The 57,671-nt window shown below is 55.0% G+C and carries 39 protein-coding genes (1 of these 39 running past the window's edge); 15 read left to right on the top strand and 24 right to left on the bottom strand.

Features of this window, described 5'->3' with window-relative positions; translation table 11 throughout:
* Window positions 1–892, top strand: partial view of a mitochondrial fission ELM1 family protein gene (locus A3C3_RS0122635; protein ID WP_028739910.1) — the 3' portion only. Its footprint begins 83 nt before the window's first position; the window shows 892 of its 975 coding nt (coding positions 84–975); its start codon lies off the left edge, out of view; it ends in the stop codon at window positions 890–892.
* On the opposite strand, the gene A3C3_RS0122630 is transcribed toward A3C3_RS0122635, so the two are convergent.
* Window positions 893–1,807, bottom strand: a complete 915-nt coding sequence (locus A3C3_RS0122630) for a hypothetical protein (protein ID WP_022716867.1) — start codon at window positions 1,805–1,807, stop codon at window positions 893–895.
* 263 nt (window positions 1,808–2,070) lie between these two features.
* Between A3C3_RS0122630 and A3C3_RS0122625 the strand changes: the two genes are divergently transcribed.
* The 3 genes from A3C3_RS0122625 (at window position 2,071) to A3C3_RS0122615 (ending at window position 6,345) form a co-directional block, all read left to right on the top strand.
* Window positions 2,071–2,787 carry a hypothetical protein gene (locus tag A3C3_RS0122625; RefSeq protein ID WP_022716866.1) on the top strand — a complete coding sequence of 239 codons (717 nt, stop codon included), beginning with the start codon at window positions 2,071–2,073 and terminating at the stop codon, window positions 2,785–2,787.
* Between the two features lie 352 nt (window positions 2,788–3,139).
* A complete protein-coding gene (locus A3C3_RS38985) occupies window positions 3,140–5,068 on the top strand; it encodes an acyltransferase family protein (protein WP_022716865.1) in 1,929 nt (642 codons plus the stop codon).
* Window positions 5,069–5,265: 197 nt separating this feature from the next.
* Window positions 5,266–6,345 (top strand): polysaccharide pyruvyl transferase family protein, encoded by a 1,080-nt coding sequence (locus tag A3C3_RS0122615; RefSeq protein WP_167521959.1) that lies wholly within the window; start codon window positions 5,266–5,268, stop codon window positions 6,343–6,345.
* An 80-nt stretch (window positions 6,346–6,425) separates the two neighbouring features.
* Here A3C3_RS0122615 and A3C3_RS0122610 read toward each other — a convergent pair whose 3' ends face one another.
* From A3C3_RS0122610 to A3C3_RS0122600, 3 genes are all read right to left on the bottom strand, one after another.
* Complete coding sequence (locus A3C3_RS0122610) at window positions 6,426–6,764, bottom strand: hypothetical protein (RefSeq protein WP_028739909.1); 339 nt, start codon at window positions 6,762–6,764, stop codon at window positions 6,426–6,428.
* Window positions 6,765–7,064: 300 nt separating this feature from the next.
* The gene (locus A3C3_RS38980; RefSeq protein ID WP_022716862.1) at window positions 7,065–7,946 is read right to left on the bottom strand and encodes a hypothetical protein; all 882 of its coding nucleotides are present in this window, start codon (window positions 7,944–7,946) and stop codon (window positions 7,065–7,067) included.
* Entirely contained in the window at window positions 7,943–8,647 is a 705-nt protein-coding gene (locus A3C3_RS0122600) for an LPS glycosyltransferase (protein WP_022716861.1), read from the bottom strand. Before A3C3_RS0122600 ends, A3C3_RS38980 begins: the two co-directional genes overlap by 4 nt.
* A gap of 250 nt (window positions 8,648–8,897) precedes the next feature.
* Between A3C3_RS0122600 and A3C3_RS38975 the strand changes: the two genes are divergently transcribed.
* Window positions 8,898–9,869 (top strand): glycosyltransferase family 92 protein, encoded by a 972-nt coding sequence (locus tag A3C3_RS38975; RefSeq protein ID WP_022716860.1) that lies wholly within the window; start codon window positions 8,898–8,900, stop codon window positions 9,867–9,869.
* 351 nt (window positions 9,870–10,220) lie between these two features.
* Here the strand turns inward: A3C3_RS38975 and A3C3_RS0122585 are convergent, their stop codons facing one another.
* Complete coding sequence (locus tag A3C3_RS0122585; RefSeq protein ID WP_028739908.1) at window positions 10,221–12,251, bottom strand: acyltransferase family protein; 2,031 nt, start codon at window positions 12,249–12,251, stop codon at window positions 10,221–10,223.
* 774 nt (window positions 12,252–13,025) lie between these two features.
* Between A3C3_RS0122585 and A3C3_RS48630 the strand changes: the two genes are divergently transcribed.
* Window positions 13,026–13,742 (top strand): hypothetical protein, encoded by a 717-nt coding sequence (locus A3C3_RS48630; RefSeq protein WP_028739907.1) that lies wholly within the window; start codon window positions 13,026–13,028, stop codon window positions 13,740–13,742.
* 234 nt (window positions 13,743–13,976) lie between these two features.
* Here A3C3_RS48630 and A3C3_RS38970 read toward each other — a convergent pair whose 3' ends face one another.
* The 10 genes from A3C3_RS38970 to A3C3_RS38955 form a co-directional block, all read right to left on the bottom strand.
* A complete protein-coding gene (locus tag A3C3_RS38970; RefSeq protein ID WP_022716857.1) occupies window positions 13,977–16,049 on the bottom strand; it encodes an acyltransferase family protein in 2,073 nt (690 codons plus the stop codon).
* Between the two features lie 290 nt (window positions 16,050–16,339).
* The gene (locus A3C3_RS0122570; protein WP_022716856.1) at window positions 16,340–17,200 is read right to left on the bottom strand and encodes a hypothetical protein; all 861 of its coding nucleotides are present in this window, start codon (window positions 17,198–17,200) and stop codon (window positions 16,340–16,342) included.
* A 102-nt stretch (window positions 17,201–17,302) separates the two neighbouring features.
* Complete coding sequence (locus A3C3_RS38965; RefSeq protein ID WP_022716855.1) at window positions 17,303–18,496, bottom strand: right-handed parallel beta-helix repeat-containing protein; 1,194 nt, start codon at window positions 18,494–18,496, stop codon at window positions 17,303–17,305.
* 92 nt (window positions 18,497–18,588) lie between these two features.
* On the bottom strand, window positions 18,589–19,887 hold the full coding sequence (locus A3C3_RS0122560; protein WP_022716854.1) for a capsule biosynthesis protein: 1,299 nt from the start codon (window positions 19,885–19,887) through the stop codon (window positions 18,589–18,591).
* A complete protein-coding gene (locus tag A3C3_RS0122555; RefSeq protein WP_022716853.1) occupies window positions 19,884–21,509 on the bottom strand; it encodes an LTA synthase family protein in 1,626 nt (541 codons plus the stop codon). Before A3C3_RS0122555 ends, A3C3_RS0122560 begins: the two co-directional genes overlap by 4 nt.
* Window positions 21,510–21,515: 6 nt before the next feature.
* Window positions 21,516–22,379, bottom strand: a complete 864-nt coding sequence (locus tag A3C3_RS38960; protein ID WP_022716852.1) for an SDR family NAD(P)-dependent oxidoreductase — start codon at window positions 22,377–22,379, stop codon at window positions 21,516–21,518.
* 14 nt (window positions 22,380–22,393) lie between these two features.
* Window positions 22,394–23,809, bottom strand: coding sequence for an aminotransferase class I/II-fold pyridoxal phosphate-dependent enzyme (locus A3C3_RS0122545; RefSeq protein ID WP_022716851.1), 1,416 nt, complete (start codon window positions 23,807–23,809; stop codon window positions 22,394–22,396).
* Window position 23,810: 1 nt separating this feature from the next.
* On the bottom strand, window positions 23,811–31,253 hold the full coding sequence (locus A3C3_RS0122540) for a type I polyketide synthase (RefSeq protein ID WP_022716850.1): 7,443 nt from the start codon (window positions 31,251–31,253) through the stop codon (window positions 23,811–23,813).
* 223 nt (window positions 31,254–31,476) lie between these two features.
* Window positions 31,477–32,655, bottom strand: a complete 1,179-nt coding sequence (locus A3C3_RS0122535) for a polysaccharide biosynthesis/export family protein (protein WP_028739904.1) — start codon at window positions 32,653–32,655, stop codon at window positions 31,477–31,479.
* 355 nt (window positions 32,656–33,010) lie between these two features.
* Complete coding sequence (locus A3C3_RS38955; protein ID WP_167521958.1) at window positions 33,011–35,482, bottom strand: capsular polysaccharide export protein, LipB/KpsS family; 2,472 nt, start codon at window positions 35,480–35,482, stop codon at window positions 33,011–33,013.
* Window positions 35,483–35,782: 300 nt separating this feature from the next.
* Here A3C3_RS38955 and A3C3_RS0122525 point away from each other — a divergent pair, with 300 nt between their 5' ends.
* Window positions 35,783–36,409: an FkbM family methyltransferase gene (locus A3C3_RS0122525; RefSeq protein WP_022716847.1), complete on the top strand. Its 627-nt coding sequence runs from the start codon at window positions 35,783–35,785 to the stop codon at window positions 36,407–36,409.
* 71 nt (window positions 36,410–36,480) lie between these two features.
* On the opposite strand, the gene A3C3_RS38950 is transcribed toward A3C3_RS0122525, so the two are convergent.
* Window positions 36,481–37,743: a capsular polysaccharide export protein, LipB/KpsS family gene (locus tag A3C3_RS38950; RefSeq protein WP_022716846.1), complete on the bottom strand. Its 1,263-nt coding sequence runs from the start codon at window positions 37,741–37,743 to the stop codon at window positions 36,481–36,483.
* Between the two features lie 782 nt (window positions 37,744–38,525).
* Between A3C3_RS38950 and A3C3_RS0122515 the strand changes: the two genes are divergently transcribed.
* Together A3C3_RS0122515 and A3C3_RS0122510 are read left to right on the top strand one after the other, a co-directional pair.
* Entirely contained in the window at window positions 38,526–39,563 is a 1,038-nt protein-coding gene (locus A3C3_RS0122515) for a phytanoyl-CoA dioxygenase family protein (RefSeq protein WP_022716845.1), read from the top strand.
* 124 nt (window positions 39,564–39,687) lie between these two features.
* Window positions 39,688–41,580, top strand: a complete 1,893-nt coding sequence (locus A3C3_RS0122510) for a capsular polysaccharide export protein, LipB/KpsS family (RefSeq protein WP_022716844.1) — start codon at window positions 39,688–39,690, stop codon at window positions 41,578–41,580.
* Window positions 41,581–41,708: 128 nt separating this feature from the next.
* On the opposite strand, the gene A3C3_RS0122505 is transcribed toward A3C3_RS0122510, so the two are convergent.
* The 3 genes from A3C3_RS0122505 to A3C3_RS0122495 form a co-directional block, all read right to left on the bottom strand.
* The gene (locus tag A3C3_RS0122505; RefSeq protein ID WP_145611981.1) at window positions 41,709–42,920 is read right to left on the bottom strand and encodes a KpsE/RkpR family capsule polysaccharide export protein; all 1,212 of its coding nucleotides are present in this window, start codon (window positions 42,918–42,920) and stop codon (window positions 41,709–41,711) included.
* A gap of 74 nt (window positions 42,921–42,994) precedes the next feature.
* Entirely contained in the window at window positions 42,995–43,654 is a 660-nt protein-coding gene (locus A3C3_RS0122500) for an ABC transporter ATP-binding protein (RefSeq protein ID WP_022716842.1), read from the bottom strand.
* Window positions 43,651–44,421, bottom strand: a complete 771-nt coding sequence (locus tag A3C3_RS0122495; RefSeq protein ID WP_022716841.1) for an ABC transporter permease — start codon at window positions 44,419–44,421, stop codon at window positions 43,651–43,653. The genes A3C3_RS0122500 and A3C3_RS0122495 overlap by 4 nt, the downstream gene beginning before the upstream one ends.
* Window positions 44,422–45,250: 829 nt before the next feature.
* Between A3C3_RS0122495 and A3C3_RS38945 the strand changes: the two genes are divergently transcribed.
* Window positions 45,251–46,441 carry a right-handed parallel beta-helix repeat-containing protein gene (locus tag A3C3_RS38945; RefSeq protein WP_022716840.1) on the top strand — a complete coding sequence of 397 codons (1,191 nt, stop codon included), beginning with the start codon at window positions 45,251–45,253 and terminating at the stop codon, window positions 46,439–46,441.
* A 704-nt stretch (window positions 46,442–47,145) separates the two neighbouring features.
* Window positions 47,146–47,997: a glycosyltransferase family 32 protein gene (locus A3C3_RS0122480; protein ID WP_022716838.1), complete on the top strand. Its 852-nt coding sequence runs from the start codon at window positions 47,146–47,148 to the stop codon at window positions 47,995–47,997.
* A gap of 533 nt (window positions 47,998–48,530) precedes the next feature.
* Here A3C3_RS0122480 and A3C3_RS47200 read toward each other — a convergent pair.
* Window positions 48,531–48,821 (bottom strand): hypothetical protein, encoded by a 291-nt coding sequence (locus tag A3C3_RS47200; protein WP_022716836.1) that lies wholly within the window; start codon window positions 48,819–48,821, stop codon window positions 48,531–48,533.
* Window positions 48,822–48,976: 155 nt separating this feature from the next.
* On the opposite strand from A3C3_RS47200, the gene A3C3_RS47960 reads away from it, so the two are divergent.
* The 4 genes from A3C3_RS47960 (at window position 48,977) to A3C3_RS0122445 (ending at window position 53,560) form a co-directional block, all read left to right on the top strand.
* Complete coding sequence (locus tag A3C3_RS47960) at window positions 48,977–49,618, top strand: CatB-related O-acetyltransferase (protein WP_022716835.1); 642 nt, start codon at window positions 48,977–48,979, stop codon at window positions 49,616–49,618.
* A gap of 81 nt (window positions 49,619–49,699) precedes the next feature.
* Window positions 49,700–50,359, top strand: a complete 660-nt coding sequence (locus A3C3_RS38940; protein WP_022716834.1) for an acyltransferase — start codon at window positions 49,700–49,702, stop codon at window positions 50,357–50,359.
* Between the two features lie 206 nt (window positions 50,360–50,565).
* Complete coding sequence (locus A3C3_RS0122455; protein ID WP_022716833.1) at window positions 50,566–52,830, top strand: capsular polysaccharide export protein, LipB/KpsS family; 2,265 nt, start codon at window positions 50,566–50,568, stop codon at window positions 52,828–52,830.
* Between the two features lie 514 nt (window positions 52,831–53,344).
* Window positions 53,345–53,560 (top strand): hypothetical protein, encoded by a 216-nt coding sequence (locus A3C3_RS0122445; RefSeq protein ID WP_022716831.1) that lies wholly within the window; start codon window positions 53,345–53,347, stop codon window positions 53,558–53,560.
* A gap of 246 nt (window positions 53,561–53,806) precedes the next feature.
* On the opposite strand, the gene A3C3_RS47955 is transcribed toward A3C3_RS0122445, so the two are convergent.
* From A3C3_RS47955 to tnpA, 4 genes are all read right to left on the bottom strand, one after another.
* Window positions 53,807–54,871, bottom strand: coding sequence for a calcium-binding protein (locus tag A3C3_RS47955; RefSeq protein ID WP_167521957.1), 1,065 nt, complete (start codon window positions 54,869–54,871; stop codon window positions 53,807–53,809).
* A 305-nt stretch (window positions 54,872–55,176) separates the two neighbouring features.
* Window positions 55,177–56,814, bottom strand: coding sequence for an IS66 family transposase (gene tnpC / locus A3C3_RS0122435; protein WP_022714075.1), 1,638 nt, complete (start codon window positions 56,812–56,814; stop codon window positions 55,177–55,179).
* Between the two features lie 45 nt (window positions 56,815–56,859).
* Window positions 56,860–57,207 (bottom strand): IS66 family insertion sequence element accessory protein TnpB, encoded by a 348-nt coding sequence (gene tnpB / locus A3C3_RS0122430; RefSeq protein WP_022714076.1) that lies wholly within the window; start codon window positions 57,205–57,207, stop codon window positions 56,860–56,862.
* Window positions 57,204–57,593: an IS66-like element accessory protein TnpA gene (tnpA, locus tag A3C3_RS0122425; RefSeq protein ID WP_022714077.1), complete on the bottom strand. Its 390-nt coding sequence runs from the start codon at window positions 57,591–57,593 to the stop codon at window positions 57,204–57,206. Before tnpA ends, tnpB begins: the two co-directional genes overlap by 4 nt.
* Window positions 57,594–57,671: the final 78 nt, after the last annotated feature.

The raw sequence follows: 57,671 nt of genomic DNA, 5'->3' as shown, positions 1-57,671 counted from the left end.
AGCGAATAATTTTGGTGGGCCAGTCCTTCAAAAACCCGTTGTAGTAAAACACGGCATCTCAAAATATTTTTCGCCGCGTTTGTTCTCTTCACGAGAAGCAAGGCCTGATGTCATCATTTCCTGTGGTTTCAGGTCTGAAAGCCACGTCATAAAGATGAAACGAGCCTTCAAAAGCCGGCCGTTTATAGTGCATCTCCAGCGTCCGAGGGTATCCGGTTATGATTTGGTTTTCGTATCCAATCATGACTGGACAAATGAGTTCGATGAACTGCCGCAATACGAGCGGATGGTAGGCGTACCACATCGGCTCCGGGCCGAAGAGATAATGCTGCGGCGGGAAAATGCCAGGCGCCTGTATAATCCGCAGGGACGCAAAATAGCCTCCGTGTTCGTCGGAGGTTCAAACGGTGCCTACGTTTATGACGATCGGGCGATAAGCGGCATCCAGGACGCAATTAGAACTCTTGCAGACGGCGACTGGCAAGTTCTCGTGTCAACATCTCGAAGATCCGACGATGAGACTTTACGAAGGCTACGCGAGATTGAATCGCCAACCGTCACCGTTTGGGATCGATGTGAACCAAATCCTTACATTGACTACGTCGCGGCGGCTGACGCCTTTCTCATCACAAAGGATTCAGTGACAATGCCATGCGAGGCGCTAGTGACCGGCCGACCGGTATATTCCTTGGATCTGTCAGCTGTTCCCGGCGATAGGCTGGTGAAGTTTGAGCGCTTTCATCGGGATCTGCGAGAAACATTGAAATTGACGCGGTCGTTCGAAGGTCGACTTGAGGCTTATTCGTATTCACCGCTAAATGAAGCCAAGCGTATAGCGCGCGTCATTGAACGAAGGATCGGGTTCCAACCCGGACCATTGACTGGAGAATAGTCAGTCGTTTTCGAAGCGCTCGTCGTAGCGATAGCCGATTTTCAGCAATGCGGAAACGGGCGAAAAACAATCCAATTCAATGGACTTTCTACCTGCATACTGCTTTGCCGCAGCGAAGAACGCGAGAATACGACGCTCTGCCGATAATATTCCAGTATAAGCGGAGGAGGTCTCATTTTCGTAAAACCGAGGGAGATTTGCGTTCGAAATATCTATACCAAAAAGGCCAATGCGCGTCGCGCCCGACGCTAACGCAAATTGCATGGCAGTTGCGGCGACAGAGCCCGCGGGGAATATGCCTTTGTCAGGATCTATCGATACTGCCGAATTCTCACTCCGGAAAAGCCAGTCGCTTTGAAAAGCCACTTCTGAACGTCGTTTTTGCCCATATGGTGCAAGAATGTTTCTGATGAGCACTACCTTTCTGTCTCGAAGCCAGGCACTGTCAATCTCACAAATCGCTCGAATGACGCTGATCGATAGTAAACATGGAACGTTTTGAGGAACCTTCTCCTTAAGGAGAGTGAAATGCCTCCACACGAAGCGCTCGTCCTCCACAACTACAGCGAGCGGCTCTTGTATCTTTGGTCCAATAAGGCTTATCGCTCCGTTGAGTAACAACGCACTGCCGGGCGGTATCTTCTCAATTGCGCAATGGTTTATTGACGGGCCGCTGCCGACGATAAAAACACAGTCAGGTTTGCTTGGATTGACATCAGCAAAAGCCAGCGTTTCAACAATATCGACCGACCGATAACGAATTAAGGCTTGTTGCCGCTCCTCGAAGGAAATGATCTTGAGCCCCGGCAGCCAATCTTGAAAATGGCTTTTAGATCGGCCGAGAAACAGCCTAACGCCGATTTTGATAATGGATCGTGCCAACGGGCGGTTTGCTGAGTGAAATATCTCTCCCATGACAACGCTACCTGATCGTTTTATTATTAAGGCCGAGCGGGCGCTTGAAATCTTCGCTATCTGTAGCGTCTCCTGAAGGCCGCCCGCGCGCGTGAGTGTTCAAAGTGTGGTCTGTGCAAAGTTATTGGCTTGCGACCACTAGAAGTGTCAAGGTAATAATCCCACGAGAACAAAGCCGTATCTCGACTGCCGAACGTCGAACTGAACGGTAGAAAACTGGCTGTCACGCGAAATGCCTACTTCTATGAAATCCTTGAGTTAATATGAGCATCAGTCAACTTCGCAAGCGGGTGTACCGAACACTAAAATATAAACTTGCACGGCCAAGCCCTCCGGATTTACGCACTCCGTTTCGCGGTCCCGTCGTCGTGGTTGGATCTGCCCCGCAAGCAAATCTCCCTGCTGGATTTGATCGCAACTTTAGCATTGTGACAGTCAACGGGTCTCAGGCTGTCACAAAAAACTGGGGCATCGAGAGACCAGACATTACGTTCATGCAATTCAACCAGATAAGAGGTCAAAATACCAATGCGGTTGAGGTTCGCCGGGTGCTGCGGGGGCAGTCCACAAAGGCCTTATATGTCTTTCTCTGGCCGGAGGGTGAGGAAGCACTCAGAGCGGGCTTGAGCGCATTTCACTACCAGTACGAGAGTCTAACGCTTGTCAACAAATACGAAAGAATGGCGCTACTCGATAAAGTTTGTGGCCTAAGGACTGCGGAAATGGACGCGAGTGAAAAGTGCTCCAACGGGGTAAATGCCGTGCTGTTTGCCTTCTGCCATGGCGCGAGCGAAGTCATAATTACCGGTATTAATCCTCGGTCCACTGGGCATGCGTACAATAACGAAAATCTTGGGCGACTTCATCAAACTATGGACGAGATGGTTTTCAGCAAGCTGTTGCGCGATGGGTGGCCGCTTTACACCGCGGATCCTCAAGTTTCTTCAGCGATCGGCATACCGCTATGGATGCCGGCGTAATGGGTTAACGCCACGTATAGCCACACTAGGTTGATGGAATGCGCAGGCCCACGGCAGACCCGGAATTTCGCAAGGCGGTCCCCGCCGGAAGGATGCTTCTTGGTGGCAGGTCACAATGATGGGATGGTCGAGTATTCATCAAGCTTGACAACGGGGCGTGGCCTCGGGATCAAATTCGGCTGATGGTCAGTGCCCATCCATCAAGAGCGTGGAAACCCTGCGGCATTTGCTGGTCCAGATATTTCGCTGTGGCTTACCGGAAACGCCCCGATTGGAGGTGCCGCCTCGATATTGCTATTTTTGCTCATTCGAATATGACCTCGACTTCTCAATCACTCGGGGGCGCCGATTTATGAAGTACAGGACAGAGATCGAAGGACTTCGCGCCGTAGCTGTCTTGTCCGTGATTGTTTTCCATGCGTACCCAAATGCTCTGCCTGGAGGCTTTATCGGCGTCGATATATTTTTTGTGATTAGCGGCTATCTGATAACATCGATCATTTTAAGGGACATAGAGGCAGGAACGTTTAGCATCGCACGCTTCTTCGAAAAGCGTGCGCGGCGAATTCTACCCGCTCTTTTTTTTGTAATCGCATGCTGTGTACCGGCCGGGTGGTATTGGATGATGCCAGCGGAATTACGCGCGTTCTCGGATTCAGTTATTGCAGCATGCCTGTCGGTATCAAATATTTTCTTCTGGACAAAAAGTGGGTATTTTGCGCCTGAAACGGCCCAAATGCCGCTACTTCATACATGGAGCCTTGGGGTCGAGGAGCAATTTTACGCGATCTATCCGTTTTTGCTACGTATAATAGGCAAGAAGTCATACAAAAAGAACGCAACGCTACTATTTTTAGTGGCGGGAGCCACGCTCAGTATTATCGTAAGCTACATATGCTCGAAATATGACCCCGAACTGAACTTTTATTTTCTTCCAACACGAGCATGGGAGTTTTTCTTTGGAGGGGCCTGCGCTGTCTTCTCCGGTGGCCGAGAACGCGATCATGGATGGTGGGCTTGCGCGGGGATCATCCTTATCGGCGCTGCGGTTATCTGTTTCGATGAGAGCTCTCAGTTCCCCGCAGCAGGTCTGGCGGTAGCTGGAACATGTTTAGTCCTAACATTTGCGAGAAGCGGGAATTTTGTAGGAAATAGCCTATCCCTACCACCTCTAGTGATGGTGGGCACGATCAGCTACAGCGCGTACTTGTGGCATCAGCCCCTGTTTGCTTTTGCTAAAATTCGCAGCGTAGACGTACCAAACGGAATGACGATGTTCGCTTTGATAGTCGTCTCCTTGGCATTGGCATATTGCACGTACCGTTTCATTGAGCTGCCGTTCAGGCGCAAGCCTGATCAAGAAATTCATGTTAGCAAAGGATTCGTCGGTGGCTGCGCTGTCTTTACAATCGCGCTTGTTAGTTTTGGAATCTACGGAAACCTCACAAAAGGCGCCCCATCCCGGCTACCGCCTCAAATTTCTAATTTTATTCAAGAGAACGCATGGAATCGACGCTGTCTAGCATTTACGGATCCTTCTCCGCTCCAATTGCCGGAACCAAGTTGCGTTTATAATTCTGAGCATGATTCTAGCTACGCGATCGTAGGGGATTCCATAGCTTCGTCACTGAGCCCCTCTTTAGCCGCGCAACTTGATCGACACGGCATCGCTTTGGAGCAGATGACGCATACCGCATGCGCTCCAATCGTGGAAATTAAGAGCAGTGGAGAGCCCGCACAAGGCTGTCCAAACTATATTCAGACTGCATTCGAACGTATCAAAGCCAGTGGTGTTAAAACAGTCATCCTGGCTGGGGCGTGGATCACGTTTTTCGACGAGAAGAACCTGGTGCGCAACAAACAACCAATCACGCTTACGTCTTCGAAGGGAAAAGCCATGGTGCGTGAAGCGCTTCAGTCGACGGTGAATGAACTACTGGAATCCGGTATTCGGGTTGTTTTGCTATATCCGGTCCCCAGAGGAGATTCACAGGTTGTGGCCAAGGTCGCCAAACTAATGCTAACCGGCAACCTGAAGCCAACAGTTTCGGTTTCTAAGGAAAAATATTTTTCCCAGGCGAAAGACGCAGTTGATTACCTGGACAGCATTAAGGGCGGTAATATAATCAGGGTTTTTCCCTCGCAATCCTTTTGCAACACAGCTGACAATAACTGTGTCTTAGCATCAGGAGGCCAAGCTTATATTTACGACAAACTTCACCTCACGAGGGCAGGTGCAGATGTCGTCGCAAAGAATATCGTTGGCGCTCTAATTAATTGACCGAGCTCCAGGCGCATTGCCTCATATTATCGTCTTTATAGGTGTTTAGAATTGGCGTTATCAAAGCCCTGCCTTACAGGCCGGCGAACTTATGGCCGACGATGGATAGATCCAGTTTTGGCCTTCTTACGGCACTCGATCTTCTTCCGCTTCTGCTCAAGGCAGGCAAACATGTTCTCGTACTCTCAGGATTTTCCATGGCCAATCGCAAAGCCGTTTTGATCAATGATACCTCTACAAAGCCGCACCTAGGATGCCGTCTCGTTGTAGCTCAAATTGTAAACCTTGCCTTTCAAGAGGGCATCGAAATTAGCGCGACGTCATCCGTTCATGTCGATTGGCGCGAGCAGCCCCTTGTACAGGAACATATGCGAAAGGCAGACCTCGTTATTGTTAATGGTGAAGGTACTCTCCATGATGCAACAAAACAGGCAAAGGCTCTCGCAGATGTCGCGCCTTTCTGCCGTGATGCCGGGGTGGCTTGCGTACTCATAAACTCGGTTTTCGAAAGAAATGACGAGGCTATCGCAAAGGCATGCAGTTTTTTCGATAGAATCTATGTCAGGGAATCTCTGAGCGCAAACAGCGCCACTTCAATGGGCCTCAGGGTCAATGTGGTGCCGGATTTGACGATCTCAAGCAATGTATTTGCTCCGGCCTCCAGAACAGAGCGGAATACCCAAATTGTTGTCACGGATAACGCCAACAAGGTGGCGCAAAGGGAAATCATCGATCTCGCGATTCGACGGAAGGATACGACTTTCTTGAATCTCAACACCAGCGACTTGGAAAATCCCTTCATGGCCCAACAGCTGCGACCGCGCGTGGTATTTTCCCCGAGCGGCCAAGTTACGGGACCTCCGCCTCATCGCTCTCCTGGGCGCATATCATACAAGGCTTTTCGAAAGTCGGTCTTCCGGCCCAACATGATGCAGCGCTGGGCCATGACTAGAGACTTTTCTCGCTTCCGTCCGGCGACTGAGATTTTGGCAACGATCGCCCAGGCAAAAGGCGTTGTCGCGGGACGTTTTCATGCCGCCTGTCTCTGCCTTCTTGCCGATACTCCCTTTGTCGCTGTTGCGTCAAACACGTCCAAGACGCGCGGTATGCTGATGGACGCAGGCATTCCGGGGTTGCTGGCGACAGACGCGGGCACAGCGTTTAGCTCGGAGTTCAAATGGGGCGATGTCGAACAGGTTGCTGCTGCAGAGTACGTTGCCCGAGCTAAGCGCGACGCGACAGCGATGTTTCGTGATATCGCCTCGTTAATTGATTAGGGATCTCGGTGCAGCGTCTCGCTTTAGGCCACGAGCGAAGGTAAGGTAGGCGGAAGTAGGTGATGTTCGCCAAAAGGAGTTCAAGTTAGAAAAGGCATGATATCTACGCCGTCACCAGGAAATACGGTGAGGTGCGGATGGTCCTGGAACAGCCGTGCGGCGGCATCAGCGGTTTCCGCTTCGACTACCAGATAGCCGCAGAATGGATTCACGGCTTCGGCCACACCTTCCTTGGTCACACGCGTTGTCTTGCCCACCATACCACCGCGATCAAGGATGAACGCAGCATTACGTTCCTCCCACGCCGCCCACTGTGGTACGCCCACAGCATCGACTGCATCCTGCTGGGCTTTGGGCAGGCTTCGAAATGACGCGAGGTCTTCGGGCTTCATAGTGTAAACGGCAAGAAATCGGGGCACCGGCGTTACCTCCCTTGGCTTAGATGGCTATCAGTTTACATGCCGAGGGTCGGGAAACACCCCCTGTAGTCCAAGATGTGGCGCGAGGCGTAGGATGGCGGCTGTCGGTATAGTTGGCATCCCCGTCATGTCCTCCAGTGCTCGGCACTGCAAAAGGCAGTTCAGTCAATATGGAGCGGGACACCGCTTACCGCCAATCCTCCATCTTCGCCCGCGCGTCGTCAAGGTTCATGAACAAATGAGCGTGGAAGCGGCTGCGGCCGCACGCCAGACGTTCAGCAATGAAAGTTCGCCGTTGATCTACTCTGCTTTGGGCCCAGGAAAATGCGGCTTCTTTTTTTTCATCCACGCCGGTCTGAGCGATCTAAACATCTGATCGATCTTCCGCGCCGCGCCAGTCAGACTGATAAGTTTATCGACCTCGGCATCGGTGTTCCCGAGACGCTCGGAAAACACCTCTGCAGCGGCCAAGGCAATGTCCGTCTTTGAGATTTCCGGAAAGAGATCACTCAAGTTCTCGTAAGCGTTTATTGCAACGCCATCATGTATCGAAATCTTGTCGGCCCTTGCAAGCAGTCTAAAGCAGGTTTGCTCAAAACTCCAATCGTGCGCAGCAACCACTCTCCACTTTTCGGTCCGGCGCGCTGAAAATCCGGCGAGTACGATAGAGCCGGGAAGGTTCATACCTGTCAGCCACATCGCCATCGCAAAGCCGCTGGTCGGTGTTTTTCCGGGAGTGTAGAAACGGTCGGTAAAGCCAACAAGATCGAGGTGACCGGTCGGGGCGCCGTGGAAATCGGCCGACGTATTCAGCTTTTCCAGCACGGACAAGCGGAGATTCAGAATGCCAAGAAATGTCGCTTGCTCGAAAAACGCGAGCACCTCGTCCACTTCGCCTTTGTAAACGATATTTGCTCCCGCGGGTTGGCCGCGCGAGACCAGAATAGCGTTGCCTTTGAAATCTTCAGACAAGGTTTTGTAGACCTTGTTGAAGAAAACGAACAAGGTGCTCGCAGGATAATGGCGCTGGAGCAGTTGGACGTCATTTAGACCGCTGTTGGCGACAAGGACAATGTGTGAGAACTGGGAAAAAACTCTCTTCCAGTCCAAAGTATCAGAGAGATCAGCGACGGCGCCCTTAAGCTGAAGCGCGCCTGCGCTTTGATCGGTAGGCGTGATCAACTTGGGCTCCCGACAGCCTTCTGGGTGACGGCAAGCACGCGCTCGCGCATGGCAAACCATTCGTCGGAGTAATCGTCATTCTTGTACTCGTCGAAATATGGGCCGCCATCGGTAAAGTGAACGATTTTCGCATCGTCCCGCTTGTCGTACTCGTTTACCAGGTAGTTCCAAGTGACGGGTATATCGCCAATCTGCTCGTCGGATTCTAGCCACTTGAACTGGTGCAACTGCAGGCCAGTGGCCGTGTTGACAAAGTCCTTGGTCAATGCCCTGCACTTTGAGTTGTTGAACAAGATCATGCTCGACCAGTTCTTCTTCTCATACTTCGTCTGAGTCTGGCCTAGAAATTTGGTTTCAACCTTCGGAACGTAGTCATGCTTCACGCACATCGCAGCATATCGATCATCCCGGAGATTCCAAAGCTCTGCGATGTCGGCGCGCGCCAGCATGTCGCAATCCATGAAAATACTCCACCCCTCATAGTTGCTGAGGTAGGGAACCAGAAAGCGGGAGAAGGAGAACTCCGTCGACTGCAGCGCATTGCGCTCGCGCGTGAAAATGTCCCTCAGATTATCGAGGACAATAGGCGAAAAGGCGACAGGGATCGAGGAGTGCTCTATAATGCTCTGGCATAGAACGTGATAGGCAACTACCTCCTTGGAATCAAAACCGACAAAAATTCGAGCAACGGCATCTCTCATCGATGATCCTTTCATTTTGGCTGTGCAGAGACCTCTTTTAAGGTCACCCCTCTCATGGAGAGGGAAGAGTTCCTCTGACGGTCCGAAGCTGTGCACCACCAGAAACCCTGTGTCAATTCACATGGAGACCTTCCGGGGCCGGGCCTCAAAAAAGCCGCGACGTCACTTGATTCCAATCCAGCGCTATTATAGCGCGACTTTCCTGAAACGAGATTCAACTTCTTCCAATCCAGGGACATAAGGCGGCAAAATGTCGTGGCTCAGACGAAAGAACACTCCGATCAATAGCCTTGCCATCATTCCGCCGGAGCCTCTGCCAGGCCGGTCCGGAATCGCGATTGCCGTAATCGTCAAAGACGAGGCATCATATATCGAAGAATGGGCGATGTTTCATAAAGCCGTCGGGATCAGTCACTTTGTCGTTTATGATAACGGCTCGACCGATGCCACATGCAGCATATTGCAGTCGGTTCTCACTGCCGACGAGCTTACGATCATTCCATGGTCCGGTAAGATGTACCTGGAATCGAGGTTCATCAATAGCCAGGTTCTCGCCTTCTCCCATGCCGTCTGCACTTTCGGCGGTAGATTCAGCCGCATAGCTTTTATCGATGTCGACGAATTCTTGCTTCCGCGCAAGGGAGGCACGATCGAGGAAGCGCTGGAAGCAACACAGGGATTTCCGAATGTCTCCTTGCCTTGGCATATGTTTGGCACGAGCGGACATAAGGTGAGGCCGCAAGGCCCCGTTGTCATGAATTATACGTGGCGCAACGACGATCCGCTCAGCAAAGCGAAGCACCTCTCCAACTTCAAGTGCATCGTAGATCCCTGCGAAGTCGTAGAGGTTACGGTGCACCAATTCAAGACGCGGTCCTTCGGCGATCTCACCGTCAATGACACAGGATTTCGCACGACCAGGGACGGCAGGAAGAAACGAAGTTTTTATTCAAACGAGTATCTCCAACTGAACCACTACTACTGCAAGTCGGCTCAGGAAATGGCCGAGAAGATCGCCCGCGGGTCCGACTACATTGTCTCAGCGGATTTCCTGAAGAAGAAAATGGAAACGACCCTTCAAAACATAGAAGCAAGTTTAGTGGAAGACCGCTCGATGGTCGAATTCGTGACCGGTCGCTCGATCGCCCTCTCCCGACCCGAGATATCGTCGGTCGCACCGCTGTCACGCTGCCAAAGCGCCAGTCCAAATCGGGATGCCTGAAGCCTGCGACACATAAGGATCTGCTGTAAATAGCGGATATCCCTTCTTGATAAGATGCTCCGGTATCGTCCGATCCATATCCGTGTGCAGCCGCACCAGGTGTTCCTTGTGTAGGGCATGGTCTGCAGATTTCGAGTAATGCCTGTGATTATGACGGCCGGCGTCTCGAACAACACGGCGTTTATGCCGTTTGAGCATTTCTGATCGGCATTGAGTTCAGCGGTTTCAGCCCGCACACCTTGTGCCGGCGCGCCATGCTGCTGATCCTGCTGACGATCTGCAGTTCATCACTGGTAATCAAATACCCTAAGGCTCTGCTCCAGTGCTGCTTGCTGCATTTTAGCGAAAAGGTCATGATCGCTTTTCAGACGTCAAAGAAGGGACGCCCGCTCTTATAATACCCAGGACGGGGCGGAAGACTTCCGAGAGACTTGCCGCACCCTTGGCCGACAGGTGATCTCCGTCCTTATACAGGACCGTACCCTCTCGCATCACGTGACATCTGAAAGCATCGCAGATTGCGCCCATGGGGTCTACCACCAGCGCTCCGTTCGATTTGGCTGCCTCGTCCAGCACCCGCCGCGCTAACGCCTGCCTTTTGCTCGTGTAATCAAGAGGAGGGGCAATATCAAGCGATCTTCCAGCGACTACGGCTTTGGCGAGCGCTTCTGGGACGTCGGAGCCAACCTCCGGTACATCCATTACCAGCACCGCCTTCGTCCCCTCCTGAGCGAACTTAGCGAGTGTGGTGTTTAGACTCGCCCTGACAGGCGAAGACCAATCTGCCAAGGAGGGTTCTACACGCGGGTCGAAAAAGACGCTCCCACCCGGAAGCTCTGCCCTATGAACGTATTTCGGCCAGTAACCAACCATGAAGATGAAAGGGAACTTCCTCTGCTCGATAAACGACATTACTGTTGAATTATACTCGATGCACCGCTTCACCGCCCAAGGGGGGCCGAAGTCCGCATTCGGTAAGGGCGGGCAGGAGGCGCGGCCGACGAACATACCGGACAGACCCATCTCGCGCGCTGCAACGTCGATTGCCGGAGCAATGGCCGCGGCGTGAGAGTCACCCCACACAAGGAACTGCGGCTCGCTTGAAGATTGCACTCCAATCCTGCAAAGTTCGCCTCTTCTTATCTGAGCCAAGGTCAAGCCATCCCCGTCCGAATCGGCAAAGCACGACCGAGAGAAAAACGGGCTCTCATCATGAGTGGCTTGGTAAAGCCGGAGCGCCTCTTCGGGTAATCGATGGGGAATGCCTTCAAATCTCTTGACGACAGTTCCGAACGCGATCGCCGAAACGATTGCGGCGCTGCTCAGGCCGGCTATGGCTGCACCCGAGGGCGCTAGCCTCCCGTATCGGGCGGGTTGCTCTACAAACCTCCAGGAAAGGTAGGCCAACGCGAACGACAGTGCGACGACCGTCAGTGCCCACTCGGTCGTCAGTTCGCGTTCAAGAGCGGAGCGCGAAAACACGATAACGGGCCAGTGCCAAAGATAGAGGGAATAGGAGATGCGGCCGATAAAGACCGAAACGGGATTGTCGAGAAAGCGGGCAATCAAGCCGTCTCGGCAATTGGCGTGGATCACAAGGGCCGTACCAACACAGGGAAACGCGGCATTAAACCCCGGGAAAGGAGTGCTAGGAGAATAGAAAACGACGGTTGCGAAGATTGCAACGAGCCCTAGCGCTGTCATGGCTTGAGAAGCGCGGGCTCGATAGTTCACTTGCGGCGCAATAGCGACCAGAACTCCTATCAGCAATTCCCAAACGCGGAAATGCAGCAGGTAGAATGCTTTCTCCGGTTTATGATATACTTCGAAGATGCTTGCTAAAAACGACAGCAGCGAGACCGCCAGAACGATCCCGAACATGCGCTTGCCTGCAAATTTATAGCAAATGAAAAGCGCGACGGGGAAAACAAGGTAGAACTGCTCCTCGACAGACAGGGACCAAGTATGAAGCAAAGGCTTCACCTCGGCGGCAATATCAAAATAGCCACTCTCGCGATGAAACAGAACGTTTGAAGTGAACAATGCGGCGGCTATTAGGCTATCAGCGAAATACAAAAATTCCTGCGGCATGAACAAGAACCATGCCGCGACAGCCGAAACAGCCATCATTGAGAACAGCGCCGGGAAGATACGCCGCATGCGCCGGACATAAAACTCCAGAAGACTGAATCTGCCGCGGTCAAGGTCGGCCAGGATGATCCTCGCCATGAAAAATCCCGAGAGGACGAAGAACACATCAACACCGACGAACCCGCCGCTGAACGCCCCGAAACCCGCATGAAATAGGAGCACCGGCAAGATAGCAACGGCTCGCAATCCGTCCAAGCCGGGTCGATACTCAATGGGTCGATATGTTAAAATCGAGCTGCTCCTCTACGAACTACCGACCGCGGACGTTGCCTCGGTCATGGGTAATGTAACCCGCTCAACCCCTTTTGAAGGCGGACCACTTGTAGCCGAGCCGCTGGTCTCGTCAATCACCTGCTCGCGAAATGTCGCTAGGCAACGCCAGCACAGAGAAGATCGGCATATGCAGATCCAGGCGGGCCGGCTTTGTGGTCAATCACAAACAGAACATGGACTTTTTTGCGACTGCATTCCGTCGCTGAGCCTGCAAGCACAAACCTCGATCATTCGCGCGGAGGAAGGCAACAGCGGTGTTCGGAGGAACGAAAGCCACACTGTTGGCATCGGACGTGACGGAATATAACGGACAAATTGAAGCGCTTGACGAAAGCCATGTTCTTCACGCCGCGGGCCCTCCGGCCCGCGAAAAGAGAATCAGAAAATGCAGTATTAATCTCGAAAATCGCCGTGACTTGCTTCCGTCGGATGCAGAATCGGGGCCGATGTACCGCAGATGCGGGGTAGCCACGATCTTACTGCCGATATGCCCGTCGCAGCCCAACAGGGCCTTCACGACAACTGAATCATATCATCGCGGCTAAGTTGTTCAAGTGACCGCGCATCAACCGTCCTTAGCGTGCGGGAGGGCAAACGCCGAATATAAACTGCCGCGATTAACGGCATCACGGAAATTCAGCGCGGAGTGGACACGTCGATTGGGTTGTGCAAGACATGGCGCATGTACTGAAGAGAACCTCTCCTTGCAAACTAAGCGACGGAAATTTCTAGATGACAGTTGGACCTGACGCGCTCGAAATCCTCCGGGAAAAACACCGCCTCTGGCTCTCGCAGCTCGACATTCGCGATCAGCCATGGTTGATCCTCGGCTCCGCCCCATCCCCTACAATACCGGCTGACTTGATCGGACATTGCGCTCGCGTCGATGTCAACAACTCGGGCAAGACGGCTGCCGCCTTGGGCCTCCCACCGGCCGACCTGACGTTTCGAAAGAGAAAGAAGTCTTGGGATGAGCATCCTCACGTGAGAACGAGAGGTCTTTTATGGCTTCACACGAAACCTCTATGGTTCATGCGACTGAGGCTGCTGCTGATGCCCCAGGTGCAGTACAAGAGTCTGATGCGCGCCACCAAGGATGAGCGTGAGGCGATCGTCACCGCCGTGAGCGGTGGCCTTCCCCCTGGTGTGGGAGAACTCGGAAAAGTCACAAACGGAGTTGCAGCTGTTTGTTACGCCCTTTTCATGGGCGCGCCGTCAGTGACCCTGGCCGGGTTCTCCGTGACGAAAATGGGCCATTCTTACAACGACAGGGGCAAACTTCGGCGACAGATCGCGGAGGACACTTTTGTGCTGACGCAGCTTCGAAATCGCGGGAATGTGTTCACCACGGAGGGCGAGCTCTCCGCACAAATCGGCCTTCCCCTCGTTCGAAACAGGGATGACATCGAAAAACACATGGCTAGCCCGATCTCTTTTGCCCGCAGTTAACGTGTTCTGCCCAGGAGTAAGCGAAATGATATCATTGCCCGCGCGCTCGACGTTGTATTGGACGGAATAGATATCAATTATCGGCCTCAATTCAGCCATGCCGACACCCGTTAAGGCCGCAGTGTCAAGGCGCCCCGCACAGCCATGACTGGCAAGACGTAGCTTTGGGTGTTGGTGCGAGCCGCAAAGCCATAGGTCAAGAGAAGCAGCAGAGCATGCACGCCTGGCGTTATACTAAAACGCCACATCGAATGGTGGTTTTATCGCTTCTGACGATCCAGGCTTCCCGCCAACTGCTTGCGCAGGAATGGAATGCGCAATCACGTTGATCACACCGTCGAAGATGGGAGCAAGAATTCTAGCACCCGATGCGGAAAGATGATCGGCGTCCTTGTACATCACAGTGTCTTTAATGATCGCGTGGCAACGGGTAGCGTCGCACAACTTAGGGAGAGGGTCTACGAGATAGGCGTTCTTGCGCTTGGCGACATCGTTCAGCACCATTCTCGCCAACGACTGTCTTTGATCGGTGTAGTCGCGCGAGGGAGCAATATCCTCAGAGCGGCTTGTCGTTACGGCTCTCGCTAATGCTTCGGGGACCGGTACGCCCATTTCAGGAACGTCAAGTACCAATACAGACTTCGTGCCAGCCGCGTCTAACCGCGTGATGGTTTCCTCGAGGCTCTTTCGCACCGGCCCGGACCAGTCTTCGACGGGTGGAGCAATGTTAGGATCGAAGAAGATGCCTTGTTTAGGCAGCTCGGATCGGTGGACATATTTTGGCCAGTAGGCGACTAGAAATACATAAGGGATCTTCTGTGTTTCAATGAAGGAAAGCGCCGCCTTGTTGTGATCAACGCAGCGTTCGACGTTCTTTTGAGATGAAAATGCGGCGTTAGGGAGCGGTGGGCAACCGCCACGACCGACAAGTACACCCTTTATTCCTGCCTTACGCGCTGCAAGGTCGATTGCAGGAGCCATCGCGGCCGAATGCGAGTCTCCCCAAACGACAAAGGACGGGGGAGCAGTTGTGGAGTGATCACCCACAACGCAAAGCCGGCCTTCCTCTATGGCCGCGACGGACAGGCCGTTTCCGTTGGTATCGGCAAAGCAACGCGGTTGAGAAAAAGGACTTTGATCGTAAGTTGCCGCATAAAGCTGGAGCGCTTCCCCACTGAGACGCCACGGCATCCCATGATAGGCAATGATCGTGCTCGCAACTACAACCGAGGCCGCAACTGCCGCCGCGCCCGAAACAAGCGGCGTGACTATACTCATGCCGCCGCCGTGCCTGAATGGTTGCTCGATAAAACGCCACGAGAGGTATCCGAGCGCGAGCGCGCAAGCAAAGACCATTGCGCCTTCCAACCAGGCCTCCATTCCGAGGTTGAGGTAGCGGGTAAAAACGATAACGGGCCAGTGCCAGAGATAGACAGAGTAGGAAATCTTTCCGATGAACATCATCGGGGGCGCCTTTAGAAGGGCGTAACTCCAGCTCCCCTGGGCCTGTGAAAATATCACTGCGGCAGCAGACAGGCACGGCAGGAGCGCGTAGTAACCCGGAAAGGGCGTGTCAACATTGTAGGCGAAGAAAGCAGCAACGATTCCAAGCAGGCCAACCCCAGCCATCAAGCTTTCGCTGCGCTGCGTCAGTTTCGGTGCAGGAACAAGGGCAACCAGCGACCCAAGCAGGAGCTCCCATACCCGAAAAGGAAGCAGGTAAAACCCCTGAGATGTGGCGTTGAAGGCCGCCCAGCAGCTGGCGGCAAATGACAAAAAGAATGCGGCTATCAAAACTGCCAATGTCACTGCGCGCGACTTCCGCGTCAGGAGAAGGGTAAGCGGAAAGAATATGTAGAATTGCTCCTCGACGCTCAGCGACCACGTGTGAAGCAGGGGCTTCGTGTGCGCTTCAAGATCGAAGTAGCCGCTTTCTTTTTGGAACAGTATATTGGCGGTAAAAGTAGCTGCTCCGATCAGACTTTTAGCGAAGTATTCGAACTCCTGAGGCATGAACAGGAACCACGCCGCGATCGTGCTTGCGGCAAGAACCGCGGTGAGCGCGGGCAAAATTCGTCTGATGCGGCGGCTGTAGAACTGCCAGATATTGAAGGAGCCCGCCGCGATCTCCGACGAGATAATTCTGGCCATGAAATAGCCGGAGAGGACAAAGAAAACATCGACGCCAACGAAGCCCCCGGGAAGCCAGGCCAGGCCGATATGATAGAGTACAACCGGTATAACGGCGACGGCGCGCAGCCCATCGAGCTCGGCCCTATAACTGGGCCGGCTTTGGCTCAATATCATTTCGGCTCCTTTGGAAAGTTCGCCCGCTGAATCGCGGCTATCCGTAGCCGTGCGATTTGCCCGCAATGAGGCAAGGACTTCGTCATCGTTATATTTTCAATCAAGGACGTCTCCGCAGCCGCTGACTTCCAGCGAGTAAACAGGCCCGAGCATTGTTCAGCCGGCGCTCCGAGGACCGGCTAGCTTCGTTCGGACGAAACGGGATCGCTGCAGCCTCGGCCTAGCGGCTCGCCAAATCATAACGTCGATTGTCGCCGGACCCGCGAAGAGAATCGGCAGGTTTAACATGCTTACTCCCTCCAGTGATCCGCCACCCAGCGTGTCGGGAGGATAAAATGCCGAAGATGCGCGAAGAACGAGTCCCGCTTCAGCCGCTTTTTCTTGTTGAAACTTGCCATGAGATGTCCAAACGGAGTGTCGGCGCCCCGTTCGTGGTATTTCCCTCTTATCGCTTGCTCTGGGCGAAGGCCACGAGGGAAAATGACTACTTTTGCGCTCTGGGGGAGCCGCGGTGCAAGGAAGTAATTGAGCGGCCATGCACGGCGGCAATCTTGACGAAAGTGCAGCACCCACTCGCGCGGGAAAAACTTCGGACCATCCGGAGCGTTCCTGGTTACGAAACGCTGCTCAAACCGGTACTGATCCGCAATCACCTGTGGTGCCGCTTTAAATCTTTCCTGCAGTGGCGCGAGCTTGCCCACCGGAAACCGAAACAGCGATGTCTGTCCGAGCTTTTCAAATGGCGTCGTCTGATTGCGCGCCATAACAACGTCCTCGGCGCTGCCAACCTCAAAAAACGGGTCGAGTGACGCAACAATCACAAGGTCCAAATCGAGGAACAAAACTGGGCCGCTGAGTGATCCTAAAGTTTCGCCCCAAAGCCGCGCCTTATTCCAAATCCCTGGAGATTTCTCTGGCATTTTCGGGACGTCTAATGGTGGTAGGTCCTCGCAAAGAACTTCAGGCCGAATTCCATCTCGGTTATCGGTGAAACATGTGAAGGTAAACGGCGGAGTGATGTTTCTCGCAACCATTGCATAAAGGCGATTGATATAGGGGGGGCCGAACTTCGTACCCCAATTTATGCAGATCACCTGTTTCGTCGTGCCTGCCGCAGGTAGCGTCTCGCTCACAGCCATTTGCTCCGCCATTCCTTTCTAAAATCCCAATGCTCCAAGCGCTTTGCACAGATATAGCATGTGCCAGCAGATGCAAAAAAACACGTAGCCATGGTTTCCGCTGTCAGAAGCCGCCTATTGTGACGTGTTGTCTCGAACGACATTGTTGCCGCCCCTGCTAACGATCAGATTGCGACCACCACCGACGATCCTGTTTCCTTCGACATCGTTGTTGTCAGCAAAGTCTGCATTGCTTGCGCTGCTGCCAAATGGATAGGCCGGGTCGGTAAAGCAATAGTCCTTGCCTCCGTTGCGGGATCCCAGCCAAACTGCCGGTTGCTGGCGGCCGGAAGAGTACCTAAACGTGTTCTGCGTTATTTGATTGAACTCCGGTTTTTGGTGGCGAATAACGCCGCCTTCTCCGCAATTGCGATAGACGAATATTCCGCCATTGTCGGAGTTTTCGAATGTATTGCGGGAAATCGTATTTCTTGCAGAACCATCGATTGCTATCAACTCACGCTTATCCGTTTTGATGCTGAACACGTTTCCGGAGATCGTATTGCGGGCTGACTCGGCGTCAAGATATACGGCAACGGCGGTGCTGCGGCCTGATATTTGAGACGATATCAAAGCCGCTCCTGTTACGCCCGGACCCACATAGAAGGGTATGCCATTGGGCGCCTCGATCTGGACTTTTTCAAATCTCACATTGGCCGGTGCCGCTGCCTGGGCATAACTGGTGTGGTCAGGCTTGAGTGAAGAGGCCTTCATCACTTCGCCGTTCGCATTTTCTCCGAGACCGTAAATCCTGACAAATCCTCTGATCCGGCAGTTGCGAATGGTGACATTGCGCGGAGCATCCCATTGCCCTGACGCAGTTCGCGTTGAGCGAACAACGATTCCGGTTTTCTGCATGCGTGAACTACCAGAACTAACGTCGATTAGCCCTCCCGCACAATCAAGTACCGCGTTTGAAGCGGCGCTTCCTTCGAAGATCAGCTGACGCGTCACGACGTCACGCGAAGACAGCTGGATATTGCACCGCAATGAAACGGGCTCTGAACCAGGGGCCTTTATTTTGGAGATCGTCGCCTGTCCGCACGGTGTGTTTTGTCCAGCCTCTTCGCTTGGTGGCGAGGTGTCGGTGGGGCTTTCCTCGACGGGCGTTAGTGGCCCGGTGTTTTCGCCTTCATCAGGCGACGGCACGGACGGGCCTGGTCGCTGAGGATGCGGCCTCTGATACCCAAGATCGGGCTGCAAAAAGGAGCTGTCGATATAGGGCGCTCCCCCCTGGCAGCCAACCAACAAGGCGAGGCCCGTTGACATTAGGACAGCTTTCGTCTTCCCGAGTATCATTCTATCTCCGTTGCCTGCGTGGCGGCGAATCTTCACTCAACCGACTTCTTACCAGATGTTGGTCAGGGGACGTCTATTTTGATCGGATGTTTGCGGACCGGCGGCTCGACGTAGGCGCCCGGCTCGTTGACATTTCGCGCCAGCAACCTCGAGGCAATGCTTTCGGCAGCAGCCTTCGCTCCCTCTTTCGAATAGAAGTTGCCGCGAACCTGCACGGAGGCTGCGAGCAATCGCACGAACGCGTCAAGAAGCTTTGCCGATGGCGGTTGTGGATCTTGCCAGAAACGATCGATGGAACTTGGATCCGTCAGCCCTTCGATATCATAGATCGTAACTCCGAGCGTCTTAACAGGCTTGCCTGCCTGCAATGCTGAAAGCGCAGCTGTGGAATTGACGGTGACCATGCCCCGGCTTGCAGCGATCAGCGCCGAGAGATCACCGCCGTCGATAACCTGCACGCGGCCGGACAGGCCGAGCGACAGGGCGGTCGCCTTCACATAGTCGTCCCAGTCGATAAGCCCGTTGTCGAGCGGATGGACTTTGACGAGCAGCTTTGCTTCGTGCGGTGCGTGCTCGGCAAATGAGCGCAGAATATAGCGGATCGCATCCCTCTGGCTGTGGAACGGCGAATGGGCGCGCAACTGATAGTCGGTCTCAATCTGCAGGGGATAGACAAAGAACGCTGCGTTGTCGGAAGACAGCCGGCCAACTTTGAAATTCGCCTCGCGCGCCCTCTTTCGGCCCGTTGCGAGTCTCCTCAGCCAGCCGGCATATTCGGCGAGCGGATGAAACAGCCCGTGCCGCCGGTAATGCGGATAAAAGAGCGAGAAGAACACAGTCGGCAGATAATAAAGTAAATCGGCGATCGCTTCCGAGAGGAAAGCATGACGGTAGCGCCTGTTCCAATCCGGTTCCGGCAGGCCTTCCGCAGCCGCAAGTATATGACCCGGATCAACAGGAAAGCGCGAGTTGGACGAAAGGCCCTCGCGCTCGATCGTCACCCAATCAGGCCGCAGATGCCCCATCTCGATGGCGTAGATCGAAACGCCCATCGCGCGGGCTTCGGCGATCGCAGCACGGTGGTAGGGTCTTTCCTCTCCGTGGACGATAAGGTCGGTAATCTTGCGGTCCGCTATGAGATGACGGACATAACCAGGCCAGGCGGCGAAAGGACCGCGATAGTTCATGGCACCTCGCCTGCGCCAGAATAGCCAATCTCCGCTGTTGAGGTTGACGCGAAGGCACGCGCAGCCGGCTGCCTCGAGACGGTCCGCGATTTTGCAATAGAGGATGGACGATGGGCCCTGGAGAAACAGGAAGACGCGTTTCGCCTTCTCCTCTGAGCGGACCGCCACGATCATTGCGCCGGCAACTCTTTGCTGAGACCGGCATATCGCAGCAGGGTTCCGAGCAGGTTCCACGGCGCTTCTTCCCGCGGCGGGACCGGACGCTGCGAATGCGCTCGAGCGCGACCAAGCGGCACAATCATATAGTCGGTACGAGGATCCGGAAACGGATCAGCAAAAGCCTTCAAGAGCGGCGCATGATCTCCGTAGAAGAGCAACCAGACTGGCCGGTCCAGCGTGTCGAGATGATGGGCCAGGTTTCCAAGCGCGTGATCGGCGCGGCGAAGGAGCTCGGAATAGATCTCCACAGGATCCGTGAGATTACCGACGCGACCGGCCTCCCAGGGACCATGGTTGGCCATTGAGGCGACGAACAGGAAATTCTTGATATGCGGATCCTTTTCGATCTCGCGGATCACGCTTTTCGTCAGCGCCTGATCGCTGACATAAGGGCCGTCGCGCTCCGGATTGTGATCGAATTCGTCGAGCATCATCATGTGATCGAAGCCGAGCTGCGGCATTGCCTTATGACGCAGGAAGAAGGTGCGGTCGTAAGGATGAATGAACTGCGTCTTCCAGCCGGCAACCTTCAGCTTATTCGGCCAAACGACATCCGTGTATTGGCTTGCGCTCAGATAGGGATAGCTCGCATCGATATGCACGTCGTCGGGCTGAAGGCCGCTTAAGATTGCAAATTCGGTGCGAAGGGTATAGCCGCCTTCGAAAACGCTCGTCATGCGGCCCCACTGCGCCGCCCGTTTTCGCAGTCGATCAAGATTGGGAAGCTTTAAATCTTTGACCTCGAAATGACGAAGGTCGATGAAGGATTCCGACTGCCAGACGACGATGAGCGGCGGCTCGCTGTCGCCGTCCGGATCCCAAAGATCGTGCAGCGCCGACTTTAGCATGACCGACAGCTCGTGCACGATCTTCTCGCGGCGGCGGCCAAGCCATATGATAAAATGCAGGACGACAGACGTGAACGTGCCGAAGCGGACCGTATTCTTCTTGATATCGATCGGTCCAACCAGCTGCTGTGTGGCCCGTGAAACCGGCCCGTTCACAGGGCCGTAGAAAAGCGCCAGCCACGGACCGAAGGCAACGGCAAGTCCGACCAGGACCCAGAACACCCGTGCGCTGTCAGGCAAGATATGCGGCTCGAAATAGAAATAAAGCACGGTCACGCCGAAGACGTAAAGGAACGAGAATATCCAGAAGAAGACGTTCAGCGAGGTCGCGTAGAAGATCTCCTTGTATTTGAAGACATCGACGACGAGCGCGATGTCAGAGAAAATCAGCGGCTCTCTGATGAACTTGAATTTGGCGCGCGAAATCCCGGTGAAAATCACAAAGAAGCTCATCGTCGCCTGCATGGCGTAGATCGGCCGCCACGTCACCGAAAAGAAACCCGCAAAGACCAGAGCGATAACCGGAAGGCGCGCCGCAAGATCGAGCGCATAGCGTGCAGGTGTTCGCTCGATCTTGTTCTGGCGATAGACGTCAGACGGCATCGCAAACCAGTCCGTTGCGTAGACGAAGATGCACGTCAGGACGAAGCAGGAGGCAACCAATAAAAAGGGCACATCATGTAAGCGCAAAGGAACCATCGATTTTCTATTACCGGCAACAAATGCCAAATCCGATTAAAGCTTGGGCGTGTCAATGCCCGATGATATCCCTGTCTTCAAATGCACAGTCGATGACCTTGCATGCGTTTCCCTTGCGCCACGCTTCAATCGATATCGGTACCACTGCGAAAGCAGCGGTTTGATGAACGGCCCCAGATAGGCAAGCGCCATGAGAGATGGCGTAAAGTGGATCTTCGAGCGATTGCGGTCGATACCGGCGATAATGCGCTGTGCAATTGCTTCCGCCGTCCAGGGCTTCACCTTGCCCATGAGAACCTCGGCCTGCCATGGCCGCATCGTCATTTCACGCTGATACTGGGGTGTCAGCGTGTCCGGCGGAAAGCAGATGGAGACGCGAATTCCAGTTCCGACGGCTTCCGCCTGTACGGCTTCCGCAAAGCCCTTGAGGGCCGATTTGGAGGCGCAGTAGGCCGCATAACCGTGAAGGCCAATCAATGCGGCACCCGACGAGACCACCATGATGGTGCCCTGCCCCCTCGCCTTCATGCTGTGATAGACGGCACGGGCGGCATTTGCGGTGCCGAGGAGATTTGTGGTTATTTGCTGGTCGAAGGCCGCGGCTGAAAGAGCATCGAAGGCGGCCGGCTCGACAATGCCGGCAGAGGCGATCAGCACATCGCAGGGGCCGTTTGCCGTTTCACAGGCTTTGACCGCAAATGCCAGATCTTCATGCTTGGAAACGTCAGCCGAAACGGCAAAAGAGCTTCCGCCCTTCGATACAGCCTGGACGTCTCGAACCGCCTGATCGAGGCGTGCCGCATCGCGTGCGATCAGCGAAACACGCTCGCCTCTGGCAGCGTAAGCCTTTGCGACTGCTAATCCGATACCGCTTGAACCGCCGGTTACGATGACATGCATTGCATCGTCCTGCCTTAGGGCTTGCCCGCCATCTGGTTCATCGGCAGGAGCTTCATGACCTTTTCGAAGTCGATCGAACCTAGGCCGAAATTGCGGTCCTGTAAATCTTTCAGCCGCTTTGCGGTCACAGTGACGGCATGGCTAATCTGCTCATCCGTGTGATTGCAGGTGATGAAGAAACGCAGTCGCGCCATGCCCTCGGGAACTGCCGGATGGATAATCGGCAGCGCGTTTACGCCCTCTTCGAGAAGATCGTTGGAAAGCTGCACGGCGCGAACGGAATCCCCAACGATGACCGGAACGACGGAATAGCCGGTCGCAAGGCCGGTATCGAGGCCGGCTTCCTTCGCAAGCTTGAGAAAGAGCGCGCCGTTGCGCCGCAGCCGGGCGGTACGCTCCGGCTCTTTCGTCAATATTTCCAGGCCGGTCAATGCCGCAGCCGCCAGTACCGGCGCCAAGCCGACGCTATAGACGAAGCCGCCGGCTTCCGCCTTCAAGACGTCCGCCAAAGCCTGGCTTCCGGCTATATAGCCGCCGCAGCTCGATGTGGTCTTTGAAAGCGTCCCCATCCATATGTCGACGTCATGTGGATCGATGCCGCAATGTTCGAAGCTGCCACGACCGGTTTGCCCAAGGACGCCGAGAGCGTGCGCCTCATCGACCATCAGCCAGAAGCCGTACCGCGACCTCAGCTCGACCAGTGCCGACAAGTCGGCGATATCGCCGTCCATCGAGTAGACGCCTTCGACGATCACCAGGATACGCCGGAAGTCGGAGGACAGCGACTTCAGAACGGATTCGAGGTTCTCGACATCATTGTGCTTGAAGAGACGGCGTGTCGCGCCTGATTGCTTGATCCCGGCAAGCGCGCTGTTATGGATGAATTCGTCGTGGATCACGAGATCCTGCGGGCCCATCAGACAGCTGATCGCAGCAACATTGGTCAGGTAACCACTGACGAAGCAGACCGCAGCGTCGACGCCGTAGACCTTGGCAAGCGCATGTTCAAGTTCGACATGCACGGGCCGCTCTCCAGCAACCAGCCGGCTTGCCGACGCGGAAATGCCAAAGCGATCTATCGCCTCTTTTGCCCGCTGGTTGACGAGCGGGTCGGTATTGGTTGCGAGGTAGTCATAAGAGGCGAAGTTTGCGAACTCCCGGCCGGACATGACAGTCGTCGCACCTGCGGCCCTGTCATGAGACCGGTAGAAGGGGTTGCCGATGCCGGCGATCTGCGCCCCGATCTTCTGGGTCATCACCCGCTGGTATTCCGGCAGTTCGTCGAATCGTGTCACCTGGCGAACGGGCGGCTGAGGGTGGCGGTTCATCCGGGCTGCCCGGTTTCTGCCGGACGACTCGTTGGCGTGCCGCATCTGATCGAGCAGTCCCGTTTTCCGGTCCTGCGCCTTGCCGTCTGGATTGTCCGTCATTTCACATTGCCGCTTTCTGAACCGTGCCAGAATGACTCTGGATCAGCTGGCTGACAACCTGCTCGGCTTCGCCTGCTCCCTCGTTTCCACCGCTACGGCTGGCCACGCGCTCCCGGAGACGAGCCACAACATCGCCGATGGTCGTGCCATCGCTGATACCGCTCAGCGGTATGTCGAAACCGGTCTTCTGTTGGAAGCTCATGCCGAGTTCCATCGCCATCAGGCTGTCGAGCCCGATATCCTTCAGGACCTTTTCCGGTGTGATCCCATCTTCGGTGATACGCAGGATCGCTGCGATTTCGGCAGCGACCAGCTTATGGAGAAGGGCCTGCGCTTCATCTGCAGACTTGCCGGCGATCATCGCCTCGAGATCGATGGTTTCGTTGTCATTGGTCGCCTGGCTGCTTCCTGCCTGGCGCATGATCGTCTCGAAGAGCGACTTTCCGGCAATTGGAAGAAGCCGCGCCGCGCTCCAGTCGACCTCGGCGATCATGACGGTCGCACCCTCGATGCGGCCCTGATCGGCAAGCATGTAGCGCTCGACCTGCTCCAGTGCATCGCCCGCTTTCAAGGCCGACTTGCCGATGCGCTTCGAAAGCACCTCGTTCACCTCGGCGTTACGCGCCAGGTAGCCCTTGTCTGCAATCGCGCCGAAGCCGACCGCCAGACCGGCAAGTCCGGCTGCGCGGCGTTGGCGCGCCAGACCTTCGAGGTAGCCGTTGGCTGCGACATAGTTCGCCTGCCCTGGATTGCCGAGCATCGTCGTCGCGGACGAGAACAGCAGGAAGAGATCGAGGTCGTCATCTGCCGTCAACCGGTGGAGGATTTCCGCGCCCTTGACCTTGACGTCCACGACGGGCCGGTTGCGTTCTGCCGTGAGGTTCGAAAGCAGGGCATCGTCAAGCACCATGGCTGCATGGACGATGCCCTTCAGCGGCGCCTTGGTGCGCAATTCGCCAAGCAGGGCGGCGACCGCCTTCTCCTCAGTAATGTCGCAAGCATGCACACTTGCCGTGACGCCCTTCTTTGTCCATTCGGTGATCGCCTTGCGGGTCTCGTCGTCGGCAACGCCCTTGCGCGAACAAAGCGCGATCTTCCGGGCGCCCTTCGAAACCAGCCAGTTTGCAGTTGCAAGACCGAAGCCGCCGATGCCGCCTGCCACAAGGAAGATGCCATCGGAATCGAAATGAAGCGCCTTGCCGGGCGCCGGAAGAACTTTGTCCTTGCTGATGACCGGGGGACGGACGACGATCTTGCCGATGTGGCCGGCATTCTGCATGAGACGGAATGCGCTGCTGATCTCGTCAAAACCGAAAGCGCGATAGGGGATCGGTACGAGCTTTCCGGCGGAGAACAACTCTCCGATTTCGGTGAATATCCGCTTCGTGAGTTCCGGCACATTGACGAGCAGCTGGTCGGCATCGATGCCGAAATAGCTGATATTGCGGCGGAAAGGCCGGAGCCCGATCTTGCGGTCGGAATAATAGTCGCGCTTTCCAAGTTCAAGGAAGCGCCCGAACGGCTTCACGAGCTCCAGGCTACGCTCCATGGCTTCGGAGAAGAGCGAATTGAGAACGAGATCGACACCGGCACCATCGGTAACCCGGCGGATATCGGTCACGAAGTCCAGGGAGCGCGAATCGAAGACATGATCGGCGCCGAGCGTTTCCAGGAAACGACGCTTCTCGAGCGTTCCGGCGGTGGCAATGACCGTCGCGCCCTTCAGCTTTGCGATCTGCAGGGCAGCCAGGCCGACACCGCCTGCGGCACCATGGATCAGGATCGTCTCGCCGGGCTGAATGCGGCCGAGCTCGACCATGGCGTAATAGGCTGTGAGGAACGCGACCGGCACGGTTGCTGCGGCGACCGTATCCATCCGTTCGGGTAGCCTGGTGACACCATCCCGGCGAACCCTCACATGCGTCGAGAACGCGGCCGGGCCGATGCCCATCACCTTGTCGCCAGGCCTCAGATCACTGACGCCCATGCCTGTTTCGACAACACGTCCGGCAAACTCCATGCCGATCGTGGCGCCAGCAAAGCCGTCCTCCAGTGCTTCTTCGGGGAGCAGGCCCATCGCCCACATGACATCGCGGAAGTTGAGACCCGTTGCCTCGACGGCAACGACGATCTCGCCGTCGGCAGCAGACGGTACGTCACAAGCTTCCCAGGCAACACTGTCGAGGCGTCCGGCCGAATGCTGGCGGATCGTGGCAGCGGCATAACCGCCCGTCATCCGGCCAGAGGACGCTGAAGGCCCAGTAACAGCGCGCAGTTCACGGACCTCGCCGGTTGCCGCGTCGAGCATCCATTCACGGTTTGCCCCATGTGATGCGAAGATCGAATTCACGATGCCGGAAACACGCCGATCGCCGGGTTCCGCATCGAGCGTGTGGACGTCCAGGAATTCATACTCGTTCTGCAGGACGCGGGCAAAGGCCCAAAGCCCGGAGTTAGCGCCGTCGGTCCCATCACCGGAAAGCGGCGAGCCGCCGGGCGCGATGAGAAGAAGCTGCGGACGGCTGTTTGCGGCAGCCTCGCCGGACTGCATGTAGGCGGCAAGCGCTTCTGCAAAAGAAGCAAATGTGACGAGCCGATTTTGTGACAGCTTCGACGGGTCTTCCTTCGATGCGCGCTCGGCATAATAGACCGCACGCACCGGCTGGCCCGCGAATTTGGAGAAGGCTTCAACGTAAGCCGCCTTCGGCTCGCCCGCCGCAACGGATATTGTTGCGAGCCCCCCGAAGTCCGAGGCGTGGCTTGAGCCTTCGCCGATCACAAATAGCGGGCCATTCTCGGCCTCGGCGGCCAGTGGTTTTTCGCTTACCGCCTTCGGCTGCGCGATCAGCGAAACGAGCCTGCCTTCCGGATACTCGGCTTCATCGACCTTTGCGTCCGCAAATCCGAGCGAATGTGCAAGATCCTCAATCTGCCGGGCGGTTCCGAGCTTTCCGATCGGAAATTCCGGAGACTGGCTGCCTGCAAACCAGCCCTCCGACAGGCCGAATACGAAGTCGTTGAAAGCGGAAGGCGCACGGTCGGCAAGCACGAGCGTCGCACCGTGAGCTGCTGCCTTGCGCACGACAGCCTGGAGCGCCTCGTCGCTGGAAAGAAAATGCTGGCTCTGATCGCCGGCAGCGACGACCAGATCGGCCGAGGCCTGATCGTCGAGCTTATCGGGGTCTGCGACAATGATATGCGTACTGTCTTCGAAGGCGAGTTCCAGCGTACGCCTGATATTTTCACGCGGTTCGGCAATGACGAGCAAAGCGCCGTGTTCGGCTGCCGCCAGGGCAAGCTTGCGGCTGAAGGCGGCCGAGATCGACCCAACTTCCAGAATCCGACGGATACCGCCTTTCTTCGCCTTCAGCACACCATCGACCATGCCGCTTACGACGGAGAGGCGGTGCAAGCTCAAGGGCGAATGGACGAGAACATGCTCCAGCGTCGCTTCGCTGACCGACTTCGAAGACGCAATGTCGTTACCCTGCTTGAGGGCCGCGATTTTCTCGAGAGCGTCGCGATGCGCATCGTTGATGAGGACGGCTTCCGCGATGCGGCCGGCATCTTCACCATAAAGTTCCCGCAGAACCTCCTGGACCGGCGGCAGCGTGAATTCAGTCGCAACGGTCCATTTTCCATCATCGGAAGAGGCAATGCCCGCATCTTCAAGGCTGAAGAGGCAGCTGGTGAGGAAGGATCTGAATGCGGCATCGCCGGGAAGGCTGCCAATCGTAATCGAGCCATCCTTTGCCGCGAGCGCAAGCGCGATCTCGTGGCACGCGCGATAGACGGCGGCGTCGAGCAGAAGGGTTGCGTTATTCAGCGCAACGTCCGGGGCGCCAGCAATGACCGGAAGCGCATAGACCTCGGGTGTTGCGGCAAAAAGCGCGGACGGGACGCTCTCATAGTGAAACGCGACGGAATCCAGCGTATGGTGACGCCTCAGATACGTCCGGCGGAAGCGGCAATCGTCGAATGCCGCAACCTGCGTACCGGCATCGTCGAACATCCGGAAACGCACCTTGATCGAATTCTGGCTGAACCGCTCGATCCCGATCGTCGCCTTGACGACCGGGCGTTCAGAACGCCTGACGCGAACGGAGCCGAAGCGCACGGGGATATAGGGCGCGCCTGCCTGATCGCCGGACAGCTGATCGAATAATGCCACCAGACCGTGAAACGCTGCATCGACCGACATCGGATTCAGATTGTAGATCAGGTAAGGGTGTGCAGCCTTTTGCGCCGTCTTGAGATCGACCTCGATCAGACCGTGCCCGAATGCGACGGCCTTCGACAACAGCCTGAAATGCGGACCATATTGCAGACCAAAGCGCTCAGCTGTCTCATATGTCTTTTCGGCCGTCAGAACCGATTTGACTTCGCCGGCGACGGGGGCTGCGCGCTCGTCAGCCACAGCATCGATCGTCTTGCGTACCCGGGCTACGGCATGAACGGTCCAGTCGTCATTGCTCAGCCGTTCGCGCGAGCGGATTTCGATGTTGCCGGTTTCGGGAGAAAGGACCGTCGAAAGTTCGGCGATACGATCTTGCCGCAGTTCCAGCGGCCGGACGATCTCCAGATTTCCGAGTTCGACCTCGTCCGTATCATAATATTGCTGCGCGGCTGTTACGGCGATCTCGATAAAGCCGCTGCCAGGCATGATCGCCTTTGAATCCACGACATGCTCTGCAAGGTCTGGCAGTAGGTTGGCGTCGACATGGTTTTTCCAGCTCGATGCGTTTGGATCGGTTCGCCAGCCGAGCAGCGTATAAGGCACACGCTGATCGCGGCCGAAGATGTCGATCTCGTCGCTCGTCGGCTGCGGACGCAATTCGACTTTCTCGAACGGCAGCGGCGGAAGTTGAATGAAGGCGTTGCGACCGGCGGCGTTGCGTGAGCGAAGCGGCGATACGCCATGAGCCACAGCACGCGCGAAGGACTGCGCGACCGGATCGCGGCCGGTTCCGCCTTCTCGCGCAAGCGTCGGGATTACGGCCGCTTGATGAGAGATGTTCTTGGCGATGTCAGTCACATAGTTCGAAAGAATCGGGCGCGGCGAGATTTCGATGAAAAGGTTGCAACCCATTTCCATCGCGGCTTCGCAAGCGTCCTTGAACAGCACGGGATCGCGCACGTTACGCCACCAATAAGCCGTGTCCAGCGTCTGCCCATCAGCATGGCGGCCCGTGACGGTGGAAATGAACGTGCCGGTGCCGGCATCTGGCTCAAGATCCGGTAGATCGTCGAAGAATGCATCCCTCGCCCGATCGATGATCGGATGATGGAATGGATAATTAATATCGAGCACATGCGCCACGATCTGCGCCTTGCGGGCGGCGTCGCGGAAGGCTTGAACCTCGTCTGATGTGCCGGAAATCGTCACTGAATTCGGCGCGTTGATGGCTGCGATGCAGATATTGTCGAAGCCGTTCGCTTTTGCGAAAGCAAGCGCGGCATCCGCGCTCATGACGACCGCTGCCATCTTGCCTTCGCCGGCGAGCAGATCCTGATGCTGCGAGCGCTTGGCGACGATCGCCACAGCTTCTGCGGCCGTCAGCACCTTGGCGGCGTAGGCAGCGGCGATTTCGCCGACCGAATGGCCAAAAACCGCATCTGGCCTAAGGCCCTGCGCCGAAAGGCAGTCGGTTAATGCCGCCTGTACCGCAAACAGCATCGGCTGAGCGATCTTGGTGTCTGCAAGCCGCTCTGGAAGGTCTTTGGAAAAGAGCAGATCAGTCAGCTTTTCGCCGAGATAATATTCAAAAAGAGCGCTAAAGGACTGGAAGCATTGGCGGAAATGGGCGTTTTCGCGATAGGCGTCCACGCCCATGCCCGGCCATTGCGAGCCGTTTCCGGCGAAGACAAATGCAACCCGCACGCCTTGACCAGGAACCTCGCCATGCTCGCCAGCCGTCGGCTCACCTGCCAGATGAGCGCTGATTGCCGCCAGCACTCCGTCGCTATCTTTCGCTTTGACAGCAAAACGGTGGCGCAATGCCTCACGGTTCGCTGCCGCCGAAGCGACAAGCTGGCGCGCCTCCCGAGTATCGGCCTGCTCCAGACGCTGCTTATAGTCATCAAGCAGGCCCTCAAGCGCCGAGGCACTATGGGCGCTTGCCATGAAGATGACGCGATCACCCTTTGCTTGCGGTTCAGGCGGTGCGACGGGATCCGGATCGCTGATCACGACATGGGCGTTCGTGCCGCCAAAGCCGAACGAGTTTACGCCTGCAAAGCGCGGGGTTTTCGCAGGCATCAGCTCGATCGGAGAGGTGTTGACGCGAACGTTCAGATCCTCGAAATCGATGTCTTCGTTGGCCCGCTCGATATGAAGCGTTGCCGGCAGGAAATTGTTTTCAAGCGCAATGACGGCCTTTAGGAGACCGAAGAGGCCGGAGGCTGGTTCGGTATGACCGATATTCGATTTGATGGAGCCGATCGGAACTGGCGCTCGGCGGTTCTTTCCGATGACGCTGCCGATGGCCCAGACCTCAGCGGGATCGCCGACGCGCGTGCCCGTACCATGGCCCTCGATGAAGGCGATGCGATTTACATCGATATTGGCGCCTTCGTAAACCGACTTGAGAAGGGCAGCCTGCGCCTCCCGGGACGGCAGGGAAATGCCGTTAGTACGGCCTGAAGAATTGACGCCGGTTGCATGAAGGCGGGCGTAGCTGCGATCCCTTTCGCGCAGAGCCTTGTCTGTGCGGCGAAGCACAAGCACGACGCCCCCTTCGGCGCGCACATAGCCATGGCCATTCGTGTCATAGGCTCGGCACAGGCCTTCGGGCGACAGCATACGCGCCTGCGCAAAGCCGACGAAGGAAAGCGGATGCGCCAAAAGATTGATCCCGCCCACAATCGCGGTATCGATGTCCCCGCGATCAAGCGCGCGGACGGCCTGGTCGAGCGCCACCAGCGACGACGAACAGGCCGTATCGATCGTCATGCTTGGGCCGCGCAGCCCGAAGATATGCGAGATACGGTTCGAAACGATCGAAAGAGTGTTGCCCGTCATGAAATAAGGGCTGCCGGTCGCCGGATCCTCGACGGCCAGGTTGCCGTTATCGAGGCTGGATGCACCGACATAGACGCCCACTTGCTCGCCACTTAAGGAAGCTGCAGGAAGATTGGCGTCCTCAAGCGCACGCCAGACAAGGCTAAGCAATATCCGCTGCTGCGGATCCATCTGCATCGCTTCGCGCTGGGAAAGACCAAAAACAGCCGGATCGAAATGATAGACGTCAGTAAGAACGCCGGCGGCGAACGTGTAGGTCTTGCCTTGGATGCCTTGATGCGGGTGCCAGTAGCGGGCGAGCTGCCAGCGCTCGGCAGGGATTTCGCTGACGGTGCACTTTCCGTCCTCGAGAATTTGCCGCAGTTCATCCACTGAAGAAGCGCCTGGAGCAACGCTTGCGCGCCCAATAATCTCAATCGTCATGTTCACCCGGTGTCGTTATGGCAGTAGTCGGCAGAGGGCGGATATCAATGCCAGCTAAAGTTCACATCATAAAAGATACGGCTTGTCATCCGAAAAAATCGTATCTGCAGTTGTATTCCCATAACTTTCAATAACAACCGTAACCGTTTGTAAACAAAGGAAGGAGCGCCATCATTTCCTGATGGAGCCCCTTCCAAAAGCTACCGACAATCAGCAACTAGATCTAATTGTTCATGTTGTTGTAAATTCCAGCGCTCTGCGCGGCAATACCGACCGGTTGCCCGACAATTCCGAGGAACATACGAATATCGACGGTAGGATGGCGCGAGATGTAGATAACGTCGCGATTTTTGACCGGGAACGTCTGCCCAACAATCAGGCTATCCGGATGACTCATGTCGAAACGATAGACGATTGGATAGCGGCCGACGCTGTCCGGCGCCAATCCCTTGTTCAGCAACTCATGGAACCGCTTCGTGCCAAGCAGGCTCATGACGACATCAGGCTCTTCATAACGGAACAGGAAATATCCTTTTGCGTCCGTCGCCAAATCATTGCCGCCTCGACCAAGTGCGACCGCCTCAAGCAGATTGAGATCGTTCGCACCGAAATTGATGCGCGCATTGAGATTGGCGGCGCCGAGAATAGTGAAGGTACGCGGGTCCTTCGAGACGAAAATCCGGTCGCCGGGCTGGACGTAAATGTCTTCCGAGGGATTTTCGATGATCGACTTCAGAAGCGCCGTGCCGGTTTTCTTGCCGCGGACGAGCGTGACATAGGCTTCGTAGGGCTGTGCCTGTGAGCCCCCTGCCTTCGCAAGCACCTCGGTGATCTTTTCGCTGACGAGGCTCAGCGGCACCTGGGACGGCTTGCCGACCTCACCAGAAACCGTGACATTTCGGGATGCGGTGCTCACGCTCGTCACGATGACGTCCGGCTCGACGGCTTTGTTGGCCAGTGACGCAAGAATTGCCTTGCGGGCTTCTTCAAGAGTCTTGCCCTCAAACTGGACCGATCCAGCATAGGGAATTGCGGCCATACCATCTGGCTGCACTACAATATCGAGGTTCGTCTGTTTTGATTCCGTCGTCGAAAAGAGGCCGTCGCTGCCTGCTTCGAAAATCGTAACCTTCAGGTGATCCCCGACGCCAATGACCACGCGACCCACGCCACCGCCAATACCGAAGCGGCGATTGAGAGCAGTCGCCACATAGTTGGAAACGAGAGTGGCGGAGCGGCTGTCGACGTCGACGATATCGAAAACGGCGGCATTGCGGCGGCCGACTTCTGCGGCAGATCGCCCGGCATCCTTGTTAATTGTATCGGCAAGTGGCCCCTGCGAAGGCAACCCCTGGCAGCCCGCCAAGGCAAGGCAAATCAACAAAATACTCGATCGAACCAATTGATTTCCCTCGATATCGGCGAAGACATTGATCCTCGATGCCATCGCCGACCTATTTGCAAAAGACTCTAATTGGCACCTGCAAAGCACACTGGACGTCGCACAACAAGCCAATTAGCGGACCGCCCTCAAAAAAATCACAGCTGCGTTATCAATGCCATAGTGCAGTAAGGCACTGGCAATGCCGGATCAACTACATTGGAGAATTATCTTCAATTTGAGTTAAAGGCGCTTAAACGAGGGTCATGCCGCAAATCGGAGCGCAAATCGCACGGTGATCTGGCACACACAAGCGTCTGTCCCCGAAAGCCGCAGAGATCTTCTCCTCCCCTCTTGAGGGAGGCGACCACGATTCTTACGGCTCGGGAATATCAATAATGTTTGCCCCGATGACATAGCGCAACACTGGCGTGCGCATAACCATCAATCTCCGCCTCGCTCGCTTGTTCTTTGGGATGATCGAGCAGGCTTCCTCTTGCTGGGCGACAGCGGTTTTCTTGTCGCCAGCTCGGTAATTAGCTTCGGCGGCAAACCGTAGGAGCTTTGCTTTATCCTTTCCGACCTTGTGAGCTTCCGCAAAAAGCCGTGCGGCATCGTCGTAACGCTTGGAATGGAATGCCTTAGATGCGGCCTGCTTCAAGGACTTTTCATCGTTCCAATCAGCAGGGTCCGAACTGGGGGCGATGCGCGACGCTGCATAGCTTTTCCATGAGAACGGCGCTGTCTGCTTTAGCCTAGCCAAATTGTACGAATGTTCACGCCACCTGAATTTGGTGACCGTAATATCTTTATATCCATGTGACCGTCGTGTCTCGAATTCGCGGATCGCGTCAGTGGCGATAAACTCAGAATACCTGCGCTGGGTAAACCATGCGGCCAATCTCGTGCACATCTGCTCTGAAGGTTTCGGAACTCCACCTTCCTTGAAAGCCTTGACGCCTTCGGCAGCCGACGATGCCCGATGACCTATGTCCTCCATATTATAAAAGGCATTCCCAAGAGTGACGGTCGGCGTTCCTTGCAAAATCGAAAGAAGACCTACGCCGGAGTTATAGCAGAGCGTCACGTCGGCAAGATCGAGCAAGAAATGAATGTTGTCGGTCCGTTCGGCGATGATGACGTTGTCAGCCGAACGCAAGTTATCCGTCTTCGAAAGTGGGTGGGGCTTCACAACGAAGATGACATCCGGGTTCTGCTCTGTCACAGATGGCAAGCTGTCGACGAACTCCTGGTAACGCTGTTTGCCCTTAATAAACATCGTAACTGCCATATCGTCTTCAAGCTGAAGGGGGACTAAGCAAATACTTCTTCCATTAATTGCAGATAGAGCAGAATGCCGCGCAGCGGTTGTATCGTACGCGTCCATTGCCTCAAGCGACTTGGAACCGAGCCGGAGATCTCGCACGTAGTCCCGCGCCTCCACCAGTTCGGCTTCCGTGAAGGTTGATGCAACGAACTCATCCGGGCTAAAGCGATCGCTGTTATAGCAAACGTCATCATCATAATAGATTGTCGAAGGTAGCGCCCCGCGCTCAATGACGACAACGTTGCGATTAAGTTCCCGGGCCAGCATTACGATGCCACGAAATGAAGAGTGGCTCTTCATGTACGGATTGAAGATTGCGATATCGTCGATTTCGCCGTTGATCAACGCCTGCGTAGTGGCTTCGACAGTTGCGGGACGATCATCGAATACAGGGATTGTTTCATAGCCGGCAAGGCGGAGGGGGGTAAAATACCCCCACGTGTCGGAGTTTTTGCAGAGGCAAGCAATTTTCTTGTTCCGCGGGAGGTGGTCGATTTCAAGCAAACGGTGATGGTCGAAAAGAAATTTTCCGGTGGCCGCGGAAAATCTGTCCCGGCGCCAATCATTGTTTCCATACCAAGTTGGGTCCGTACCACGCGGGTGATGAAGATGGAAAACCTTCAGGCCAAGTCCCTCAGTGGGTTGGGACATTAGCTCAAACATTCTCCGAAAGCCAGAATATGAGCGCGCCCTGAAGAAGGCATCTTTCAACGGCCCATGTGAATCTTTCTGCGGTTCATTCGGTAGCGGCAGGTGGCCTGTGTGGATTGCGAGACGAAGGAGGAACTCGAAGTCTTCGGACCCGTGGCCTCTGAATGATTCGTCATAGCCCCCAACCATGTTGAACATATTTCGGTTGATCAGGAACACATTCGAGTATGGGGCGACAAACCGGCCGTCGGCAGCCGAGACTTCTGCGTAATTCAACTTGAAGGAAAGGTATCGCAGGAAGGATGATCGCTGCTCACGGTCGGCCAATCCCTCAAAAATCAGAGTATCGTCCTCGTCGAGGTGGAACGCTGGCAGATTGAGGACGATATCAACAACATTCCTCATATTGAGGGCGGAGGCATTCTGCGCCAATCGAGCGAACAAGTCGCGCTCGCCGACAAAATCTGGATCGCAGAAGAAAGCAAAGTTTGTTTCTACGAGGCCAAAAGAAGCGTTTCTGGCCTTCGCCAATGAGAAGACATGAAAGTCGTCGATAAAAAGGTATTTGTAGCCGCGATTTTGGCATATCTTCTTGATTATTGACGCGTATTCTGGTGCAGAACCAAAGTCAATTACGACAATACTGGGGCATGGAGCATAATAGCTCGCCATCATGTCGAGACGGTCAGCGAGCCAAGGATTCCCTTTGTGGAGCCGTATGCAGAACGTCATTGTGATGTCTGCAGTGCTAATGTCATCGAAGCTCGGCGCAAACACAACCCTTGCAGGTTCTGGACCGACCTTGACGGGACGCGCGCCAGCCGCGGAGTTTACTTTATCGACGAGTTTATCATGAGTTCCGGTATCCATGTGCGTCCCCGTGTAGGCCACCCGGTGAAGCATGGCCGCGTGAAAGCTGTCAAGTATGGTCTTCGGAAAACGTATCTCAGGTTGCCTTTGCAGAAACTTATGCCGTCACTAACGCCATCCTCACCTAATGTCGACTGGATGTTGCTTGTTAATGCCGCATATTAGAAGCGCGTTTTGACTTGCATATGGCCGAAAGCTGCATATTGATCGGTGCCAAAGTTAGGGGGAACGACGTTGCAAACAGTAGAGCATTTTGGCGTCAGGCTGAATTTGGATCCGGCCTATATGTCGGAAGGCATGATGAAAGTGATCCTCGATAAGAGGTACGAAGTCCAGGAAGCCCGGCAGATTAACAGGATCATTCAACAAGATGAGGTTGTTCTCGAGATTGGAGCTGGGATAGGATTTGTGTCCACGCTTCTAGTGAAGAATCCGCTCACCAAGAGAGTTGTATCGTACGAGGCGAATTCAACTCTCATTGCGGGTATTCAACGAACTGTTGAAGAGAACGTGGGCACCGATATCAAAAAATGGGAGATAAAAAATGCGGTGCTCGCAAATGGCCCGCAGGATCAAGCACAAGTGGATTTCTACGTCCATCGTGATTTTTGGGCGTCATCGCTGGTCCCAATGCCAGATGCCATAAGGGTTGATAAGATCAAAGTGCAAAGCTTCAACGCTGCTGTAACAGAATTGAAGCCTACCTTGATAGTTTGCGACATCGAAGGTGGGGAACTCGAGCTATTTCGGAACGCTGATCTCACGGGTGTCAAAAAGGTATACGTCGAAGTTCATCAAAGGAGGTTGGGGAGGCGCGGAATGAAATCTCTGTTTGAATGTTTCCACGCACGTGATTTCTCCTACGACCAGGCTCACTCAGAGGGCTCCGTTGTTCTCTTTTCGCATGTCGACAGAGATAAAAAATAGACGTTCGGCGATTTGAGACGGATTAAACCGGCGGGTCGTCGGCTCTGCAAACGAATGCGTATGCTCTCTCGTTAAGGTGCTCGGACACTCGGTTCATTCGGAAGGCGCCGGACGCGGCTGCCGCGAACGCTATTTGCCAGCGGCGTCTGGAGACTAACGTCATCTCCCACGGCCTTGGTAAGCGCATCCATGAGATGCACGTTGGAAAGGTCCTTGCCGAGAACGGTATACGCCGCTCTCATTTCAACTAGCAGTTCGATCGCTTGCTCGATGTCGATATACTCCTTGGCGACCGGGTCAAAATACTTCGGGTAGAGAACGTAGGCACCGGCAAAAAGCTGCTCGATCGTCAGTTTCCGCTTTCTTCTGTTCGTCGGCTGGCGATCATCGGTTAATCCCCATCCAGAATAAAAGGGACATCCCAACGTCGTGACTTTGAGCCCCCGCAAGAGCGCCTCAAAGCCCGAGAGAGATGTGATCGTATAAACGTGATCAATCGTCCGAAAGCTCTCAGAGAGGCTTATATTTTCCTCTAAGATCGTGCATATGTCACGAACCAAATTTGGATCCGACATGGGCTCTGCGGTTCCTTGAAGGACCTCTGGATGAGGCTTGTAAATGATTTGCGCTCCGGGATTCTCCTTATATGCAAGCCGGACTAGGTCATTGTTGGAATACTTTTCCCGTGATCCGTAGGCGATGGATGCATCGCGTTCCACCTGCCCGATCACGAGAATGCGTTTCCCTGCTTTAGGGCCGTAAAGCTCTTCGACCGCAACGTCGGCGCCTGAGTTATATTTGCTCAAGCCCGTGCTTAGAAGCTTTTCAATTAGCGCTTTTGCTCTCAGCTGCAGGTCGCCATCACCATCAAAATCATGGGTCGACAATATTGTTTCGAGATCCGTCGGGCCATTGGCATTGAAGTACATATCCTGCCGGTCAAATGCCAGGGAGATCGGCGGCGTCTCCAATGCTCCTAGCGACACCGATCGAATAAAACCGTCCTCGACATAGTGAAAGGGGATGTTGTTGCGCGCACAGAAGTTCTTCAGCTGAGGCAGGCCCTTATACTGCCACGCCATGACTTCGGCCCGCCGGTCACTCAAGATACGCCATTTCCAGTTGATATCGAATTCGATCGGCCAAAGCCCGGTCGGCGCAAAAACGATCTCCCTATCCGGAAACCAGTCATACATGAAGGTCTTCCAGGCCGCGAAGCCGAACAGAAAGAGAGGCGGATTACCTCGCTTCGGAAGCGGCCGGCTAACTATGCCGCCAATAACCCTGAACGGCGTTTTTGCTGCTTCAGCCAAGATCGTCGTTGCTTTAACCAATCGCCTATTCCGGTTTCAAATGTGCAGAATCGCTTCATAAATTGCGTTGCTTCTGCGGAAGCCTGAAAGCGGGTAACGCACTCGAGGCTCGATGGCAAGAATTCCCCGACAAATATGTCAACACGTCAAGCCGCGGGAAAACCTTGCCAGTCTGACGATGCGATCAGAATCAAGCGCCCGGCTGCAGAGACGCTTGTCGGACATCAAAGCGTAGTCTTCGACCGAGTATCGTCTTACGTCGTGCGTCGAGTTGCACGCGGTAAGCAACATGGAAAAAAGGGCTGCCTCGACAAGTCGCCTCATTCGCGGTTCCTATCTGCCGACGCGGAAAACCGCGCTATAAGGTCCGTTGCTTTGCAAGCCTCCACCCGACCGCCACCCGCAATGCACGGCAACCCATCGCCGGCCAAGAATCGGTGAATTGATCCCAACTCCAACCCCACAAAAATAGCCATTTGCTGCGGCGGTGGCGCATGAACGCTTGACTACAAGTCCCGCTTCGCACGGCCGTAGAAATGCCGAATTGCAAGGGCCAAAGCCAAATGCCGCAACGCGCCAACGGAAAAGCAGACCAGTGAGAAGCGTAACGATCCATCGTGCAAGCCCTCTACGACGCTCCCGCCCAATCCCACTGATCCAAAACAAACTTCCAATCGACCTGCAGCCACTCACTGTATCCCACGTGTCTCCTTTCGACAAATGAGGACAGTTCCATTCCGTTCTTGCTCTCGCGGCGAATCCGCGGCATTTATCGCGTAACTGGGAAAGCGGAAGGAGGGACAATGCCGAAGCAGAAGTGGTCACCGCTGAAGGTGCTGATGCTTCCTTTTTATGCGTTTCAGATCATCACCGGCGAAAAACGCTTCATTGAGAATCCGCTGCTTGGAAGCGAAAAGCTCAATCGGAAGGGTCTCCACATCTGGCGGGTCAAAACAGCCGCGAAAATTGTAGAGTCGCGACGCCGGCGCCTGCAGCATCTTATTCCTCAGAATGAGCGCACGTTCTTCGCCGAGAACGGCTATATCGAACGCCGCAATTTCCTAACGCCGGAAATGTTCGCGCAGCTGCGTTCCGAAGTCGAGGCTCTTCGCGCGCCGGCTCGCGAAATGACGCAAGGGAAAGCGGTCACGCGCCGGACGTCCCTCACTCCTGAGGTCCTGAAGGACTACCCGGCTATTCGCGCCCTGGTAGAGAGCAATGCTTGGAGCGACCCTCTCCGTTATGTCGGAGGCTTTAAGGCGGAGCCAGTCATTAGTATACAAACTATCTTTGGGACGGAGACCGAAGAGGGCAAAGGAAAAGATCCGCAAACTGATCTTCACATGGATACGTTCCACTCGACGGTGAAGGCCTGGTTTTTCCTCTATGATGTTCCCGAGGACGAAGGCCCCTTCACCTATGTTGCCGGCTCTCACAAACTGACCAAGCGGCGGCTCGCCTGGCACAAGAGAAAGAGCATTCTGGCATCCGTCCGCGGCGACAATGGTTCGTTCCGGATTCCAGAGAACCAGCTGCACCTTTTGCGTTTGCCTGAACCTACCAAGTTCGCCGTTCCCGCCAATACGCTGGTGGTCGGAGATACGTTTGGATTTCACGCCAGGGGAAAGTCGGTCCGGCCTTCCGTGCGCGTCGAAATCTATGCGTCGCAGCGACCCAATCCGTTCCTTCCCTTCGTTGGCCTTGACGCAGGATTCTTGCCTTTCGTGAAGGGCCGAAAGGAGGTTATCGGCTGGTTTATCGAGGATTGCCTCGTCCGGTTGGGACTAAGGCGGCAAATCTGGAAAGATATCGGTACGGCGGGGCCGCTCGATCCTCGGTGATGGCGGACGAGTTCTGTTGCAGTAAACACGACAACGGGTTACTGCCAAACGGTAAGATATTCGCGTTTCACGAGCGGACCGTGCGGCCGTCGTATCGCGACCGAGGCAGTTAGATCAAGATGCAATGAATTACCTGATCGACCGATTGGCGGAACGCGTTCAAGATTTGATCGAACGGAAGAGGTTCCTCAATGTCCTGAGCGTAACCTTTGCCGCCCTTGCCTTCATCGTGCGTTTTCTGCCGATGCCGGCACACCGCCGTCGTATCTGTGACGGCCGGATGTATATTGCCTGTCAGCAGAAGAACTTCGAAAAGGCAGCCAAAATCCTCGTTGATCTAAGCAAACGGGAGACACCGGGTGCGGATTCGATGCGGTTATTCCTCTACGAGGTTCTCGGGCACGTTGATCCTCGATACGCCGACGAGTTGGTGAAGACGCCCCGGTTCGATCGCAACCTCTTGCCGGTTATTGAAGCGGCGCTACTGCGCAGGAATGGAGACTATGAAGCAGCTCTCTCTGCCTTGGACTATATTGCAGAGTCATTTCCTGTGCGGATTCAGGTCGCCGAATTCAAGAGAAGTTTGTTGCTGGAGGAACGTAGGCACGAGGAGTTCGCCCTAGACGGTGTGGCGCGGCTCTCGCACGATCCCGATAAACCTCTCTTCCAGTTCGCGGCTTCGGTTGCGGCCGCAGCCGATAGTGCGGGCCGTAATGACATCCTCAGGTCTGTGATCGAGCGAATAGTTCGCGATCGCGATGCAATTCTCAATGACCAGAAGTTTCTTTCGAGGTTCGCTCAACAGGCGGTCGACGCTTCGATGTGGCTCTTAGATCTGGCAGGAGCAAAGCAGGTTATTGACGCGCTTCGCATCAGCGGAATGGAAAAAGCCGCAGTCCGGTTGGAACGCCGCCTCAGCCTAGATGCACTTGCGCCGATGTCCCAGCTTATCGAACTCGCGCATCAGGATATTCTCGCGCGAGTTGGACTAGGCCCGGCTATGAGTGAGACGCGCGATGCCGTTATCGTCATTCCGTCGGCAGCGTTGCGATCTAACAAGATCGACTATCCCGGTTTTCGCGCTGACCTCAGATTTGTTTTGCAAGCCATTGCAGACTGTCTCAACACGATGGGTCTGGACTATGGAGTGAAGGGACAGATTAAGCTGCATGGCGTTGAAGACTTACCTGTGCCCTTTTTCTCATATCACACGGTGTCTAGGCATCGAAATGGTCTTCACTTCAAGGAAACGGACCGCCCGTCACGCTTCAGCTTTGATGCCGGAGGTTACTCTGGATGGTCGGAGTTCTCGAGAAGAAGCCTGGCCGAACTGCCTCTTCACCAGGTGGATGCCACGGCCGCCGGCAGGTTCTTTCAACAGGATCAAGCGCAAACCATTTCCCGCAACGTGTCGAAATATGCTCAAAGTCCGCTTCACGCTACGGAGACTCTGCCCGCTCGGTTTGTTTTCATCGCTCTCCAAATGATGGGCGATTCCGTGCAGGACCTGGCGTATTGCAGCCCCATCGAAATGATGGAGGAAGTTGTCACGACGTGCGAAAGGATCGGCTACTCCGTTGTCGTCAAACGACATCCACTTTGTGGTTCGACAGCAATTGGAAAATACATCCGGGAAAACAAAGACGCTGGTCGGATCGTAGTGGCCACCGGCAGCATCCATACCATCATCGCCCAATCGGCTGCCGTATGCGTAATCAACTCCGGCGTGGGCGCCGAAGCGCTCCTGCACGAAAAGCCGGTATATGTCTTCGGCCGATCTGACTACATGGCCGCATGCTTCGTTTGCGAGCAGCGGGGCGACTTCGAGAAACAGTTCCAGCCTGGACGAACTGCTTCATCAGCCGAGGACCTTCGACGCTTCTGGTATTTGCTACGCAACGAATATGCGGTCGATTTGGGGGATACGGATAACGCCAAATCGGTTATTTGCGCCCGCGTCAAACAACATTTCTTGGACTTCCGGGAGAATGGAAGCGTAGCCGCAAAAGTGTCGTGACAAGCGCTTCCCGAGGCGGCATTTCCACAGCCTTCAACACCCACCGTTTTCCTCGACGCGGTGGACGACGAACCGCGAGACAACCACCGGCGGTTGAGACACCTCACGATTAACCCGCCAGAAGTCGGCTAATTCCGGTCCCGAATATTGTAATAGCCCATTACGGACACGCCCCAAGCAAAAAGACATCCGAGAAAGACCAGGGCAGACACCATAAGCCGGCTTGGATATTGTGCCTCTTCAGACAGAGTTGGCTGGATGAATGTCGCCAAATATCTCTGCTGATTATTGGCATCGATGCGCGCTTTCTCGAGGCTAGCAAGAGAGCCAGTGTAAGCCTTCTCGGCAAATTCCCGCTCGGTCTCGAGTTCCTCATATTGCCGAATCCGGTTTGCAACATCGCTGCCTCCGGCTCCACCTGCCGTCCCGCTACCGAAACGCTGTTTTTCCTGCGCCAACTGCTTTTCAAGACTGTCGATCTGGGTCGTTAGCACGCGCATGCGCGGTGAATCAGCTGCCATTCGCGTTCGAGCCGTCATCAAATCAGTGTGAAGCTGGGTTAGTTGCTGCTCGAGCGAAGCAACCAGTTGGCCAGCCAGCTTCGCCGCTTCTACCGGATCGGCCTCTTGAGAGACATCCCGGAAATTGCGCAGGGCGTTCCGCGCAGCAGATAGACGGCCTTCCGCCAGCGCCACCTCGTCCTGGGATGCTTTAAGAACACCATTTCTTGCCTTGAGCGAAAGATCGTTGATCAACCTTTCACTCTCACCGATGATAACCGATGCGATTTTTTGGGAGCTTTGTGGATCAAAGGCCTTCACCGTCAGGTTCAGAATGGACGAGGTGTGGTCGAAATCGACATGCACCATCTTTTTCCAATACTCGAGCCGCTCCTCAATCGGCAGGCCAGCCGCCATGCTGAAATAAAAGTCGGCGCCGTGGCGCGCAAAGGCGGCGTCGAGATCGACGGCCTTCTCGACGGCCTCGATCATCCGCTCGCTTTCGACATAGTCGAGCAGCATATAAGAGTCCGCCCCCGTCGTGCTGCCCCCGGTAGTCTGCGTAAACATGCCAAGGATATCACTACTCGCCTTGCCGTCGATGCTCCGCACCGCAAAGGCGGCCGAGCTGTGATATTGATCCGCTGCGACGAAGAACATGTAGAACGATGCAAGTGCGGTTGGAAGCGCGACGGCCAACGCGAAGCTGCCGGCGATAATTAGATGCCGCAGCTTCAGACGCCCGACCTTCAGCGATCCGAGCAGTTTTTTCTTCTTCGCTGGCTGTGCCTCGCGCCTTTCGGGGCGCACGTCGACCTTTCTAAGATTGTCGAGCACCATGATATTCGGCTTCTTCACGGGAGCCTGGAGATCTTCCGTCTTGTGTTCTGGACCTGGCGGCTTGGCAGTCGTCATCAGTTGCCCTTCATGTTTCGCTCATGAATCCGGATAGCATCTTCCACATCATCGAAATACGTGAGTTTGCCATTTTCGAGAACTACTCCGCAATCGCAGTACTCACGGATGGTGCTTGTGCTGTGGGAAACCATGATAACATCAGAATCTTGCAATCGGTGTTGGAAGACATCATGGCATTTTTTTTTGAAGTTCGCATCCCCGACCGCAGTGATCTCATCAACCAGATAATAATCGAAGTTGACGCCCATGCTGACACCGAAGGCGAGACGCGCCTTCATCCCGGAGGAATAAGTACCAACAGGGGCGTGGAAGAATGGGCCTAGCTCGGCAAAATCGGTGACATAATCGACCAGCTCTTCGGTATCGACACCGTAAATGCGCGCGACAAAGCGAACATTCTGCTCTCCGGACATGCTTGGTTGAAAGCTACCTTGAAAACCGAGAGGCCAGGAAATTTTGCCTTGTCTTACTATGCGCCCCCGATCAAGCCGCAGCGATCCTGCGATCAATTGCAAGAGCGTCGATTTCCCCGCGCCGTTTCGTCCGAGCAGGCCGACACTCTTACCACGCTTGATAACAAGGGAGGCGTTCTCGATGATTGGCTTCGTTACGCCCTTTGTCTTCACATACTTGGTCGCGCGTTCAAGTCTAATCATCGGCCTCTCGCCACCGCTGCGGAATTGGTGAAGACAAAGAGACCGGCGAAGATCGCCGTGAAAACAAAAGAATAAAGATAGAACATGTCGAGTTCCGCCGCCCGGTATTGGGGGTAGAAGCCTCGGCGGAACAGCATGACCACATGAACCAAAGGATTGAAAAGCACGACCTCACGCATAGGTCCCGGAAGCGCGTCGGGCAAGAAAAAAACGCCAGAGATCAGAAACATCGGTCGATTTACGATGTTGAAGACCTGTTCGTAGAATGGAAAACGCAGGAACATTATGGTGTTGAATATGCCGACACCAAGACCCAAGAGCGTCGCGGCAAGTGCCGCCTCCAGGATCGCCGGCCAATAGAGCTCAGGCGGTTGATGCATTGTCACAATGATCGCACCGAGAACACAGATGGCGACGAACACCGTCGTAGCAGCCTGAAGGATATACCGCGCGACGATTGTATCGATCGGGGCAACATTTGGATAGCTGAGCAAAGTCCGGTTAGATTTGATAGCGCCGTTCAAAAAACCGCACATCGCGGCATAAAATTGGAATGCAATATAGCCGGTTGCGAAAAACAGCGGAAAACTTGTCCCCAGAGCCGGCAATCTTGCGATTCCCATGAAGATCACGGACATGAAAGCGATATGGGCCGCAGGGTCGAGGATCGCCCATATGTATCCCCCCGGCTTATTGCCGAAGCGGGTCGACATTTCGCGGATGAGCAATGCGGCAACAACGCGAATATGGGTCGTCAAGTAATACAATAAGAGGTCCCCGAAACAAGCCGCTTCACCATTCCGGCATTAATATCATTGTTTGTGGTAAGAGTTAGCCCCTCAGACCAGATTCCTCCATCATTAATCAGATCGAGCGTGTCTCGCAACAAGGGCAGGAGCCCATCGCCGCAAAGATCGCTTCTCCCAAGGCCCCAATCCGATAGCGCGCACTCAAACCAGAACGAGCTTCGCCGCCACCGCCTCTTGCCTGCGGCAAGGTGTTGGCATCAGCTCGGAGCGAGATAGCTGACAAGGTTTCGGTTTTTGTGATCGTGCGCCCTCACCTTCAACGCCCGCATCGCCGCAATTGGCGAAACTCTCCAGAAGGGCAGTTACTTCGGTATATGGTTCCTTCGACCACGAAGCCGGCAGAACGATAGTTCTCAGGAGGCTTCGAATGCGACCATGCCGGGGTCATCCAGACTTTGGCTTTTCTCGGGCCACATCCGTGCCCGACCAATACGACATCGACGTCCCCTGAACCGCTAGAGGACCGCGTCCGCTGCCTCGACGGCGGCGGTCGCCGTGTCGGGCCAACGTGCCAAGGCCATCAATGGACGCCGCGACCGCATCGACAGAATCGATAATGGTCTGGTCACCGAGCCGCGATTTTCCAAGCTCCAGCATGGCAGCTCGCGCGGACCTCAACAAAGTCGCAGTCTCAACGCCGGCAGTGGGCCGGTATGTGATTTTGTTTGTTGCGACATTGCAATGAAGATGTCTATAGAAATGAAAAGGGCTCCGCCGCATCGAGCCTTGGCATTGAACCTATTCAGTTCAATCAACACAAATCTTTCAGTTATCTAAGGAGGCGAGGATGCGGTTTTCGCTGGCGTTGATGCTCTACGGCACTATTCAAGCGTCCGTCCCACTTCATGCGGCGTTCGCGCAACAGCCCCCCTCCAACTGCACCGCGCCACAGAATGTCAGCGCCAATTTCAGACTAGATCGGAATTGCAGATATACCGGACCGATATTGATCGACTCATCCAACGTCACCTTAGACTGTGACGGGGCGACGATAGATGCAACCAGATCCAGAAACGGCATTACCATCGAGGGTCGAGGTATCCGCAATGCTACCGTAAAAAGCTGCAAGGTCGACGGTGCCAAGAGCGAAGGAATATTCATCAAGCCGCCCTTGACTGCTCCAGAAATGGCTGCGTTACCTAAGGCCAAACGATATGATATCGCGCCCCAGAATGTGTCCATCATCGATTCCACTGTGACGAATTCAGGGAACGTCGGCATTTATGTAGGTAATTACGCTCAAAGCACACTTATAAGGAATACACTGGTTACGAACTCGGGCAGCACAGCGATCTATCTTGATGCCTCTTCTGTTCGCGCCATCGTCGAAAACAGCACTTTCAAGGGCAATGGCTTTGGAGACCCTTTGGGCAGAAGCAAAGGGAAGCTCAATCGTGAGGCGATCGCCATCGATTCCTCCGCATACAACACCATCCTGAACAATAACTTTTCTGGAAACTCGGCCGGAGGTGTCTTTCTCTACAAGAACTGCTGGGAGCGCCACAATAGTCCAAAACAGGCTCAGCGATGGCAACATTCCAGCTTCAATACAATTAACGGCAATCGATTCACTGAGAAAGTTGGCGTATGGATCGCGTCACGCCAGGCGAAAAACTTGACGAATTGGAACTGTGGAGATCCGCCGCTTGCTCCCGGATATTTCCGCGATTACGCTGACCATAACACAATCGTTTCCAACGTTTTCACCGGAGGGAACATTGGCGTCATCATCCAGGACGACTTTACGACACTCAAAGAGAACCGGTTTTTCAACCAAACGGAATCGTGTGTAGTTCTGGGCTCAGAGCTGAGAGACAGCCTTTTGGGTGCTCCGATTGAGGGTACGACAATGGCCAAAAACTCCTGTGTTGGATTGAACGGCGATAATGGCTTCCGCCCCGAGGGTGAATCAGTGTTTGAAGCCTGCTCCGAAAATTTCTTGGACAATCGACCGTTCAATTGCGGCGGTATTCGTTGAGCCTCCGTCGCCAACGCGCCAGCCGTGGTCTGCAGCGTGGGAAACACACCTGCTGGGAGTGCCCGCACAGCAGACCGGCAAGCAATATGACCCGGATACTCCACGCACGGCGAAGCACCCGGCGCCAGTTGCCGACGTGTTTTGTCGAGTTTAACGCTTGAAAGGATCGGCGACCCCCGCATTTCTGCGAGGTCGCACCAAAATCAAATACTTAGAGAACGGTGGGACTAACCACGACCCCATTGATATCATTGCGGAACTGAAAATCTTAGATCTTACCCTTCAATCTCAGATCGCACCATTCTCCCCCGGATCGGCAGACCCTTGTACGGCATCTGCCGCAGATTGCCGTCATGCGTCCAGGCGCGATAGTCGACCTGACGCGCAGTTCATGCGCCGTGCGTTCTTTGAACGCCGGTATCGACCGATCCGACATAGGCAAGCTTCTTGCCTTGGCGTGTGTGGTCCGGCGACGAGGAAGCTGTGGTGTCCGAAGAGCTTCCCGAGCTGCGCATCGAGGTCACCAGCTCGGCGCCCTTCGATCTACATGCTCTCCCCGGCAACCGATGAATTTGCCACGTTGCAGGAGGATCGTAGCATTTCCGAGAGATAGCCGGAGCTTGACAAATACACTCCTGAGAAATTAAAGGGCATCTAATGTAATCCTCGCTATTGCTGGTAGCGAGATGGGGTGGGACGTGACAATGAACTTTCTCACCCGGCTCGCCGGGATATTTCGGCGCTCGAAATCACCGGATTTTGTTTCCTTTTGGCACGGCCACATCGATGGATTAACATATGGTTGCCTTGCATCTTTCCCGTATCACGGCGCCCGGCTTCGGTTGTACTCTTACGATGACAATATTAAAGTTCCTCCTGGAATCGATTTGGCTGATGCGCGTGAAATTTGCCCAGATAAGAGCTTGATCGGGCGCTATATCGCGGATGGAAAGGTGGAGTTCTCGAAATTCTCGAATCTCTTTCGTTATTTATTAATCAAGCAAACTGGCTGCTGTTGGATCGACTGCGATCTCCTTTGTCTAAGGCCACCTGAATTTCAACATGACGAGATGGTTTTCGGATATCAGTATCCTAAGGAAAATATGCAAGCGATTAATGGAGCAGTTCTAAAGCTCCCTCGTGAACACGCTGTCTTGGCGGACATGATTCAACATGCGCGCGATGTCGTGGACTTAGACCAGCGTTGGGGCGCCATCGGGCCCCGGCTAGTCACGACAAAATTTAATGAGGCCGGTTTATCCGAATTTGCCAGTGCAACGGCTGATTATTACCCGATTTCCCCCGCTCATTTCTGGAAACTGATATTGCCAGAAGGACGAGAAAGCGTTGAAGCGGCTGTGCGCACGTCCAAGCTCCTCCATCTCTGGCATAAAAAGTTCGAAGTGGCCGGGTACAACAAGGAACTCGCTCCCCCAAGGGGGTCGTATTTGCATCGCGCATTGGAGCGCGTCGGTGGATTGGATAGATTCACCGGAATATACGACGGGGATGAACTTAGAGTACAACTCGGCCGCTGGCTGCCTTCAGTAGGGTAGCATGAGCGGCGATCTACAGCCAAAGAGTATTAGCGCGAGCCGGAATGGCACCCCAGAGGACCGTATGGAAGGCCATGAACCATTCCATCATCCGGGGGGCCGAAGCGATGCTGGATGCGAATCCAGATGCCAGGACCGGCGTAAGGTGTGTCCGCCATCAGCATCATCTGCGGCAGGCCGGCTGCGCATCACAGGTGCGATTATGAGCCGCAACCTAGTTGGCGAAAGGCCGGTCGTTGGCGATTATATACTGGCGAGTGTCGGCAGATGGCGTCATCCGCCCGCAGAGGTTTTTGTCTGGCACCCGGCGGCCGTTAAGTTCACGGCGGATACCAGCATCATCAAGCTTCCCAATCTCAGCATTGGTCTTTCCTCGTCCTTGATGAGTTCCATGGATTTCCGAAGAGCGTCGGCGCGCTCAGCAGTCGGGCCTTCAGCGCGCGGCGGGGTAGCCACCAGCCGCCGGCAGCATGAGGCCGTCAGGGATAAACTTCAGCATTCTCGCTCACTTTCTTCTCGACGGCATCCCCTTCTTACGCCACAACAGGAAACCGCCGCAGTCCCGAGTGCAACCAGCACGATGACGAGGTTCTGCCACGGCATGCTCCCGATCGCGGCAACGGCTCGCCGCCAATCGTCACCGGCACCGATACCTCTTTTGATTTCCACCAAGGTGCATCCACGCTAGGCGGCGTCACGGCGACAGGCATCCGATCTAGGCCGAATACCTCGCGATCGAGCGCGACGAGCACGGAACTCAAGTTTGCTTCATTGACGGGATTGATCGCAGCCGCGCGGATTTCTTGGGCGCTGATGACGCTCATTTTGAAGTCTCCGATATTAAGAACATTTTTGAGAAGGCGGTCCGGCTTACCTGGGAGCCAATTCATCTCGAAGCAACAATCCAGCGCTAGGACGAGTTGCGACACGCGCCCTATCTGGACTAGAAGCCTTGGGCAGGAGCGACAAGGAGGAAAACATGCCGGGTGAAACATCCACGATAGCGGGCTCCGCTACCGTGAAGGTCGGAATGCTTGAAGATCCTATCCATGTCGGACCAGCATGCGCGGTCACGGCTGAATCCATTGGGCGCTACTGCTTCGTGAATGCCGGTACCTGCATCTATGACGGGGTTACGATCGGGCGTTTCGTCACCTTTGCCAGAAACTGTCAAATCGGCGGCGCGGAGCACCCAATTCATTACGTGTCCACGAGCTACTTCAGGATATTGAAGAGTTGGTTTCCCAATGATCCAGTCGCCCAGAATGCCGCGATGATTCCGAACACCTGGCCGAAAGACAGAAAGCGTTCCAACAAAATCGTCATCGGCAATGATGCTTGGTTTGGAGCCGCAAGCCTGGTCTTGAGGGGCGTGACCATCGGTGACGGTGCAGTCATCGGAGCGGGCGCCGTGGTAACCAAAGACGTGCCACCATATGCTATCGTCGCCGGGAATCCCGCCAAAATCATCAGATACCGGTTTGAGCCTCAGATCATCGAAAAGCTTCTGCGCGTCAGGTGGTGGGACCGAGAGTTGGATATCATCCTGAAATTGCCGCTTGATGATGTAGGGAAGACAATTGACATTCTTTTGGAAGAGGACGCGCGAAAGGCCTCTTAGAAAATTCCCGCTGCCCGCGAGTTGCAGTGAGAACTCTATCTGGCTAGAAGCCTCTGACGGAGTGCAACGATGGGGGGGAACATGCCGGCACAGCTTACGGAACTGCTTGATTATACCGACGCCGATTTGAACTCCCTCTCGGTGGGCAAAGAACCTCGTTTCAAGTCAAGCAAGATTCTTTTCAACGAAAAGAATTCTTCGGTGAAGATCGGCGACAAGGCCAACATTACGCAATGCCTCATCACACTGGGACGCAACTCGGAACTCGTGATCGGTGACGGTTGCTCGATCAGTGGAAAGATCACTGTCGGCCTGAATAGCCGCATCACCATCGGACGAGACTTCAGCGTCACGGGCAACATCACTTTAAGAGCTGTTGAGTCAACGTTCATCAATATCGGAGATGATTGCCTGTTTGGATCCGATATCATCATTCGGACGGCGGACGGTCACCCCGTCTACGATGCTTCAACCCGAGAGCGCCTGAATACTTCTACGTCAATTTCGATTGGCAACCACGTTTGGATTGCAGATCGCGCGGTAATCCTGAAAGGTAGCGATATAGGCAACGCCTCCGTCGTTGGCGTCGGCAGCGTCCTTACCAAAAAGATCGCAGCCAACTGTATTGCGGTCGGAAATCCCGCCCGTGTCGTTAAAACAGGAACTACCTGGGAGCGTAGCCCGAACATCCGGACGGAAGAGTATTATTTCGATTCCGATGCTCTAGGTAGAGAAAATTAGCAAATTCAACGACTGCGATTACAAAACTTTGCTATTGATCGCTCTTAGGTAGTGGAGTATGGACCGCGTGTTTTCTAGACTGCGAAGCGATGTTGACAGCGTCCACTCCTGTCGCTAAGTGGGCGTTGTCAACCCGGCAAGTACTAACAGCGATTTAAAAGGCCCCCGACACCCGACGCGAGTCCGGGTATCGGAATGGAGAAATGATGCCTAAGAAAAGCAAAGCATTGATCACCGCGATTATTCCGATTCGCTTATCCAAGGAAAAACTCTATGACGAGGTCGAGCGGATTGACCGGATCGTAGCCACGCTACCCGACATGTATTCGGTTATCATAGTCGACTACGGAACCGATTCGGTGCGTTCGAAAGAGCTGAAAGACGCTGCCGAACGAAATAACATAGAACTTGTTCGCGTCGAAACCGAGAGAGAGCCGTTCAGCATTGGCGCTGCCCGTGATATCGGCACCCAACACTCCAAGACTCCCCTGGTGATGTATCATGACATCGACTTTCTGATGTCGACAGAGAATTACCTAAGAGTTGTATCGGAATGCCGACTGAGGGATATGCCGCAGAATGCATACGCGTTCTTTGCTCTTCCGGGAGCTTACCTCACCCGGGAATTCACTGAACGTTACCTTGAACTTCATTCTTCTGGCGACGCTTCCTTCGCTGACGCATTGGTTCACGACGGCGTAATGCGCCACGAAAAAAAAGTATTCGAACACAGTACATTTGCCATTTCAGCAATCGTCGCGAACCGTCATCACCTCCTGGCCATTGGCGGTCACGATACAAGCTTTACCGGACACGGCGCTGAAGATTTCGAGTTGATGCATCGGCTGACTTCGTATTACGAACGAGGTCCACGCCCTCACGATTATTACAAGAACACAAAGAACAACTCTATTTTAGAGTACGAGGGGTTCCGCGCCTTTTATGCACTCTATGGTATTGATGTGTTCCAACGTGGAACGGTTATCGCGCACCTTTGGCATCCCCGCCGCCAAGATTTTGGATACGTTGGAACCAGTAATCAGGTGCGCGTTTCCAAAACAATGCGAGAGTTTGACGATGGCCTGACGTCAATACCTCCATTGCAAGACGAAACATCTGGCGAATTCACTCTTGTCCTAATACAGCCCGGTACTATGCCGGCACGTGCCTTGCGACATGCCATGCCGGCTCTCGGCAGATTTCGTGCTATTCCGGAGAAGTCATTCGCCGACGCTGCCTCCCTGCTCGATTTCGTTCGATCGGAGCGTTTCACCAGAGTTTTCTTCCTCAATCCATACGGCAATGAGCATCGGCTAAGCCTTTACCGATCGGTGAAGGAAACCGGCATTCGTTTTGTCGCATACGATCGCGGCGCACTTCCCGATAGCTGGTTCTTTGACACTGAAGGCTTCCTTGGCGAAAGCCAATCATATGCACGCGGCCGCTGGGACAATCCTCTCTCCCATGAGGATAGGAACAAAACGCTTGAATGGATTGATCGCCTCAACCTGAGTGACAACACCCTAGAAAAAAATGGCTCACGTATCGGCGCCGATCATCTCCGCCAGAAACTTCACATTGGCGATCGAAAGGTTATATTCGTAGCGCTGCAGCGTCCCTCTGATACGGCAACTATCTATTTCTCTGGGCCATGCCAAGACGCCGGCACTTTCAACGAGTGGGTGTCACAACTTGCAACGTCGATCGACTCTCGCAGATATGTAGTCATCGCAAAGAAACATCCCCTCGAAACACAGCGGCCTGAGATCGAGAATGTTACCTTCGTCGACGACGATACGCACATCAAAGATCTGATTGATCTTGCGGATAAGCTGGTTTTGATAAATTCCGGCAGCGGTTTGATTGCGGCAACCCTTGGAAAGCCTGTAATCTGCTGCGGCAATGCGTTCTACGCTCACAGCGGGTTCACATTCGAAGCGACCACTCCCGACGAGCTGGTCGATCTTGCTCAATCAGATCTATCTGTCGATGAGGAGACCAAGCTTCGCTTTGTCAAATATCTTGTGTTCGACTTCTACTCCTTCGGTAAAACCGAATATCTTGACAAGGTCGCACCGGACGGCTCATTGCGGCGTTTGGCTCGCAGGACTGTTTATTCCCATCTACGCGGCTTGACATCCTCACCAATAGAGCTTGGCGAAGAGCCGAAAGGCATAAGCCTGGACGCTCCGCTGTTCTACTCATTTGGCGGCAGGAAAGGTATCAAAGCCATAAGCGAGGCAAAAAAAGCCAAGATCGCCGCGCCAGCGCCACCGCTTCCGCCCGTCAGGCAGTTGTCGACGTTAAGGAGACCTCTCGTCCCTATTATTCGTCCTGTCGTTAGAGCGCTCGGTACGAAGAAAAAAGATGTGCAGAAATTTGAAGCTGATCCAGCCGGTTTCTTTGCCAATCTCAAGAACCCTGCATACCGGGTGATCGGTTCACTTCTCTTTCCCGTAAGAAGCAGTTGAAGACCAACGATCCCACAGAGGCGATGCATGGCCAGGCGGCCGCGTTTCGCACTGGCGTCCGTCTCTGCGCGGCAACACCTAGTGCGAGACGAGATACTCCGAAAATTCTCAGCCACTATTCGGCACGGGTTACGCAATGCTCGGCGGTGGGCGAGAAGGCGAGCTTCTATAGTCGGTTAGTTTCCTTTCCTCCTGTGACAAGTCGAACGACGTGGGAAGCCATGCGCAAAGCCGTTCATGTTGGCGGGCTGCACTTGCGACTCGTAGGGGTTTATTGTCATTTGCTCAGCAGTCGAAACAGGAACAGGTATGGAAAAGAACCTAATAGAGCAATTAATCCGCGAAATCGAAGGACTCCGCGACACTTTCCAAACTACGTTGGGAGCATTAGCCTTGTACGACGGTGAGTAACGGTGACCCGCGGGCCAGGTGGGCAATAAATACGAACAAACGAACCGTATGCTCGCGCCTTCGTTTTCACGGCGGCGTGGTCTAACCTTTGGAGATGACCATTATGTGGATTGAACTTAACGACGACGGCGATCGATCCGTTTACGTGAACATGGACAATGCCATGGACGTGCGTCGTTCTTTTGAAAGCGATAATCTCACCGAGATCATGATGACCGGGGGCTACAGGGTGCTGGTTGTGGAAAGCCCCAATGACATCATGAGTATGATCTCAGAGGAGCAAAGACGATTGGCCCATATATCGAAGACCGCTTATTGATGTTGTGAAAGCGCAGTCGAGCTTGACGTTCTCCTTCCGGTTGGCTCGGGCCGAAATTCGTACGTCGAAATGGCCCACTCCTCCAAGTGATTTTGATGTCTTGGCCAGCGCGATGATGAAGTTCGACGCCTCATCCCCGAACATGAGTTCAGGGGAAAACGAGCCATCTGTCACCTCTTCGCATGGGAGAAAGTATCTAACATATAGGCAAAAAATCACCGAACCGGGATTCTGACGCTTTTCCCGTCACAGAAAGAAGTAGCTGTTCCATATCGTGACAGCATCGTCCAAGTGGATTGTATAGTCGGTACTCGCGTCACCGTTGACGTCGCCATAGATGTAAGTGTCCGAGGCAGTCTTAACAAAGCGGAGTTCACCAGCTTCTCCTGAAAACGCGGCCGTTCCGATGAAACTGAACGCCTGGTCACCGGCGATCGACTGATTTGCGTCGATCTTCGACATATCTATGCGGTCTGACTGCGTGGTGGTGAAATCAAGAATAGAATCTCCTGAATGGTCGGCCCATGCTTTGAAGATGAAGCGGTCAGCTCCTGAACCGCCAACGAGTTGGTCGGCCCCGCTACCGCCGTGGAGCCAATCGTTTCCCCCCGAACCCGAGAGGTAATCATTACCCGCGTCGCCGCTCAGATAGTTCGCCGCGGCGTTACCATAGAGGCGGTCTGCATAGCTGGAACCGGCAAGGCTTTCTATGGATATGTAGGTATCGCCGTAGGCGTTCTGCGTGTTGCCACCCGGATTGCCGAGGCTCGCGACAACACCGCTTGAAGCTCCGGCATATGATGCAGTGTCACTACCCGCGCCACCGTCGATCCGATCCTTACCGGCGCCTCCGATGATCGTGTCGTTGCCGTCGTCACCCACGAGAGTGTCATTTCCTGCGTTGCCATGCAGCGTGTCATTACCCGCAAAGCCACGCAGATAGTCGAATATACCTCCGCCCCTGAGTACGTCATTGCCCGCGAGCGCCCTTCCGATCACGGCAATGTCGTCGCTCGTCGTGTATGTCTCCGCCGCATCTACGATGCTCGTGACGGCAATGCTTACACCGTCGACGTACGAGACTCGATTACCGTTATCGAAGAAAGCATAGCTCCTTACGGTTCCACCCGTTGGGACACCATCGGAGTCGTAACTGAACCCGCGTCCCCAAAATTCCTCTACGGTCCCGTCGCTGAAATGTGCGGCAAAGATCGTCGACCCGTAGGTGTAGGAATCAGCATATGGCAACCATCCAAAATCGATGCCGCGCATATCCAAGCCATAGTCGGCATTAACAGTGAGTGTCGCCATCATCGCCCCTCCAAAAAAACCCCGATGCCCAGAGGCTTATGAATTATTTTTTGCAAGCGCAACCATGAATCTCAAAAATGTTTGAACACACCCAGGCTCTGTGTGAGCGGATCAACGGCATCACGCGCTCTGAGTGCGCTATCGCATTTCCAGTTGCAAGAGACCTAAACACCCGCTCCGCGCTTCCGCCCCTCCTTCCCTCCTCGGGTCTAGGCTGAGCTCAGCCGAGCGGCCGAACCGCGCGGCAAGCGGATGAACGAGAACTAGGACTTAGATTACCGTAAGCATACGGTGAAGGCCGCATATCAGGCAGCTTCGTGGGCTGCTGCGGTCGGCGGGCTCCAATTCCATGGGAGCAATTCTTCAAGCCTCGTGACCGGCATATCCGCAATATTAGACAAGACATCAGCCAGCCAGGCCTGAGGATCAATGTCGTTGAGCTTTGCCGTCATGATCATCGTCGCCATGAAGGCAGCACGATCTGCACCGCGATCGGAACCTGCAAAGAGCCACGATTTTCTGCCGAGAGCGAAGCCGCGCAGGGCTCGTTCAGCCGCATTGTTGGTCAGGCAAATCCTGCCGTCGCTGAGGAAGGATGTGAAGCCGTCCCAGCGCTTGAGCATGTAATCGATCGGCTCGGTGACAGGTGAGCTGCGCGATAGTTTTCCCCGTTCGCCTCGCAGCCAAGCCTCAAGCTCGTCGATGAGGGGGCGGCTGTCCTTGTGACGCCGCTGCAAGCGTTCGTTGACAGAAAGTCCTTTGATGTCGCGCTCGATATCAAACAGTGCATCGATCCGCCTCACAGCCTCAAGCGCCACTGGCGAGATCGGCGTCGCATTTTTTCCGCGCTTGGCGTTCGTTGCAATGTCAGCCAGGACGAAGAACTTGCGGCGCGAGTGAGCCCAGCAAAGCGCCTGCGTCAATGGACCGGAAGCACGCTCCGACTTGAAGAGCGGGTTGTAGCCGCCATATGCATCTGCCTGCAGAATGCCGGTGAAGGTCTTGAGATGCCTCTCGGGATGCTCCTGGCGACGATCTCGCGAGGCATAATAGAGGGTTGCCGGTGGCGATGTTCCGCCGAACGGCCGGTCATCCCTGACATAAGTCCATATGCGGCCAGTTTCGGTTTTTCCCCTCGCCAGGATCGGCACCGTGGTGTCGTCGCCATGCAGCCGCTCGGCGGAAAGGACGTGCGCTTCTATCAATCGGTGCAAGGGCTTCAAGATCGCGGCGCAGGCACCGACCTGGTCGGCGAGTGTCGAAAGGCTGAGGTCGATGCCTTCTCGGGCATAACGCTCGCTTTGCCTATTCAGCGGCTGGTGTTGGCCGAACTTCTCAAACAGGATCATGGCCAAAAGGTTCGGCCCCGCGAAGCCGCGCGGTGTCACATGGAACGGGGCTGGCGGCTGGGCGATCTTCTCGCATTCTCGGCACGAGAACTTCTCGCGCACCGTCTGGATGACTTTCCACTGGCGCGGGATCACTTCCAGGGTCTCAGTGATGTCCTCGCCCAGCTTTGACAATTTGGCCGAGCCGCAGCAGGGGCAGCTTTGAGGAGCGGCAATCACAACGCGCTCGCGCGGCAGATGCTCCGGAAACGGTTTGCGCGATGGACGCTTGCGCTCAAAGGTTTTGACTGTCGATGATCGTGCCGCAATCTCCGCGGCCAGTTCGTCCTGGCTGGCGTCGGCCTCCAGCTCTTCGAGCTGCAATTCCATCTGTTCGAGAAGGCGGGCCTTTCGCTCCGAGCGGCTGCCATGGATGTCGCGCTTGAGCTTCTCGATCTCCAGTCTCAGCCGGGCAATCAGCGCATCGGAATGGGAGTTCACAGCTTGCGCACGAGCAGCAACAGCCTCGGCTTCACGACGGGCGGCGCGCTCGGCGAGGATCATCGCGTGAGCGCTGGCAAGGTCGTCGGGAAGCTGATCGGCCGCTTCGGTCATGACCAGATGGAATCATATTCGGTCTTGCCTTTCCAGCCATTTCCGCTACCCAGCCGAGCTTGGACGCCAGGTTTTTTGCGGCATTCGCCAGTCAATCCCTTCAAGCAGATAGCCGAGCTGTGCAGGAGTTATGACCACCGTGCCGTCAGCCGCTGACGGCCATATGAAGCGGCCGCGCTCCAGCTTCTTCGTGAACAGACAGGCACCTTGGCCGTCGTGCCAGATCACCTTGATCAGCCCGCCCCGACGCCCACGGAAGCAGAATAGGTGGCCGCAATGCGGATCCCCCTTCAGCGTCTCCTGCACCATCAACGACAAGCCGGGGAAGCCTTTCCTCATGTCTGTGTGTCCGGTCGCCAGCCAGACCTTAACGCCGCTCGGAACCGGGATCATCGCCGCTCGACCACGTCGAGGATCCGAGCGAGCGCTTCAGTATCGACATCGCTCTCCACACGAATGCGCCGGCCGCGGCCAAGCTCGATCGTCACAATGCTTATCTTCTTGCGCGGTCGAGGTGGCAGTGTTGTCTCCACCGGATCAGGCGCAGGCAAGGCCGCGACTTCTACGGGAATAAACTGCCGCGCTGGCGGCGGTGAGACCTGGCAGAGTTCTTTGCGCCACCGGAACAACTGACCCGCGTGGATGCCTGCCGACCGGGCAATCTCAGATACGCTGGCATTCGGCTCGAGGCAGGCCGCAACCAGCCGCTCCTTCTCTGCGCGAGACCAGCGACGACGGCGCTCCACAGAGGTGATCACTTCGATTTGCTGCATGGTCATAGGACTATTCCTAGTGCTTGCACTAGGACATCCAACGTTCCGCCTCACATCACAAGACGGCCCTCACCGTGGGGTTAC

Source organism: Rhizobium mongolense USDA 1844 (genome assembly GCF_000419765.1).
Taxonomy (GTDB): domain Bacteria; phylum Pseudomonadota; class Alphaproteobacteria; order Rhizobiales; family Rhizobiaceae; genus Rhizobium; species Rhizobium mongolense.
This window is presented reverse-complemented; position numbering and strand designations above follow the sequence as displayed.

Excerpts from the sequence above, each read along its gene's own strand:
- A3C3_RS0122630 (WP_022716867.1), bottom strand. The coding sequence starts at position 1,807 with ATGGGAGAGATATTTCACTCAGCAAACCGCCCGTTGGCACGATCCATT.
- A3C3_RS0122625 (WP_022716866.1), top strand. The coding sequence starts at position 2,071 with ATGAGCATCAGTCAACTTCGCAAGCGGGTGTACCGAACACTAAAATAT.
- A3C3_RS38985 (WP_022716865.1), top strand. The coding sequence starts at position 3,140 with ATGAAGTACAGGACAGAGATCGAAGGACTTCGCGCCGTAGCTGTCTTG.
- A3C3_RS0122615 (WP_167521959.1), top strand. The coding sequence starts at position 5,266 with ATGGCCAATCGCAAAGCCGTTTTGATCAATGATACCTCTACAAAGCCG.
- A3C3_RS0122600 (WP_022716861.1), bottom strand. The coding sequence starts at position 8,647 with ATGAGAGATGCCGTTGCTCGAATTTTTGTCGGTTTTGATTCCAAGGAG.
- A3C3_RS38975 (WP_022716860.1), top strand. The coding sequence starts at position 8,898 with ATGTCGTGGCTCAGACGAAAGAACACTCCGATCAATAGCCTTGCCATC.
- A3C3_RS48630 (WP_028739907.1), top strand. The coding sequence starts at position 13,026 with ATGACAGTTGGACCTGACGCGCTCGAAATCCTCCGGGAAAAACACCGC.
- A3C3_RS38970 (WP_022716857.1), bottom strand. The coding sequence starts at position 16,049 with ATGATATTGAGCCAAAGCCGGCCCAGTTATAGGGCCGAGCTCGATGGG.
- A3C3_RS0122570 (WP_022716856.1), bottom strand. The coding sequence starts at position 17,200 with ATGGCGGAGCAAATGGCTGTGAGCGAGACGCTACCTGCGGCAGGCACG.
- A3C3_RS38965 (WP_022716855.1), bottom strand. The coding sequence starts at position 18,496 with ATGTCAACGGGCCTCGCCTTGTTGGTTGGCTGCCAGGGGGGAGCGCCC.
- A3C3_RS0122560 (WP_022716854.1), bottom strand. The coding sequence starts at position 19,887 with ATGATCGTGGCGGTCCGCTCAGAGGAGAAGGCGAAACGCGTCTTCCTG.
- A3C3_RS38960 (WP_022716852.1), bottom strand. The coding sequence starts at position 22,379 with ATGCATGTCATCGTAACCGGCGGTTCAAGCGGTATCGGATTAGCAGTC.
- A3C3_RS0122545 (WP_022716851.1), bottom strand. The coding sequence starts at position 23,809 with ATGACGGACAATCCAGACGGCAAGGCGCAGGACCGGAAAACGGGACTG.
- A3C3_RS0122540 (WP_022716850.1), bottom strand. The coding sequence starts at position 31,253 with ATGACGATTGAGATTATTGGGCGCGCAAGCGTTGCTCCAGGCGCTTCT.
- A3C3_RS38955 (WP_167521958.1), bottom strand. The coding sequence starts at position 35,482 with ATGGATACCGGAACTCATGATAAACTCGTCGATAAAGTAAACTCCGCG.
- A3C3_RS0122525 (WP_022716847.1), top strand. The coding sequence starts at position 35,783 with ATGAAAGTGATCCTCGATAAGAGGTACGAAGTCCAGGAAGCCCGGCAG.
- A3C3_RS0122515 (WP_022716845.1), top strand. The coding sequence starts at position 38,526 with ATGCCGAAGCAGAAGTGGTCACCGCTGAAGGTGCTGATGCTTCCTTTT.
- A3C3_RS0122510 (WP_022716844.1), top strand. The coding sequence starts at position 39,688 with ATGAATTACCTGATCGACCGATTGGCGGAACGCGTTCAAGATTTGATC.
- A3C3_RS0122505 (WP_145611981.1), bottom strand. The coding sequence starts at position 42,920 with ATGGTGCTCGACAATCTTAGAAAGGTCGACGTGCGCCCCGAAAGGCGC.
- A3C3_RS0122500 (WP_022716842.1), bottom strand. The coding sequence starts at position 43,654 with ATGATTAGACTTGAACGCGCGACCAAGTATGTGAAGACAAAGGGCGTA.
- A3C3_RS38945 (WP_022716840.1), top strand. The coding sequence starts at position 45,251 with ATGCGGTTTTCGCTGGCGTTGATGCTCTACGGCACTATTCAAGCGTCC.
- A3C3_RS0122480 (WP_022716838.1), top strand. The coding sequence starts at position 47,146 with ATGAACTTTCTCACCCGGCTCGCCGGGATATTTCGGCGCTCGAAATCA.
- A3C3_RS47200 (WP_022716836.1), bottom strand. The coding sequence starts at position 48,821 with ATGAGCGTCATCAGCGCCCAAGAAATCCGCGCGGCTGCGATCAATCCC.
- A3C3_RS47960 (WP_022716835.1), top strand. The coding sequence starts at position 48,977 with ATGCCGGGTGAAACATCCACGATAGCGGGCTCCGCTACCGTGAAGGTC.
- A3C3_RS38940 (WP_022716834.1), top strand. The coding sequence starts at position 49,700 with ATGCCGGCACAGCTTACGGAACTGCTTGATTATACCGACGCCGATTTG.
- A3C3_RS0122455 (WP_022716833.1), top strand. The coding sequence starts at position 50,566 with ATGCCTAAGAAAAGCAAAGCATTGATCACCGCGATTATTCCGATTCGC.
- A3C3_RS0122445 (WP_022716831.1), top strand. The coding sequence starts at position 53,345 with ATGTGGATTGAACTTAACGACGACGGCGATCGATCCGTTTACGTGAAC.
- A3C3_RS47955 (WP_167521957.1), bottom strand. The coding sequence starts at position 54,871 with ATGGCGACACTCACTGTTAATGCCGACTATGGCTTGGATATGCGCGGC.
- tnpC (WP_022714075.1), bottom strand. The coding sequence starts at position 56,814 with ATGACCGAAGCGGCCGATCAGCTTCCCGACGACCTTGCCAGCGCTCAC.
- tnpB (WP_022714076.1), bottom strand. The coding sequence starts at position 57,207 with ATGATCCCGGTTCCGAGCGGCGTTAAGGTCTGGCTGGCGACCGGACAC.
- tnpA (WP_022714077.1), bottom strand. The coding sequence starts at position 57,593 with ATGACCATGCAGCAAATCGAAGTGATCACCTCTGTGGAGCGCCGTCGT.